Here is a 54,811-nt window from a genome sequence, read left to right on the forward strand (position 1 = left end):
ACAGTTCTGTGAAGAAGCGGTCGCAAGGCGAGCCGCGGCCGCGATTCCCCCTCGCCGCAGCCCCTCGCCCCGCTACAGCGCCGCGCGTCTTATCGGACACGCAAAGGAGGCTGCAGCACTTTGCATTGCTGCATGTCTTTTTCCTCAAATCGGGGACGATTTGAGGAACGCAGTAGCGGGGCGGCCGCGGCAGGAGCCTTCGCCCCGCATGCGAAGGTGGCCGGCAGGCCGGATTCGGGGCAAAAAGGGGGCGTGCGCGCGTTCCGCGCCCCTTCAGTGCCTGAAATCGTAATGATCGCGGACGTGGTGGTTGAAGTAGGCACCGGCGGAGTCTGCGTGCACGAAGTCCTCGTAAACGCTCTCCGGGACATCGAGGTAATGATAAGGCCTGCGATTGCCGACGAACCAAACGCTGAGCGTCCGATGGCGCGCGTCGTAATTGACGCGTTGGATCGCGGAAGAGTCCAGGATCGCGGACGATTGCAGCATTGGCATTGGCGTCGTCCCGGTGGTTCCCAGAAGTCGCTGACGCCTGACATTATATATCAATAGCCCGGATTTATAAACGACGGCGGGCCGGCGGTGCCGGCGTCCGAGGCGGCCGCGCGCAAATGAGGCAGGACGGGCGGCACTTTGAATTGCTGCATGATTTCACCCATAAATCGGCTTCCGATCTACAAAATCATGCGAATCGCGGTCATCCCATTCACGAGGTCTTCGCCTTGACCCAATCGAACACCCCCTCTCGCGACCGGCTCGAAGCCACTCTCGCTCGCCTCGATGGGCGCCGGCACGAGGAACGCGTCTTTGTGAAGCTCTATTCCGACACCGCCCGCGCCGAAGCGGACGCCGCCGACCGAAGGCTGAACGATGGAAAGAGGCTCAGCCCGCTCGACGGTCGGATCGTCTCGATCAAGGACCTCTTCGACGTCGTCGGCGAGCCGACTCTGGCCGGCTCGATCATACGCCGGATGGCAGAACCGGCCACGGCGGATGCAGCGATCGTCCAGCGGTTGCGGGCCGCCGGCGCCGTCATCATCGGCAAGACGCACATGACCGAATTTGCCTTCACCGCTGTCGGCCTCAACCCGCACTATCCGGTGCCCGGCAATGCGATCGACGTGAGGCTCGTTCCCGGCGGCTCATCGTCCGGTGCGGCCGTCTCGGTGGCGGAGGGCACAAGCGAAATTGCCATCGGCTCCGACACCGGCGGCTCGGTGCGCATTCCTGCGGCGCTAAACGGCCTCGTCGGCTTCAAGCCGACCGCCCGGCGCGTGCCCCTCGACGGCGCCTTCCCGCTCTCTCCAAGCCTCGATTCGATCGGCCCGCTCGCGCGCACCGTCGCCAACTGCGCGCTGGCCGACGCCATCATGGCTGGCGATGTGCCAAGAGCGCTCACGCCGGTGGCGCTCGACGGCTTGAAGTTCGGCATTCCGAAAGGCTTTCTCCTCGACGACCTCGCGCCGGAGATCGCTCGGGCCTTCGAGGCGAGCCTGCAAGCGCTCTCCCGCGCCGGCGCGAAACTCGCCGAATGCAGCATCGACGATCTCCTCGCCCGCTTCGCCGAGGCAACGTCGATCGGCTCGATCGCCGCGATTGAAGGCAGCCGAATCCACCGCAACTGGCTTGAGAACGAAGACGCAACCGTCGATACGCGCGTAACATCGACGCTGCGCCGGCGCTTGGCCGTGCCCGACGCAGCACTGGAAAAGCTGCTGCGGACGCGGCAGGACCTCGTTCGCGCCATGGACGAGCGGCTGGCGCCCTATGATTTCATCCTCCTGCCAACTACACCGATCCCCGCCGTCGACATCGCCTCTGTGGAACACGACAAACAGGCATATCGCCGCGTCGAAGATCTGCTCTTGCGTAACACGCAGGTCGCCAACCAATTCGACCTGACGGCAATCACGCTGCCGATGGCGGGCACCAGCCTACCGGCGGGGCTGATGCTGGTGGGACGGCACCGGACGGACAGAGCGCTGCTGGCCGCCGCCGCGTCCGTTGAAATGTTGCTGCAAGACGGCTGAATGTTGCGGCATAAGCCGAGAGCATGTTCCCTTAAATCCTAGAGCATCTCGCTTTCAAGTGGAATCACTGAAAGCGGATAAGATGCTCTAGAATCAAAGTGCTAGAGCGTCCTTTGTGCGTTCACTTGAACGCACGGCGCTCTAGCGTCTGGACTCAATCAGCCCACCAGATGATTGTTGCGGCGCGTTGGACAGCGGCAATGAAGTTTCGCGCGAGCTTGTCGTAGCGGGTGGCGATGCGCCGCCAGTCCTTGAGCCTGCAGAACATCCGTTCGACGAGGTTGCGCCGCTTGTAAGCGGTGCGATCGAAGGGATGGCGGCGCTTGCGGGTGGGTTGTTGGGAATGACCGGGATGGTGCCGCGTTCGATCAGGAATGAGCGTAAGCCGTCGGCGTCATAGGCGGTATCGGCCGCACAAACGCGCGGCGGCGGCAAGGCCGCCAGCAACGGGATGGCAACGCGCACATCGCCGCGCTGGCCGGGCGTTACTTCGAGGGCGATCGCTCTGCCACGGCTGTCGCAGACCGCATGGATTTTCGTGCTCCTGCCCCCGCGCGAGCGGCCGATGGCTTGCGTCTCCGCCCCCTTTTCCGCCGGCCGCGGCGCGATGGGCCTTGGCGGTGGTGGAATCGATGGCGTGAAAGTCGTCGTTTGGTGAGACCGCGCACAGCGCCTCGAACAGGGCGCGCCAGACCTTGCGCCGCGACCAGCGGTTCCACCGGTTGTAGACCGTCGTATAGGGACCATAGACAGTCGGACAGTCCCGCCAGCGACAGCCGGATTGCAGCACATGAATGATGCCGCTGAGAACACGCCGGTCATCGACCCGCCGGGCGCCGGGCTGGTTCTTCGGCAGGCAGGGTTCGATCGCCGCCCATTGTTCGTCGTCAAGCCAGAACGCGTTTGCCAGGTTCACCTCTCCGTCGCGACAGAGAATCACGTCTCAACGCAAATTCATAGCCATGATTGAGTACGGACCTTAGTTGTTCAGTCCCGGCATTTGCTGGATTGGGTTTAGCCTGAATCGTTCCGGCTCCTTTGTCCAGACCTTGCAGATGAACTCATAGGGCGTGAGGCCTTTGAGGGTCTTCAATCTGCGGCCGAAATTATAGGCGGCGATGAAGTCGTCGAGGTGCCGGCGCAACTGATCGTGATCGTCGTAGTGAAAGCGCTTGACGGTGGCGTCCTTGATGGTGCGGTTCATTCGCTCGACCTGTCCGTTGGTCCAGGGATGCTTGATCCGCGTCAGTCGGTGCTCGATGCCGTTGTCGTCGCAGACGCGGTCGAAGATGTGGACGAAGGCATAGCGATGCCGCTCCTGGTTGGTGAACTGGATGCCGTTGTCGGTCAGCAGCGTGTGAATGGAATAGGGAACGCTACGGGATCAATCCGAAGACGGTGGCGAAGTGGAAGAAACGCAGTTCCGTCGCCGATCATCCGACCGGTCCGCAGGAGCCGCGGTCGACCGTCCTGTCGCCGGAGGAGGAAGCGGTCATCGTCGCCTTTCGCAGGCACGCGCTGTTGCCGCTCGACGACTGCCTCTATGCGCTGCAGCCGACCATTCCGCACCTGACGCGCTCGTCGCTGCACCGCTGCCTGCAGCGCCTCGACAGCGCCCTCAGGCTCTCTTGACTATTTTGTATTGCTCGACGGATTGCCTCTGTCGTCGTGGCGCTGCCGTGCAGAATTTGTCCTATAGCGAATCTCTCCAGGCTTGCGAGAAGAGTGCACCATCAAAACCAGGGATCAAACACTTAGTGCCTCGCCTGGGACACCCAATCCTCATCGAGGATCCGGAATGCATCTTCGAGCGCGGCAACCAGGATGTCCGTGAGTTCGTCGCCGCGATTGCTCGCGAGAATCAGGGCCAGGGCCGCATCCTGCGGGTCGCTGTAGTGCTGAACATCATGAGACATCGCAATCGTCCTTTTTCGCCGCGTCACATTCCGGCCGTTGCGGCGGTGATAGAAAGGCCGACTTGTGCGGGGCTTGAGGGGCGTCACCGCCCGCCGGTCTTTCGTCCGGCAGCGCCCCGGGCACCTTTTTGCTCGCCCTTGCCTTGCGAGCGCGGTAGAGGATCACGGAATTTCGACGGCGGATGTGAGGATGGCGAAGAAGAAACCCGACAATGCACACGATCTGCAGCGGCTGAGGTCCGAGTTCCCCGATGTCCATGGCGCTTTTCTCGCCGGCAGGATCCCGTCCTTGCGCAAAGCCCTGGTGATCGCCGGCATGAAGCCGGAACGCACCCGGCTGGGCAAACTCAAGAATTCCTGGGCGAAGGCGACCGATAACGAGCGCGACGCCTTTTTGAGGTGGCTCGCGGCCAGCGGCGCGCTATCGACGATGGCGGCGCATTCCTCCGCCCCCTCGCCGTCTGCCAGTGCCGCAGAGGCTCCGATCGCAAGCGGCCGCTATCTGCTGCCCTCCACGATCGCCGAGATCGAAGCGATCATGGCGAAACGCCGGTTGAGGCCTGACGATGTCATGCAGGAAATCGGGTTTTCTGCCGACGACCGCTCCCTCGGCCACGCGCTTGCTCGTGGCGCAAGCCTCAGATTGGCTGTGATCGCCGCGTTGGAGGCATGGCTGCGTACGAACACGCGGGGATGAGGCTGCGGGTGTGGTCTTCGGCCAACGAGTGTCTTTTGCTGTGGGAGATGCGCGTTGAAAGAAACGAGCTTCGACAAGCTGCTCGGCATCGACGTCGGATACTCGCTGTCGCGGCCGACCACGGGGATTGCGTGGTGTGTCGACGGGAACTTCGGCTGCGCAAAGGCGCATACCGATTGGGACCGCCGACGGCGCCACATTCCGGCATCGACGACGTATTCGGTTATCGCCATCGACGGCCCCTTGGTGCCACCCGACGCGCCCGATGAACTCGACCGCTTCTGCGAGCGCCTCTTTATCCGCGGAGCGTTCCATGCACGCTGCAAGCCGGGGCTCAGCCACCACGGCCACGGTCTCGCTCTGAGAAAGGCTGCGACCGAGACCGCAGCGCAGGTCAGACACCTCGCGGCTGCGCCCATGATCGGCAGGTCCATCATTCCCGGCGCCGCAATCATCGAAGCTTTCCCGAACGCCTTTCTCGGCGTTCTTCTCGAGGATGAGCGTTTTGTCATGTCCAGGGCGCCGAAGCGCGGGAAGTTTGACTGGCTGTACGACCAAGCGGTTGAAAGCCGCGTCTTCGACAAGCTTCTGTGCACCATCGGCTGGAGCAATGAGGCGCTCTATCAGAAGGTCGCAACCGAACGAGACCATGAAAAACGAGCCGCCTGGGTCTGCCTGCTAACAGCGGCAACCGCCGTCGCAGGCAAGTCCGAAGTCGTTGGGGACGAGGCCGGCGGCTGGTTCTGGCTACCGCCGGCAGAGCTTTGGGCCTCTTGGGCGAGGCGGGCATTGGCGGAGAATAGCACCGCGATCCCGGCGATCGGCAAGTCCGAGACGGGTCTAGCCATTGGGTGATTTACTGGCGGAGAGGGGGGGATTCGAACCCCCGATGGGCTTGCACCCATGCCGCATTTCGAGTGCGGTGCATTCAACCACTCTGCCACCTCTCCGCAGGTCTGGTTGGCGCTTGGTCGGCGCGGTCGGGTTCATAGCGGCAGATTTGCGCCCTGACAAGGGGCCGTGAAAAGAATATCTTGCTTGTTGGCGCCTTTCGCCTTGACAGGGAAGAGCGATTCCCGTAATCCGCGCAATGAAGTGGTGTGGCCTGTCCGCACCGCGAAGGGTAAGAGTTTGTGCCCACCCACTGGTGGAGGTCAAGGGTTTCCGAGGCGCTCCGCTCAATGCAACGACTGATAAAAAGACGGCCTTGCCTTTTCAGGTAAAGAGCCGGACCGAACATGAAAGGATAAAGAATGTTCGCAGTCATCAAGACTGGCGGTAAGCAGTACCGCGTGGCAGCCAACGACGTCATCACCATCGAAAAGCTGGAAGGCGTTGCAGGCGACAAGATTGAATTCACCGAGATCCTGATGGTCGGCGCCGGCGCCGATGCTACCATCGGTGCTCCGTTTGTCGAAGGTGCCGTTGTCAGCGCCGAAGTTGTGGAACAGGGCCGCGCCAAGAAGGTCATCGCCTTCAAGAAGCGCCGCCGCCAGAACTCCAAGCGTTCGCGCGGCCATCGCCAGCATCAGACGATGGTCCGCATCCTGGACATCGCTGCGGCCGGCGGCAAGGCGAAGAAGGCTTCGAAGAAGACCGAAGCCGCCGCTGAAGCTGCAAACTGAGTTCCGGGATCGAAGGTTTAAAGGAGAACACCAATGGCACACAAAAAAGCTGGCGGTTCGTCGCGCAACGGTCGCGATTCTGAGTCCAAGCGCCTTGGCGTGAAGAAGTTCGGCGGCGAAGCCGTCATCGCGGGCAACATCATCGTGCGCCAGCGCGGCACGAAGTGGCATGCGGGCGCCAATGTCGGCCTCGGCAAGGACCATACGATTTTTGCGCTTACGGCAGGCAACGTGGACTTCCGTACGAAGGCCAATGGCCGAGTGTACGTGTCTGTAATGCCGAAAGCGGAAGCAGCGGAATAAGCCGGTAGCGCTCTAAAACAGCCGGCGTCTCATCGACCCGGCTGATGCACCCGCAAGGTTCAAAGCCAGACTTCAAAAGGGGAGATGGGGCGATACCCAACTCCCCTTTTCGCATGTCTGGAGGAAGAACCATGCAAACCGAGCTCTTGAGGGAAGACCAATCCCGGTCTCCCGAACAAAGGCTGAGGCCTCAGCGGTCAAGGACCGATTGCCCGATATTGTTATCGCCCCGGCTCGTTTTGCGCGCGCCCCACGAAGACGATATCGACGCCCTTGCCCATCTTGCCAACAACGCCAATATCGCCACCATGGTCTCGCGCATGCCGCACCCCTACAGCACGGCGGATGCGGCCGATTTCGTGCGACGCGCAAAAGCCGGCACGATTGGCAAGTGCGTCTACGCGATCACCAAGGCGGACGATGGCGCATTCTTGGGTTGCTGCGGTATCGAGCCGCATCCCGACGGCAAGACGGCCGAGCTCGGTTATTGGCTGGGCGAGCCCTACTGGAACCACGGCTACGCCACGGAAGCCGCACAGGCGCTGACCGACATGGCCTTCCGCACCCGTGACATCGACCAGATCGATGCGCGCTGCCGGGTCATGAACATCGCCTCGCGGCGGGTCATCCAGAAGTGCGGCTTCCAGTTCCAGGGCTCCGGCATGGTCGAAAGCCTGGCGCTCGGCGGCATGATGTCCGTCGAATGGTACCGGCTCGACCGCAAGACCTGGGTTTCGCTGAGAAGCTGGGGAGGCATGCGATGAACGCGCTCGTTTCCGAACGGTCGCGGCTCATCGTCCGCCCCAATCCCGGCCCCTGCCCGGTCATCGACACCAAGCGGCTGCGGCTCAGACCGCACCGGCTTGCCGATGCGGAGGCGATCGCCCAGTCGCTTGGCGACTTCCAGGTCGCGCGCATGCTGGCGCGCATCCCGGCCCCTTATGACCATCAGGATGCGCTCGACTGGCTGAATCGCCAGGCGGCCAACGTCCTGCCCGACTGGGCGCTTGCCGTCACCGCCGGCGATGATGTCCATATCGGCTGCGTCGGCATCGAACTCCGCCACGGCCAGTGGCATGTCGGCTACTGGCTGAACCGGTTCTACTGGGGCAAGGGCCTGGCGAGCGAGGCGGTCCACGCAGCGATCGAGCGCTTCTTCCGGCGCATGCCGGAGACGGTGCTTCATTCGGGCGTCTTTGCCGACAATCCAGGCTCGCTGAGAGTCCAGGAGAAACTCGGCTTCAAGATCACCGGCTGCAGCCAGATCTACGCGCTCGCCCGCAACGCCATGGTCGCGCATATCGAGACGCGGCTCACGGCGGCGGACCTGCGTCGGCCGAACTAAGAAAAGAACCCGCGAAGGCCGACTTTCGCGGGTTTCAAGGTCATTGAAGCTCAATTCCGACGGGCAGGTGATCGGAGCCCGTCGCATCATAATCGGTCCAGGCATCCTTCAGGCGAGGGACCAGGCCGGCACTGAGGAAGCAATAGTCGAGATGCATGCGCCGCAGGTGATCGTCCGGGTGAATCCAGCTATAGCTCTCCGGCGTCAGCCGGCCGAGATGGGCAGCCGCGTCGACCGGATTGCCGATGCGCAGCGAGCGCCCATAGAAGGCGTCGCGCGTCCCGACCATCGCATTGTATTCGGGCGATTCCGGCACCATGTTGAAATCGCCCATCACGACGAAATACTCCGGATGCGGCGGCTCGGCGAAGCCGAAATCGGAAGCCCCCGAAATCGCGCCGCCTTCGAGCGGATAGTTGACAAGCCTTTGTTTCAGAAACTCGATCTGGCTGATGCGTTCGCCCGGAAGCACATGGTCGAGGTGGACGGAATAGACGCGCAAGGGGCCGGTCGGCGTCGCAATCAGCGCTTCCGTCGCGCCGCGCTGCAGGTTCATGGGGCTGACGGTTCGCGTGCGTGGCAAGGCGATCAGCCGCGTCGAAAGAATCGGCCAACGCGACAGGATCATGTTGCCGAACTGGAAACGGCGGTTGACCGCGCGGCCGTTCTCGATTGCCGAGCCGACATCGATCTCGCAGGGCGCATGAAAGACAGAAAAATAGCCCGGCAGCAGGTCTTCGAAGATCGAGACGAGGTCGGCATTGCCGTTGCGATGGAAGTTGCGCGTCACTTCCTGCAGGGCGATGATGTCGGCCTCGCGCAGAGAAGCGGCGATACGCTCCGGGTCGAAACGGCCGTCGAGACCGATGCCGTATTGAATATTGTAGCTTGTGAACCGCACGATAGTCTTTGACCTCCAGGGTAACCGCCTATATCGATGGCGGCAAATATACTGAACAGATGGCAGCCAGATGAAATTTCTCGACGAAGCAAAGGTCTATATCCGGTCCGGGGACGGCGGCGCAGGCGCGGTCTCCTTCCGCCGCGAGAAATTCATCGAGTTCGGCGGCCCGGATGGCGGCGACGGCGGCCGCGGCGGCGACGTCTGGGTCGAGGCCGTCAACGGTCTCAACACGCTGATCGACTTCCGCTACCAGCAGCACTTCAAGGCGAAGACCGGCACGCACGGCATGGGCCGCAACCGCACCGGCGCCGGCGGCGCCGACGTGACGCTGAAGGTGCCGGTCGGCACACAGATTTTCGAGGAAGACAACGAGACGCTGATCGTCGACATGGTGGCGGAAGGCCAGCGTTATCGGCTCGCCGCCGGCGGCAATGGCGGCTTCGGCAATGCCCATTTCAAATCCTCCACCAACCAGGCGCCGAACTGGGCCAATCCGGGCCTCGAAGGCGAGGAAAAGACCCTCTGGCTCCGGCTGAAACTGATCGCGGATGCCGGCCTCGTCGGCCTGCCGAATGCCGGCAAATCGACCTTTCTCGCCGCCTGCACCCGCGCCCGGCCGAAGATTGCCAACTATCCCTTTACAACGCTGCATCCGAACCTCGGCGTCGCGACCGTCGATAGCCAGGAGTTCATCCTCGCCGACATTCCGGGCCTGATCGAGGGCGCCCATGAAGGCGTCGGCATCGGCGACCGCTTCCTCGGCCATGTCGAGCGCACGCGCGTGCTCTTGCATCTCGTCTCGGCGCAGGAAGAGGATGTCGCCAAGGCCTACAAGACCGTGAAGCATGAGCTCGAGGCCTATGGCGGCGGACTGGAGGACAAGCCGGAAATCGTCGCGCTGGCGCAGATCGACGTGCTTGATGAAGACGAACTGAAGGCCAAGGCCAAGGCGCTCGCCAAGGCCTGCGGGTCGCCGCCGCTGTTGATTTCGGCGGTCACCAACAGGGGCATGATCGAAGCGCTGAGAGCGCTTCGCAGCGTCATTTCCGCCGCGAAGGCCGGAGAAGAGAGCGCATAGAATGACGAAGACCCGCAAGCCGCTGCAAAAGTACCGCCGGGTCGTCATCAAGATCGGCTCGGCGCTGCTGGTCGATCGCAAGTTGGGGCTGAAGAAGGCCTGGCTTGACGCCATGTGCGCCGATATTGCCGGACTGAAGGCAAGGGGCGTGGAAGTGCTCGTCGTCTCTTCGGGCGCCATTGCCCTCGGTCGGACGGTGCTCGATCTTCCGGCCGGCGCCCTGAAGCTCGAGGAAAGCCAGGCGGCCGCCGCCGTCGGCCAGATCGCCCTGGCGCGCGCCTGGTCGGAAAGCCTCTCGACCGATCAGATCATTGCGGGCCAGGTCCTGCTGACGCTCGGCGATACGGAAGAGCGCCGCCGCTACCTCAATGCCCGGGCAACCATCAGCCAGCTCTTGAAGCTTGGCGCCGTCCCGATCATCAACGAGAACGACACGGTGGCCACCACCGAGATCCGCTACGGCGACAATGACCGGCTGGCCGCCCGGGTGGCGACGATGGTTGGCGCCGACCTGCTCGTGCTGCTTTCGGATATCGACGGGCTTTACACCGCCCCGCCGCATCTCGACCCCGACGCCCGCTTCCTCGATACGATCGCCGAAATCACGCCGGAGATCGAGGCGATGGCCGGAGGTGCGGCCTCCGAGCTTTCGCGCGGCGGCATGCGCACCAAGATCGATGCCGGCAAGATCGCGACGACTGCCGGCTGCGCGATGATCATCGCCTCGGGCAAGCCGGAGCATCCGCTCGCGGCGATCGAATCCGGTGCGCGCTCCTCCTGGTTCGCGCCGGCCGGCTCGCCGGTAACCGCGCGCAAGACCTGGATCGCCGGGCAGCTCCTGCCGGCCGGCACGCTTGTGATCGACGCCGGTGCCGAAACGGCGCTCCGCTCCGGCAAGAGCCTGCTGCCGGCCGGCGTCCGGCAGGTGACGGGCAGCTTCAGCCGTGGCGACACGATCGCGATCCTCGGCTCGTCGGGCCGCGAAATCGCCCGCGGCCTTGCCGGCTACGACGCCGACGAGGCGCGCCAGATCGCCGGCGAGAAGTCGGCCGAGATCGCGGCGATCCTCGGCTATGCCGGCCGCGCGGCGATGGTGCACCGCGACGATCTGGTGATGACGGGTCCCGCCGGCGCACGCTTGGACGATGGAAGAGACGAGAGGAAGGGCGAGGTTCATGCCTGACGCGGTCAATAACGGCGCGGACGTCAACAGCGTCATGCTGGAAATCGGCCGTCTCGCCAAGGCGGCAAGCCGGCCGCTCGCCATCGCGAGTGCCGAGCGCAAGCACGCAGCCCTGATCGCCATGGCGGACGCCATCGTCGCCCGCACGGACGAAATCCTTGGCGCCAATGCGGTCGACCTTGAAAACGCCCGGAAAACCGGCGTCGCCAAGGCCTTCATCGATCGTCTCACGCTCAACCCGGACCGTATCCGCGATATGGCCGACGGCATCCGCGCGATCGCCGCCTTCAAGGATCCGATCGGCGACGTGATTGCCGAATGGGACCGCCCGAATGGTCTGCATATCGAGCGCGTACGCACGCCGCTCGGCGTGATCGGCGTGATCTACGAAAGCCGGCCCAACGTCACGGCCGACGCCGGCACGCTCTGCCTCAAGGCCGGCAATGCGGTGATCCTGCGCGGCGGCTCCGACAGCTTTCATTCGTCGCGGGCGGTCCACGCCTGCCTGGTCGAGGGGCTGAAGGCCGCCGGCCTTCCGGAGCATGCAATCCAGATGGTGCCGGTCTCCGACCGCGCAGCCGTCGGCGCCATGCTGTCCGGGCTCAACGGCGCGATCGACGTCATCGTGCCGCGCGGGGGAAAAAGCCTTGTCGCCCGCGTCCAGAGCGAGGCGCGGGTGCCGGTCTTCGCGCATCTCGAAGGCCTCTGCCACATCTATGTCGATGCCTCCGCCGATCTCGATATGGCGACGAAGATCGTCGTCAATGCCAAGATGCGCCGCACCGGCATCTGCGGTGCCGCCGAAACGCTGCTCGTCGACCGCAATGCCGCAGATCGTTTGGCAAGCCCGCTGCTTCAGGCGCTCGTTGACGCGGGCTGCGAAGTCAGGGTTGCGAACGAGCTGGAAGCGCTGCTGCCGGGTCTGAAGCCCGCGACCAATGAGGATTGGGCAACCGAATATCTCGACGCAATCATCTCGGCGAAGCTCGTCGACGGCATTTCCGGCGCCATCGACCACATCAATACCTGGTCGTCGGCTCATACCGAAGCGGTTATCGCGGAAGATCCGGCCGTCGTAGAGCGCTTCTTCTCGGAAATCGACTCCGCCATTCTCCTGCACAATGCCTCGACGCAGTTTGCCGACGGCGGAGAGTTCGGCATGGGCGGCGAGATCGGTATCGCCACCGGCAAGATGCATGCACGCGGGCCGGTCGGCGTCGAGCAGCTGACCTCGTTCAAATACCGCGTGCGCGGCACGGGACAGGTGCGGTCCTGACGTGATCTCGCCTCGGGTGAACGCGCGTTATCTGCGCATGCCGCATGTCGAAAGCGGGATGACGGTTGGCCTTTTCGGCGGGTCTTTCAACCCGCCCCATGGCGGCCATGTCCTCGTTGCCGAAACGGCGCTGCGCAAGCTCGGTCTCGACCAGCTCTGGTGGATGGTGACGCCCGGCAACCCGCTGAAGAACCACAACGATCTCGCGCCGCTTGCGGACCGCATCGCGCTCAGCGAGAAGATCGCCTCCAATCCCCGCATCAAGGTCACGGCCTTCGAGCAGGCGCTCGGCCAGAGGTACACGGCGCGTACGCTTGAAATCGTCCGCGCACGCAACCGCGATGTACGCTTCGTCTGGGTGATGGGGGCGGACAACCTCAAGAATTTCCACCGCTGGCAGAACTGGCGCAAGATTGTCTCGACCTTCCCGATCGCGGTCATCGACAGGCCCGGCTCGACGCTTGCCTATCTTTCCTCGCGCATGGCGCGGACGTTCGACTATGCGCGCGTCGACGAGGACGACGCCCGGGCGCTCGCCTTCCACCCCGCGCCCGCCTGGACATTCATTCACGGGCCACGCTCAGCGCTCAGTTCGACGGCGCTTCGCTCTACAGCGCCGCGCGTCTCATCAGACGCGCAAAGGGCGCTGTAGCCGCTGTTTATCCTTAACTCGGCTTCGACTTAAGGGAACATGCAGTGGTGAAATCCGCGTGAATTCCCATGATTCATTTCTCGCGTCTTGAAACCCTCATGGTTTGGTGCCTACATTTACGGACGGTTCGATCCTGATCGTCGAATCGGAAGTGCCTGTTCTGTTCTTTTGGAAAGGAAAGACCCTGACAACAGTACACGCCAAGGGTTATGCGGCAACCGCATACCCGCGCAGCACGGGATCAAGCGACGAAGCCGCTGTCCGTGCGCTTAACCTGGTCCTCGAAAGCCTAGAGGACTCGAAGGCAGAAAATATCGTCACCATCGACATTGCCGGAAAATCGGCGCTGGGAGACTTCATGGTCGTCGTCTCCGGGCGGTCGAACAGGCATGTGATGGCGATTGCCGACCACCTGATCACGGACCTGAAGGACGAAGGGTTTGGCAACTCCCGCGTCGAAGGCCTTGAAGGTGGCGACTGGGTGCTGATCGACACCGGCGATGTGATCGTTCACATCTTCCGGCCGGAGATCCGGGAATTCTACAACATCGAGAAGATGTGGGCGGCCCCGGAGATCGAGGACGGTACCCTGCACTGAGACGCGCCGCCCGAGCCTGACTCACTACAGCGCGGCGCGTCCTATCAGACGCGCAAAGGACGCTGTAGCACTTTGAATTGCTGTATGTTTTATCCTTAAATCGGGCGCGATTTAAGGAAACATGCAGTAGCCTCAGGACGGAGCGGCAGCGCCCGTGTCGAATGAAAATGCGGCTGTCATCGCCCGACCGGGCGGATGGCGGTAAGAGTGGTTTTGCCAGTCGAATCGCAGGATCGGTTTGGCACCGGTAGGGATGATCGGGTCGTGCGTGTTGGACTTTTCGCAGTCGGCCGCCTGAAGGCGGGGCCGGAAAAGGATCTCGCGGGCCGTTATCTCGACCGCTTCGCCAAGGCGGGACCCGCGGTGGGGCTTGAGCTCGCCCGGGTCGTGGAAGTGGGCGAAAGCCGTGCCGCCAACGCCGAGACGCGCAAGCGCGAGGAGGCCGCCCAGCTTGAAAAGGTGCTTGCGGACGGTGGCCTGCTCGTGCTGCTCGACGAACGCGGAAAGGCGATCGACTCGGAAGCCTTCGCTTCGCTCATCGGCTCCTTCCGGGACAGCGGAAAACGCGATCTGATGATTGCGATCGGTGGCGCCGACGGCCTGGATCCGGCACTGCACGGACGCGCTGACGCCATACTCTGCCTTGGCAAGATGACCTGGCCGCACCAGCTTGTACGCATCCTGATCGCCGAACAGCTTTATCGCGCCGTAACGATACTGTCGGGTCATCCCTATCACCGTGCATGACGAGACGCTTGTTTATTCACGAGCGCGATAACACGATTATGTGTTGGTTGGCCCGGCCAAATCAGATTAGGGTTTTCTTACCTATTTTTTTGAGGGACCATCGGGCCGGATGACGCGCCGAGAAAAAAGTGCCGATTTGAGACGGGCGGCGCGTCAAGTCGGACGCGGTGCCGCGGCATTGGCCGTTCTCTTGAGCGTGATCGCGCCGGGTCTTGCCCAGGAGGCAACCGTCGGGGCTCCCGCCGGCGCGCCGGCAAATGAACAGGGACCGCCAGACCCCGCAGCCAATCTGGCACTGCGGCGCGACAGCACGCGCAGTGAGCTCGACGCGCTTTCCAAGACCATTACGCTGTCGCATGAGCGCGCCGAAGCGCTTGAGCAGACCATCGCCGAGATCGACAAGAGCAACGAGGCGCTGCGCGCCGCGATCGTCGAGTCGGCAAGCAAGCGACGCGGGCTTGAGCAGCAGATTGCCGACGGCGAGAAGAAGCTCAACGACCTGCGCGTGAACGAGGACGTGGTGCGGCGGTCGCTCCGTGCCCGGCGCGGCGTGCTTGCCGAAGTGCTTGCCGCTCTGCAGCGCATGGGGCGAAATCCGCCGCCGGCCATCCTCGTCACGCCGGAGGACGCGCTAGCCTCGGTTCGCAGCGCAATCCTCCTTGGCGCCGTCGTGCCGGAGATGCGCGAGCAGACCGACAGTCTCGTCGCCGATCTGAGGTCGCTCGCGGATATTCGCAGCGGCATCGGAAAACAGCGAGAGGAATTGACGGCGGCGATGACGGCCAATCTGGAGGAAGAGCGCCGCATGTCGATGCTCGTCGCCGAGAAGGAGAAGCTGCGCCAGAAAAACGCAACGGAGCTTGCCGCCGAGGAACGTAAGGCTGAGGAACTGGCGCTGCAGGCGACCAATCTCGAAGGATTGATTTCGTCGCTCGAGACCGAGATTTCCTCGGTGCGGGACGCCGCCGCGGCCGCTCGCGCGCAAGAGGAGGAGCGCCGGCGGATGAGCGAGGCCGAGCGCGAAGAGGCCCGAGAGATCGCCCGCAACGCAGTGCCCGACAAAAACCGCATTGCGCCCGCATACGTATTTTCGGAGTTGCGGGAGAGGCTTGCCTATCCCGTCGCGGGGTCGCTCTTGCGGCAGTTTGGCGATGCAGACGGCACCGGGCATTCGCTGCAGGGTATCATGCTGGAAACCAATGCAGGCGCGCTGGTGACAACGCCGGCGGACGGTTGGATTGTCTACGCTGGAAGTTTCCGCAGCTACGGGCAGATGATCATTCTCAATCCCGGCGACGGATATCATATCGTTCTGTCGGGAATGGAAAATGTCAGTGTCCGGCCGGGACAGTTTGTCGTGGCTGGGGAGCCGCTGGCGACGATGGGTGCAAAAAGAGTGGCGAGTGCGGCGGCCTTGGCGCTGGAAACTGACAGGCCAACGCTTTACATTGAATTCCGAAAAGACGGAAAACCGGTCGATTCCCGACCGTGGTGGTCCGCAGCAGAGGTTGGAAAGGCGCGAAATGATACGTAGAGCTTCACTTGTTCTGGTCGGGGCGCTGATGGGTGCGACGGCGATGGGCGTCGTCTATTCGGCGACCATTCCGGCCGTGGCAGCCAATTCGTCGACGTACCGCGAACTGGCGATTTTCGGCGACGTTTTCGAGCGCGTGCGGGCGCAGTATGTGACGCCCCCGCAGGATGACAAACTGATCGAGAATGCCATCAACGGCATGCTCTCCTCTCTCGACCCGCATTCGAGCTACATGAACTCGACCGACGCCGAGGATATGCGCACCCAGACGCGCGGCGAATTCGGCGGTCTCGGCATCGAAGTGACGATGGAAGACGATCTCGTCAAGGTGACGAGCCCGATCGACGACACGCCCGCGGCGCGCGCCGGCGTGCTTGCCGGCGACTTCATCTCGAAGATCGACGGTCAGGACGTTCGCGGCCTGAAGCTCGAGGAGGCTGTCGACAAGATGCGCGGCGCCGTCGGCACGCCGATCAAGCTCACCATTCTGCGCAAGGGCGCCGAAAAGCCGATCGAACTGACGATCGTGCGCGACGTGATCGCAGTGCGTGCAGTCAAGGTCCGCACCGAAGGTGGCGACGTCGGCTATCTGCGGGTCATCTCTTTCACCGAGAAGACCTTCGACGACCTGAAGAAGGGTATCGAGAAGATCAAGGCGGACGTTCCGGCAGACAAGCTGAAGGGCTACGTGCTCGACCTGCGCCTCAACCCGGGCGGTCTGCTCGATCAGGCGATCAATGTCTCGGACGCCTTCCTCGAGCGCGGTGAGGTTGTTTCGACCCGCGGCCGCAATCCGGACGAGACCCGTCGCTTCAATGCGACGCCGGGTGATCTCGGCGACGGCAAGCCGGTCATCGTGCTTGTCAACGGCGGCTCGGCATCGGCATCGGAAATCGTTGCCGGCGCGCTCCAGGATCTGAAGCGCGCCACGGTCCTCGGCACCCGGTCCTTCGGCAAGGGCTCGGTTCAGACGATCATTCCGCTGGGCGATGCCGGCGCGCTGCGCCTGACGACGGCGCTCTACTACACGCCCTCCGGCAAATCGATCCAGGGCACCGGCATCTCGCCGGACATCAAGGTCGAGCAGCCGCTGCCGCCGGAGCTTCTGGGCAAGGTGGAAGCGCAGGGCGAATCCGACCTGCGCGGCCACATCAAGGGCCAGAACGAGGACGATGAGGGTTCCGGCTCCGTGGCCTATGTCCCGCCGGAAGCCAAGGACGACATTCAGCTCAACTACGCCCTTGACCTGTTGCGCGGCAAGAAGACGGATCCGTCCTTCCCGGCCAATCCGGAGCAGGCCGAACTCAAGAAGTAAGCCAAGCCCGATTGAGAAATTCGTGAATATGGGCGCCGGGCTGTTCAACCCGGCGCCTTTATATTATGCAACGGGAATCGCCGGCGCGGATCTGATGATTCTTCGTGAGCGGCATTCCATCACCGGTAATTTCCTTCAGGTCGACCGAGGCTCCGTTTGGGAACCGATCTCAATGCCCCACTTGGCCAGAACCGGAAGGTGAGGTCCGCGCGTCGACGCGACTTCCGCAGCTCCCTCGGCTATGTTCTCGCGAGCCTCTGTGCAGCCACTGTCGTCGGCCTTTCCGCCTGGAGCGCTTTATCTCCCGACGGGCTCATCCATGCGCCCGAGGCGCCTGAACTTGCCTCAAAAGGCACAGCATCCGTTGGAGAGACGTCGGTAACCGCCGGAAGGACTGATGGCGCTGGAAGGCGGAAAGGTCCCCTTCGCCCGGACGGTGCACTGTCCGGCGCCCATGTCGAAGAGATGCTGACCAACGATGGGGCGACGGTGACGAAATTCACGCCGCGATCGCGCGAAAGCGACGGCCCGGCATTCATCAATGTCGGACCCGTTCGCGGCCAGGACCCGCGCATGGCAGCGTTGCCGAACGAGGACCTGCTGGAGGACAACCCGCAAGGTCGGCTGCCGATCACCGGTCCGGATGGGCTTAGGCCGATGGACCAGTACGCGCGGCCGTGGTCCGGAGCGCGAGGCACTCGCATATCGCTTGTCGTCGGCGGCCTCGGCCTCAGCCAGACCGGAACGCAGCGGGCGATCCGCGACCTATCGCCGGAGGTGACGCTTGCGTTTGCCGCCGCCGGCAACAGCCTGCAGCGTTGGATGCAGGACGCGCGACGCGACGGCCATGAGATCCTGCTGCAGATTCCGATGGAGCCGTTCGACTATCCGGACAATGATCCAGGCCCGCACGCGCTCCGCGTTTCATTGAGCGCCACGAAAAACCTCGCTGCGTTGCACCGGAGCATGGGCCAGATCACCAACTATACCGGCGTCATGAACTATCTCGGCGGACGCTTCCTCTCCGACGCCGATGCGCTCGAGCCGGTGATGCGCGATCTCGGCAAGCGCGGACTGCTCTTTCTCGACGACGGCACATCGGCACAGTCACTCTCGGGCACTCTGGCCGGCGCCTTCGACGTGCCGCATGGTTTTGCCGATGTCATTGTCGACAGCGAACTCAGCCGCGGCGCCATCCTGCGCAAGCTCGATGAACTCGAGCGCGTCGCAAGGCGCAACGGCACGGCGATCGGCGTCGCCTCCGCCTTCGAGGAAAGCGTGGCCGCGATCGCCGAATGGATGCAGGAAGCCGGCGGGCGCGGCATCGAAATCGTCGGCGTTTCGGCGCTCGTCAACGATCCGCAACAAAAATGAGATAAGCGGGGCGAAAGGGATGGATCCCGATCGGACCGCTGTATCGCTATGCGTTGCATCGGGTCTCGCGGGGTTTGCAACGCCCCGGGGCCAGAGAAGGGAAGTCAGTATGAGCAAGGACAAAAGCAAGGTCGTGAAGGCGGAAGACCTGCCCTACCGACCCTGCGTCGGCGTCATGGTCCTGAACCGCGAAGGCCTTGTCTGGGCCGGGCATCGGATCGCCGTCGGCAATTCGGAATATGATGGCTCGCCGCAACTGTGGCAGATGCCGCAGGGCGGGATCGACAAGGGCGAGGATCCGCTGAAAGCCGCTTACCGGGAACTCTACGAGGAGACCGGCATTCGCTCGGTTTCACTGCTTGCCGAGGCGCCGAACTGGATCAACTACGACCTGCCGCCGCAGTTGATCGGGATCGGCCTGAAAGGCAAGTACCGCGGACAGACGCAGCGCTGGTACGCCTTCCGCTTCGAAGGCGAGGAAAGCGAAATCGCCATCAACCCGCCGCCCGGCGGCCATGATCCGGAATTCGACGCATGGGAGTGGAAGCCGATGCACGAATTGCCGCATCTGATCGTGCCCTTCAAGCGCAAGGTCTATGAAGAGGTCGTCGCGACTTTTTCCCGTCTCGTGCGCTGAAGGCGTTCTCCATCCGCATCTGCTCCTCATCGCCTGCCGGCCGGCAACCCTTCTCCCCGCGAGCGGGGAAGGGACGATACCGCGCCGCCCGCGGCTGACGTCGCCTGCAGCGCCGCGCGTCTCATCAGGCGCGCAAAGAACCCGTAGCACTTTGAATTGTCGCACCGCCGCGTCCCCTCGCCCCGCCTGCGGGGAGAGGGTTAGAGCAATTCCAGGAAAAGTGTGTAACGGTTTTCCGTCCGGAATTGCGTAATTTCAAAGAGTTAGATCATTTCGCTGTTTCAAAGAAACAATGAAATGATCTAGGGTGAGGGGCTACCCCGATCTTTTCGTGGACGAACGAAAAAAAGCGCGCCGCGTTCGGTTGCGCGGCGCGAAGAGTTCCTGAGGCTGCGCGCCTATTCGGCTTCGTCGGCCGAGGCAGCGTTGAGCTGACCGTACTTCTGCTCGCCGATCTTCTCGAGAAGATCGATCTGCGTCTCGAGGAAATCGATATGGCCCTCTTCGTCTGCGAGCAGTTCCTCGAAGAGCTTCATGGAGACGTAGTCTCCGGCGTCATGACAGATGTCGCGGGATTTCTTGTAGGCCGTGCGGGCGTCGTATTCGCCGGCGAGGTCGGCCTTGAGCACTTCCTTGACGTTCTGCCCGATGCGCAGCGGTGCGACCGTCTGCAGGTTGGGATGGCCTTCGAGGAAGATGATGCGTGCGATGAGCTTGTCGGCGTGGTGCATTTCCTCGATGGATTCAGCGCGCTCCTTCTTTGCCAGGAGCGTGTACCCCCAATCCTCGAGGAGGCGGTAATGCAGCCAGTACTGGTTGACGGCGCCGAGTTCGAGATAGAGCGCTTCGTTAAGCTGCTCGATGACCTTTTTGTCGCCTTTCAAGATCCGCCCTCCGGTTTTCCTCATGGAATTGTTTTAGGCGGATCATGAAATCAAATATCTCGGCTTCCGTCGAGTCGCGACGGGCGTGATATTGCTCGGTGGTGCGGATGATGATGTCGACGACATTCGGGAAGCAGCCGCAGCAACGGCCGCGTTTTTCCATCGCATGATAGACCTTCGCCGGCACGATCAGCTGCCAACAGTCTTGGTCGAGCAGGCTGATGATCGTGTCTTCGATCTCTTCTTCTGTGATGAAATTGCAGCTGCAAACCAGCATCTCGTCTCGCCTATCAAACGCAACGCCCTGATTTCGTGTATAAAGCAAAAGAGGATATTTGCCGTCAAGAAAAAACTCATCCCCGTAAAGTTGAGGGGCATATTAGAGCCGTTCTAAACTTGACGAAAACCATCGCATTTTCATTGGATTAGACGATTCTAAGGAGACGGTTTCTCTTCCAGGACGTGCAATTTTGATCGGATCGCCTGCGACATTTTTACACAGGCGCGTCTCAAGCGTCGCGAACCTCGTGAATTCACCAAGCCAACGGAGTGATCTCACCGAACCTCAGTGGAAGTTGCGCCCTTTCGGCATGACATCAGCCACCTCGGTTGCCCCATCCTGGTGCTGGTCTGCACGGGCCGGCAGGGCCAGCCGCAATTGCTTGAACGCCTTCTTTTCACGGGCATCGGCCGTCGGCCGCAAGGCCTCGTCCGCACGGTCGTTCACGGCGAAACGCCGTGCTTCGTTGCGCAAGAGGCCGAGCATGGCCGTTATGTCCTCTATATGCTCGGCGACCACATGGATGACGCCGCTTTCGCTCTGTAAGCGACCACGGACCTTCACAAGCCGCGCGCCCATGACCTCCGGCCGGTATTTCCTGAACGTCCTTTCCCAGACGATGATGTTGGCAACGCCGGTCTCGTCCTCGATCGTCATGAAGATGACGCCCTTGGCCGAACCCGGGCGCTGGCGAACGAGCACAAGCCCGGCGACCGTGACCCTTCTTCCTGCTGCGGTCCCCGCCAGATCGCGACTGGTCAAAATGCCCATTCGCGAGAAATCCTCCCGCATGAAGGAAACAGGGTGAGCCTTCAGCGAAAGCGTCAGGTAGCGATAGTCGTTGATGACATGTTCTCCGGGGGGCATGTGAGGCAACATGACCGCGGGCTCGGCCTGCAGATCCGCGGAACCCGCGCCATCGAAAAGCGGCAGGCGCTCGACCGCCGACGCCTCGTCCAGCGCCTTCACCGCCCAGAGGGCCGCGCGCCGATCGAGGCCGATGGAACGGAAGGCATCGGCATCCGCAAGGCGTTCCAGAACGGACCGTGTAAGCCCCGAACGTATCCAGAGATCGTAGACGGAGCGATATCCCCTGCCCCGACGCGCAACAAGCGCATCCATATCGGTTTGCCGCAGTCCCTTGACCAGCCGAAAGCCCAGCCGGACGGCCTTCTCAGTCCGGATCACGTCTGTCATCTCGGCATGTCGAGGACCGATCGCTGCCTTGTTGAACATGCCCTCGCCCTCGAGCAGGGCATCCCAGCTCGAAAAATTGATGTCGACCGGCAGCACCTTGACTCCGTGTTCGCGGGCATCGCGCACGAGCTGCGCCGGCGCATAGAAGCCCATCGGCTGCGAGTTCAAGATCGCCGCGCAGAAGACGTCCGGATAATAGGCCTTGAACCAGGACGAGGCATAGACGAGCGATGCGAAGGAGGCCGCATGGCTCTCGGGGAAGCCGTATTCGCCGAAACCCTTGATCTGGTTGAAGCAGCGCTCGGCAAACTCCCTGTCGTAACCGTTCTTGACCATGCCCTCGATCATCTTCCGCTCGAAGGTATGGATCGTACCGGTCCGCTTGAAGGTCGCCATGGCACGGCGGAGATGGTCAGCCTCGCCGGGCGAAAAGCCGGCGGCGGTGATCGCGATCTGCATCGCCTGCTCCTGGAACAGCGGCACGCCAAGCGTCCTTTCCAACACCGCCTTCAGTTCTGGACTCGGATATTCGACCGGTTCCTGCCTTAGCCGCTGCGCCTCGCGTCGTTTCAGATAGGGGTGTACCATGTTGCCCTGGATGGGGCCGGGGCGGACGATCGCGACCTCGATCACCAGGTCGTACATTTCGCGCGGTTGGAGGCGCGGCAGCATGCTCATCTGCGCCCGGCTTTCGATCTGGAAGACCCCAACCGTGTCGGCGCGGCAGATCATGTCATAAACGACCGCCTTCTGATCCTGATAGATTTCAGCCAGTTCTTTCTTTTCCTGGTAATGCGCCTCCAGAAGCTTGAAGGCCTTGGCGAGGCAGCTCAGCATGCCGAGCGCCAGCACGTCGACCTTCAGGATCTTCAGATGGTCGAGGTCGTCCTTGTCCCATTCGATCATGTAACGATCGGGCATGGCCGTATTCATGATCGGCACGACCTCGTCGAGCCGGTCGCGGGTGATCACGAAGCCGCCGACATGCTGCGACAGATGCCGCGGAAAGTTCAAGAGAAGGCTGGCATAGCCAAGAACACGGCGGGTAAGCGGGTCCGAAGCATCGAGACCCGCGGCCTTTGCCTGCTCCTCGGTGAAGGCCGAAGAGCTCCAGCCCCAGATCGAGCTCACGAGCGCCGACTGGACATCCTCCGAAAGGCCGAAGGCCTTGGCGACCTCGCGCCCGGACGAACGCGAGCGATAGCTGATCACCGCAGCCGTCAGCCCGGCATGCTCCCGGCCGTAGGTCCTGTAGATATACTGGATCACCTCCTCGCGCCGCTCATGCTCGAAATCGACATCGATATCGGGCGGCTCATCGCGGTCGCGCGACAGAAACCGGTCGAAAAGCAGGGTGAACTTCTGCGGATCGACATCGGTGATGCCGAGGCAGAAACAGACCGAGGAGTTGGCCGCAGACCCCCGCCCCTGGCAAAGGATTTTCTCACTGCGGGCAAACTTCACCAGCTTGTGGACGGTCAGGAAATAGGGCTCGTATTTCTTGTCGTTGATGAGTTCCAACTCATATTCGATCTGCCGCTTCACCTTTTCCGGCACGCCGGCGGGATAACGTTCGGCCGCGCCTTCGGCGACAAGCCGCTTCAAGGTTTCGGCCGGCGTTTCGCCTTCGGCGTTTTCATCCGGATACTGGTGGCTGAGTTCGTCGAGGTTGAAGGCGAGCCGCTTGAAGAACTTGCATGCATTGACGATCGCCTCGGGGTAATCGCTGAAAAGCCGCGCCATTTCCTTGGAGCCTTTCAGGTGCCTTTCGGCATTCTTCTGAAGAAGGAAGCCGGCGCTGGCGATCGTCACATGTTCCCGAATGGCGGTGACGACATCCGCGAGCGGCCTGTATTGCGGATCGTGATAGAGCGCGTCATTGGTGGCCAGAAGCCGGACACTGGCCTTTCGGGCGAGAGCGGCAAGGACCGCGAAATCATGCCGGTCGAACCCGTCGTAACGCGGCGTCATTCCAAGATAGAGCCTGTTGCCCGCATGTTGCTGCAGCTTCTCCAGGATATTTCCTAGAAAGTCTGCGTCCGGTCGCCCTTCGCCTTGCATGACGATGAGGAGAAGGTCCTCCTGCCACTCGAAAAGATCCGGGAGATAAAGCGTGCAGTCCCCTTTCTTCGAGCGCAGGTTTCCGGCGCTGAGCAGGCGGCACAGATGTCCCCACCCTCTCCTGTTTCTTGGATAGGCGAGGATATCCGGCGTGCCGTCGGCAAAAACCAGGCGTGCGCCCGGCCGGAAAGGATAGCCCTCCACTTTTGCCTTGGCATGGGCCCGGACGACACCCGCGACGCTGTTGCGATCGGCGATGCCAAGGCCAGCAAGCCCGACCTTCTTGGCAAAGACGATCATTTCCTCGGCGGGTGCTGCTCCTTCCAGAAAGGAGAAATTCGTGCGCGCGCCAAGCTCATAGAAGACAGGATCCGCGCTCATGCGAAAACTCCATGCATGAACCAGCGAGGCGAGGATGTCTCCCTTCCGTAAAGGCCCTCGCGGAACAACCAGAAACGGCGGCCTTCCTGATCCTCGATCTGGAAATAGTCGCGGGTCGGATGTCCCTCCCCATCGATCCACCATTCGGCGGTGATCCGTTCCGGCCCTTCGGCACGGGCGACGCGATACTGGGTCTTGCGCCAGTTGAAGCTGCGCGGTGCGCCATCAGGCACCTCGGCCGTCGCTTCGACAAGTTCAGGATGCGTGAAAATCCGGAGCGGGCGGTTTTCGGGAAAGGTTTTTTCATCGACCGGACGAGATCCGATGACCGCCGCGACATCCGTCAAGGGAGCAAATCCGCCAGCGCGTTCCGGCAGATGGCTTTCGGCAAGGGTCGCAAATGTCAGGCAATCCGGCCCGAAGCGAGCACACAGCTTGTCGGCGAAGGCGGCCAGTGGCTGGCTTTCATCGGGAACGCCAGAAAAATCCTCCTGGGCAGGATCGAGCCTTTCGCTTCTAAGGACGGATAGCCGGAGGATCTCGAAACCGTATCCGGCATCAAGGTCATCATGAACCGCCTGCAACCGCTCGCGAAAGAGAGCCGCTATCCGATCGGCGTCGTTCAAGGGGACGGCCGCATGCGCCTGAATGCGAAACACCCGGCCATCGACGCGAAACAGGAGAAGTTCGAACAGACGACCGCCTTCGCCATGCCGCTCCAGCGAGAGGCGGACGTCACCGGAAAGATGCCGCGCCAGTTCAAGAATGTGCTCTTCTTCCTGAAGCGGCTCGGCAAGCCGGCGTTCGGCGGAAAAGCTCGGCACCGGAAGACGGGGCGAGAGAGGCTCGTCCGCGTGGCCTCTCGCCTGATCGAGCCGCAGGAGAAGAGAAGGACCGAAGCGGCGGGCCAGAGGCGCGCGCGGTGCCTGAAGAAGATCACCGATCTCTTTCAGCCCGACCCGCTCGAGCAGGGCGGCAGTTTCCGCCGGCAGGCGCAGGGCGGCGACCGGCAAGGGTGCGAGAACCCGTTCGGCATCCTCGGGCGCGATGACGGCCGCACTGCCGTAGCGGGCAACCGCCCAGGAGAGGCCGGCAGAGGAGGAAATCACCGCCCGCGCCTCGATGCCGAGCAGGAAGAGACGCGAAAGCACGTCGTTAACCAGCGCCTTCTCGCCACCGTGAAGATGGGCGCAGCCGGTGATGTCGAGGAACAGGCCATCCTTTCCATCGAGCGCGACCAGCGGCGTATAGCGATCGCACCAGTCGGCAAGGCCCTCCAGAAAGGCCCGGTCCGCCGCCGGATCGTCGATGATCACGTCGAGCGACGGGCACATGGCGCGGGCCTCCGCCGCCCCTTGGCCCCGCTTCAGGCCTACCCGTTCAGCAAGCGTGTCAAGCGCGACGAGCCGCATGGCATTGTCGATCTTGGCAGCAAAAACCACGGGCGGATGATCAGGACGCCCTTGCGTAAGCCAGGAGGCGCCCCAGCGAATCCGCGCCACTCGATCGGCCGACAGATGCGGAAAATGGATCGACAGAATTCGCTGATTGTCCGTCTGCCTGAGGAGCGACGGACTGCTCGATGGTGTAGAAGCGGCGGTCATGGGCATTCCATTCCAGAAAGATATCGGCAGAGGCGTAGGCCCTGCTTTTTTCGACAAGGACGTGAAAGGCTGGATGGCCGATGCTGCCGCAAAGCATCGAGCCATCGGGGAGAGGTTGCTCGCCGGCAGATGCCGGCTTGATCTGAAGCCGGAAAAAGGCGCTGCTTGCCTCCTCCTCGCCCGCCTGCCGGAAGAGAAGAAGAGGCACTCCGCCCGCCCGGGCCCTTACATGCAGGCGCCGGCTCTCGCTCAAGGCGAGACAGTCGGGATTGCCGCGGATTTCCAGAACGACGGCCGCAAAGACCGGTACTGAAAGGGCCGTTTCGGCAACCCAGAGCGCATCCTTGACCGTGCGTATCGAAACGAACAGGAAGCGCTCGATGTCGAGCCCATAGGATTTGAGGCCCGGCGCATAGGGAAGCCCGGCCTCGCGAGAGGCAAGGGCCTGGCTGATCCACAGGACCGGCGCCAGATGACCTTTCTCCTTTTTCCTCTGCTGACAAAGCACCGCAAGTGCCGTCACGAAGCCGGCGGCTGCACCCGCATCGCGCGTTTCGGCATTGCGGATTTCCGTCATGCCCTCGAGCGGCAGCCCGCCCTCGAGCACGTCATCAAGCCGGGGGACGCCAAGGGGCAGGATCTTGTTGCGGGACGCCTCCTCCCTTTTACGCCGGAAACCGGTAGGATCGGTCGCCTTAGCTGCACGCACGACCCCGGGCAGCCGGCGATTTTCAATCTGCGCTATGGTTTCGCGGAGGGAAAGAACGGTTTCCCGCTGCACGGCTTTCTCGGCCATGACGGTCGGCTCCACCAGATGTTCATGTTATGTTCTTATGGATTCCAGAGCCTGCCGCAAGAGTCAACAACCAAGTTTGAGAATTTATTCCTCTGCCTGCCTGAGCAGAATTCAACACTCGAAAAACAAAGGAGAAATCGTTATATGAGGGCAACAAGGAGTGCCCATGGCCCGCATTGACCAGACCGATGATTGGCGGGAACGCCACGCACCGACGCTCAGCACATTCGAACTGCTTGCGCTTGAAGCCTATAGCCATCTGCCGGAGGAATTCCGCAAGCTGACGACCGACCTCATCATCGAAGTCGCCGATTTTCCGAGCGACGACGTCTTTGAAGACATGGCGCTTGAAACGCCTTTCGACCTGCTTGGCCTGTTCGAAGGCCGCGGCATCGGTGAACGCTTCACCATGGAGACCGGCCAGTTCCCGAACCGGATCACGCTCTATCGCCGCCCGATCCTCGACTACTGGGCGGAAAACGAGGAAACGCTGGGCGATATCATCACCCATGTGCTGATCCATGAGATCGGCCACCATTTCGGCCTTTCCGACGACGACATGGAGCGGATCGAGGCAAGCGTCGAACACGTGGGCGGCTAGTCCTTCAACGAGCCTCAGTCTTCGATTTTGCGCGCCTCCGACACCAGCATGATCGGAACGCCGTCGCGGATCGGATAGGCGAGACGGGCCTTTTCGGAAATCAGCTCCTGGGCTTCGGCGTCGTAGCTCAACCGCCCCTTCGTCAGCGGGCAGACGAGCAGTTCGAGGAGTTTCGGGTCGACCTTGCTGGCGTTGATATCCATCGCTTCGCACTTACTGCAGGATGTTGTCGAGGTCGCCGAAATTGCGGGCAAGCACGATCTCGGTGATCGCGATCAGCGTTTCGGCGCGGGTTTTCAGGTCGGGCGCCTCCAAAAGCGCCTGCTTTTCCGCCGGCCCGTAGGGCGACATCATCGCCATCGAATTGACGAGCGTGCGGTTGCTCGCCCGCTCCACGCTTTCCCAATCCGCCTCCAGCTTGTTGGCGTCGAGATAGGCCCGGAAAGCCGCCAGCAGCGCCTCCCGGTCGACGAGGCTCTCGTCGTCCGGACTGTCGAGATCGGTTGCGAAGGGGCCGATGCGGAAGCGGCGGTAGCCGCGACAGCCGGCCACCTCGGCGAAGAGCCGATAGCGGCAGACGCCCGTGAGCGAGGTGATGTAGCGCCCGTCGCCGGTCTCCGCAAAGGAGGTGATGCGGCCGATGCAGCCGACCTGGCAAAGCGCTGGCACGGGCGCCGAGTCGATGTCGTTCCGCCCCTCGGAGAAGGAGGGCTGGACGATGCCGATCAGCCGGTTTCCGGCAAGCGCGTCATCGAACATCGCAAGGTAGCGCGGTTCGAAGATATTGAGCGGGAGTTGTGCGCCTGGAAGCAGGAGCGCGCCCGTCAGCGGAAATACCGGAAGAATCTCCGGCACGTCCTGAGGACCGAGGTAGCGCGCATTTCCGACATGCATTCTGGTAGACCTTGCAGATACCGGCTTGCCGCGCCTCATCGCCAGGCACGACCCCCCGATCAACAAATGGTGCGTCCCTCGAAAATCTCAAGGGAAAAAGACACGGATCCTGCTGCGGTCCCGCCGCTTACTGCATGATTCCTTAAATCGGAATCGATTTAAGGACAAAATCATGCAGCAATTCAAAGTGCTACAGCGACCCTTGTGCGTCCGATTAATGCATGTCGCTCGAAAGTGTCCAGCGGTTCCGGGACAACGACATGCATGCAAACAACGACTTAAAGCGCGTCGCCCGGCTCCTGCTGAATGCGACGCGCGCTTTAAGAGAAAAGAATCGACGAAAGCTTGCGCCGCGCGGCGATCGTCGCCGGATCCTTCGGTCCCCAGACTTCAAAGAAGCCCAGGAGCTCGCGCCGGGCGCCGTCGTCCTCGAAGCTGCGGTCGCGCTTCATGATCAAAAGCAGGTGTTCAGCTGCCGCATTCCGGTCGCCTTCGACATTGCGGATCTTGGCAAGCTTCAGCCGCGCCGCGTGGTCATCCGGATCGAGCGCCAGCTGATGCTCGAGCGCCGTCGGATCGCCGAGTTTGCGCGCCTCTTCGATCTGGTCGAGTTTCTTCGAGACGGCGCCGATGGCCGCGTCCTTCGCAAGCTCCTCCGGCAATTCCGAAAGCGCCTGGCGCGCCTCGGCAAGCTGTCCGAGCGCAATCATGCAATCGACCATGCCGGCAACGGCGGTCGCATTGTCCGGCTCCGCCTGCAGGACGGCGCCGTAGAGGCCGGCGGCCTCTTCCGCCTCACCGCCATCGAGCAATGCCCTGGCATCGGTCAGTGCGGCTTCGATCTCGGCCTTGCCATCGCTCACGGCCGGCCCCGCGATCCGGTCGATGAACTGCTTGATTTGGCTTTCGGGAACGGCGCCCATGAAGCCGTCGACCGGGCGCCCGCCGACGAAGGCGATGACGGCGGGGATCGACTGGATGCCGAGTTGTCCGGCGATCGAGGGATGGTCGTCGATGTTCATCTTGACGAGCTTCACCCGGCCGGCGGCCTCCGTCACGACCTTTTCGATCACCGGGGTCAATTGCTTGCAGGGTCCGCACCAGGGAGCCCAGAAATCGACGAGAACCGGTTGTTGGCGCGAGGCTTCCAGCACGTCGCGGGAGAAGGTGGCGGTGGTCGTCTCCTTGATCAGGTCGTCTGCAGCTGCGGCTTTCGGCGCCGGCTGGCCGCCGAACGAAGCCGAAGCTGTCATCTGGTTGCCGAAAGAACCTGCATAGGGATTGTCGCTACCGCTCATTCTTCTCTCCTCGCGGACTTGCCGCCCGACTTCATGCATCCGCGCCAAAGATCGTATGTCAGGTCGTCACTTTCAAGACAAGCGGCTCATGCCCGGTCGCTTCCATGAAACGCAGCATGTCCTTCGACGCGATCGAGGTCGTCTGGTCGTTCGAAAGCGGATGGCAGTTGATCGTGTCAAAATCCATCAACGCCTCGTCGAGAATGATCTTCACATTGCCGCCCGTGTCGTTGATCGCGCCGAAGGCGGTGACCGCGCCGGGGATGACGCCCAGATATTCCATCAGCTTTTCCGGCTTGCCGAAGGAAACCTTGCTCGCCGCGCCGATGATCTGATGGACCGTCTTCAGATCCACCGTCGCGTGCTCTTCGACGGTCAGCAGAAAATAATTGTCCTTCTTATCCTTCACGAACAGGTTCTTTGTATGTCCACCAGGAATTTCGTCGCGCAGCGCCACCGATTCGGCGACCGTGAACACCGGCGCATGGCGCTTCGTCGTGTGTTCGATCCCAAGGTCGTCGAGAAAACGGAACAGCTCTTCCGCGGTCTTCGGCTGCGCCTCGCTCATCATCAAAATCCTTCCTGTCGTGGCGATTTCCGCCCTGCTTTACGGAGAAGAGGCGCGCTCCGCAATCTCAGGCGCGGCGATTCTGATCAGCTGGAGCGGCATGCGGGCGAAAACCGCGCGCACTTCCAAACCCCTGCACACTCCCGGCCGGCATGCATCAGTCGAAAACACCGGCATTTCCGGGCTTTCTGGATGGTCCCGAAAAAATTCTTCGCGTTTGCGTCATTTCCCTGTTGCATTTGAAAATGGCTTAGGCCATATAGCGCCCGTCGCCGCAAGACGGGGCGGCACCCACGGTCCACCGACTACCCCCGGACCGCGGATGATGAGCGGGTGTAGCTCAGGGGTAGAGCACAACCTTGCCAAGGTTGGGGTCGAGCGTTCGAATCGCTTCACCCGCTCCATTCTTCCAACCACTTCATTTCAATGCTTTTTTGGCCGTTGTCACTGGAACCATATTGATCGGATAGCCGGCAGGCCGTTCAGTTGTCACCGTTTCGGCCACCGCAGCTCCGCGCGTCCCATTCGGACGCGCTAGCGCATCGGCCCGAAAATCGGAATCGATTTTCGGAAAGCACGATGCGTAGAATCAAAGACTTACAGCGTCCTTTGTGCGTCCTGAAGGACGCACGGCGCTGTAAGGTCGCGGTAGCACTTTGAATTGCTGCACTCAGCTCTTCATGAAAACGTAGTCCGTCTCCTGGCGCAGGGTTTCGCCCGGCCTGAGCACCGCCTTCGGGAAGCCTTCGTGATTGATCGCGTCGGGCCAGATTTGCGTTTCGAGGCAGAAGCCCGCGAAGGGGCCGTAGCGGCGGCCTTCCAGTCCCGGAACCGGCACATCGAGCTTGAAGCCGGAATAGAGCTGGATGCCGGGCTCGGTCGTCAGCACTTCCAGCGAAACGCCGGAATTGATGCTGCGCGCCAGCGCCACGGAATGTTTGCCCATCCGCTCCGGCGAGAGACAGAAATTGTGGTCGTAGGCGATCTTCTCGCCTTCCGTCTGCCGCCGCAGCGAGGTCATTTCCCTGAGATCGAAGGCGGTGCCGGCAACGGCACGGATTTCACCGGTCGGGATCTGCTGCTCGTCCGTCGGAAGGTAGTGGTCGGCGGCGATCATGATGTCATGGCCGAACACGTCATCGCTGCCGTCGAGATTGAAGTAGCTGTGCTGACAGACATTGGCGAGCGTCGGCGCGTCGGCTTGCGATACGTAAGCGACGTTCAGCACGCCGCCGGGCTTCAGCGTGTAGGTGCAGGTGACGGTGCAATTGCCGGGATAGCCGGCCCGTCCGTCGGGATCGGTGATCCTGAGCGTCACGCGATCCTCTGCGAGGTCGACGATCGTCCAGTTGCGCTTAGCGACATTGTCGCGGCCGCCATGAAGATGGGTCACGCCCTTTTCGTTGAGCTCGAGTTGATAGCTCTTGCCGTCGAGCGTGAAGCGCCCGCCGCCGATGCGGTTGGCATTGCGGCCGGGCGTGGCGCCGAAATAGGAGGAATGCACAGGGTAGCTGTCGAAATCCTCGAAGCCCAAGACCAGGGGCGGCTGGTGCCCTTCGAGCCGCAGGTCCTGGATGACCGAGCCCCAGGTCAGCACCTTCGCCGTCAGGCCGCCGCCTCTGAGCGTCACACGATGGACCGGTTCGCCCGAAGGCAGGCGGCCGAAGATTTCCGTGTCGGTGTTCATCCAGTTTCCCTCTCGCCGGACCGGACGTGGATGCCGGCGGAAAACCGCACATCTCTCCCTCGTCCCACTCTAGAGCGCCGTGCGTTCAAGTGAACGCACAAAGGACGTTCTAGCACTTTGATTCTAGAGCATCCTATCCGCTTTCAGTGATTCCACTTGAAAGCGGGATGCTCTAAGCCGGCGACAACCTGCGTCATTTCCCGAGGCGCGGCAACCGCAAAGTCATACTTTTCCGCTGCCTACGTCCGGGGCTGCCCCTCATCCCGCGACCTTCTCCCCGCTTGCGGGAGAGGGTTAGGGTGAGGGGCAATCATGGGTCTTAGAGCGGGATGAGGAAAAGTGTGCGCGGTTTTCCGCCCGCATCCCGCTCTAACTTACTAGAATCGATCACGTTTATGATTTTGGGTCGATTCGACCCAAAATCATCGTGATCTAGCGCGACAGGTCCTTCGTCGCGGCCTGCAGCCCGGCGAGCGTCAGCGGGAACATCCGGCCGCCGAAGAGCGTGCGGATCATGGCGATCGACTGGGTATGACGCCAATGCTCCTCGGGAACCGGGTTGAGCCAGATCGAGCGCGGGAAATGCGCCGTGATCCGCTGCAGCCAGAGCGCCCCCGCCTCGTCGTTCCAGTGTTCGACCGAACCGCCCGGATGGCTGATCTCATAGGGGCTCATCGAGGCATCGCCGACGAAGATGGCGCGGTAGTCGCCGCCGAAGGTACGCAGGAGTTCCGCCGTGCGGGTGACATCGGCGCGCCGGCGGCGATTGTCCTTCCACAGGCCCTCATAGATGCAATTGTGGAAGTAGAAATAGTCCATGTGCCGGAATTCGCTGCGCACGGCAGAGAAGAGTTCTTCCACGACGCGGATATGGTCGTCCATCGATCCGCCGACGTCGAAGAACATCAAGAGCTTGACCGCATTGCGCCGCTCCGGCCGCGTCACCACGTCGAGATAGCCATGTTCGGCGGTGGAGCGGATCGTGCCGGAAAGGTCGAGCTCCTCGGCAGCGCCCTCGCGCACCCAGCGCCTGAGCCGCTTCAGCGCCACCTTGATGTTGCGCGTGCCGAGTTCGACGGTGTCGTCATAGTCCCTGAATTCGCGCCGGTCCCAGACCTTGACCGCGCGCCGGTGACGCGAGCCCTCCTGGCCGATCCTCACGCCTTCCGGATTGTAGCCATAGGCGCCGAAGGGCGAGGTGCCGGCGGTGCCGATCCATTTCGACCCGCCCTGATGACGACCGGCCTGCTCCGCAAGCCGCTGGCGCAGCGTTTCCATCAGCTTGTCGAAGCCGCCCAGCGCCTCGACGAGCTTCTTCTCCTCCTCGGTCAGGTATTTCTCGGCAAGTTTTTTCAGCCACTCCTCGGGAATGATTGCTTCGCCAAATGCTTCCGATGGGGAAACCGCCTCCAGTCCCGCAAAACAATGCCGAAACACCCTGTCGAACCGATCGATGTGGCGCTCGTCCTTCACCAGCGCCGCACGGGCGAGGAAATAGAAGGCCTCGACGTCGAAGGTCGCGATTCCCGTCTTCATTCCCTCGATGAGCGACAGGAATTCCCGGAGCGTCACCGGGACTTTCGCCGCCTTCAATTCGAGAAAGAACGGGATGAACATCGAGGCTCAATGATCTCCCGTGCCGATCTTTTCGAGCTCGTAGGGCGTCGTCTGGTACATCTCGTTGATCCAGTTGCCGAAGAAGAGATGCGCATGGCTGCGCCAGCGGTTCTGCGGCGGCAGGTCCGCGTCATTGTGCGGGAAATAGTCGTGCGGAAGCTTGATCGGCACCCCGGCATCCACGTCGCGGAAATACTCGTCCGACAAGGAGGTCGAATCATACTCCACGTGGTTGAACATGTAGAGCCGTTTGCCCTTCTTTTCGTGCACCAGGCAGACGCCCATTTCCTTCGATTCCATCAGGACTTCGAGCTCCGGCACGCGGTCGATGTCGGCGCGGCGCACCTCGGTCCAGCGCGAAACCGGGACGGCAAAATCGTCGGAAAAACCGTTCAGATAGACAGAGGACGGTTTCAGGTTCTGGTGGCGGTAGACGCCGAAGGCCTTTTCCTTGAGCGGGTGTTTCGGAACGCCGTGGAAATGGTAGATCGCCGCCATCGCGCCCCAGCAGACGTTCAGCGTCGAATGCACATTCGTCGCCGTCCAGTCGAAGATGCGCTTCAGTTCGTCCCAATAGGTGACGTCCTCGTATTCGAGCGTCTCGACCGGCGCGCCGGTGATGATGAAGCCGTCGAACTTGCGGCCCTTCACCTCATCCCAGGTCTCGTAGAAGGCGAGCAGGTGATCCTCGGAGGTGTTCTTCGCCCGGTGACCGCCGAGCCTCACCAGCGATAGTTCGACCTGCAGCGGCGTCGCGCCGATGAGCCGCGCCATCTGGATCTCGGTCTTGATCTTGTTCGGCATGAGGTTCAGGAGCCCGATCTGAAGCGGGCGGATGTCCTGACGGATCGCCACGGTCTCGGTCATCACCCGCACACCCTCATGCACGAGGGTTTCGAAGGCGGGCAGCGTATCGGGTATCTTGATGGGCATCGGGTCCACTCGATCAGTACAAAAAAACCGGCGGCGAGATGATCGCGACCGGTCCTTGGAAATCCACTTTTCCTCGGCCCTTTAGCGATTTCTTTAACGTGGCTGCAAGCCGGCCGGCCAAATCACCACAGGCTGAGTGATAGCGCGCGGCAGGCCGCGCGGTCAACGAAAAACGATTCATAAGGCTGCGGGCCGCGGGGCCTTCGGCGATATTTGGCGCATCATCCGGATTAAGCCGCTCCATTCCCATCCGAAGTCGTTGCGGCCCCTCATCCGGCCTGCCGGCCACCTTCTCCCCGCAAGCGGGGCGAAGGAGACTCGCGGAGCCCTCTCAATTCCCTCTCCCCGCCCGCGGGGAGAGGGCTAGGTGAGGGCAATTGCCACCTTAAAAGCGGTCTGAAGGGTCCCTCAGCCGTCGCGTCGTGCCATGAAGGCGAGGCGCTCAAAGAGGTGGACGTCCTGCTCGTTCTTCAGGAGCGCCCCGTGCAGCTTCGGCAGCATCGATTTCGGGTCGGCGCGCAGATCCGCCGGATCGATCTCGTCGGCGACCAGCAGCCTGATCCAGTCGAGCGCCTCGGAGGTCGAGGGTTTCTTCTTCAGCCCCGGCACCTCGCGAATGCCGTAGAAGGCGGTGAGCGCCGCCGAAAGCAGCGTCCTGCGGATGCCCGGATAGTGCACTTCGACGATGCGGGCGAGCGTCTCGGCATCGGGGAAGCGGATGTAATGGAAGAAGCAGCGGCGCAAAAAGGCGTCCGGCAGTTCCTTCTCGTTGTTGGAGGTGATGATGACGATCGGCCGGTGCCGCGCGTGGATCGTTTCGCCGGTCTCGTAGACGTGGAATTCCATCCGATCGAGTTCCTGGAGGAGGTCGTTCGGGAACTCGATGTCCGCCTTGTCGATCTCGTCGATCAGGAGCACGGTTTTTTGCGCCGCCTCGAAAGCCTGCCAGAGTTTGCCCTTGCGGATGTAGTTCTTCACGTCATTGACGCGGAGATCGCCAAGCTGGCTGTCGCGCAACCGCGAGACGGCGTCATATTCATAGAGCCCTTGCTGCGCCTTGGTCGTCGACTTGACGTTCCACTCGATGAGGTCGAGACCGAGGGCGGCGGCGATCTGGCGTGCAAGCTCGGTCTTGCCGGTGCCGGGCTCGCCCTTGACGAGAAGTGGACGCTCCAGCCGGATTGCCGCGTTGACGGCGATCATCAGGTCCTTGTCGGCGATATAGTCGGCCGTGCCTTCGAACTGCATGGGCTTTTCTTCGATCTCTCCAGCGTCGCGCGTCTGATCAGACGCGCGACGGTCGCTGTAGCGCTTTTGAGTTGCTGCATGTTTTTGTCGTTAAATCGGCTACGATTCAAGGAAACATGCCGTACGCCGAGTCGAGAGGACAGCCTTCACCCGCGAAATGCCGTAACCTCGATCTCGATCAGCATTTCCGGGCGGATGAGATCGCAGACGATCATCGTTGCCGCCGGGCGGATCTCGCCGAACATTTCGCCGAAGATCGGAAAGACCCGGTCGGCAAAGCTGGCGTCGGTGACGTAGTAATGGTTGCGAACGACATCCGAAAGCGAGAAGCCGGCCTCCTTCAAGGCGCCCTCGATCGTCTTCAGGCAGTTGCGCGCCTGTTCCTCCACCGTCTCCGGCATGGTCATGGTGGCATAGTCATAACCGGTCGTGCCGGAGACGAAGCACCAGTCCCCCTTGGCGACGGCACGCGAATAACCTGCCGTCTTCTCGAAAGGGGAGCCGGAAGAGATGAGCTTCAACGTCATGGGCGCTGGCACTCAGGCCCAGGGGCGCGATGCGGCGTTTTTCTGCTCGAAGCTGTCGATGGCGCTCGCCCTCTCCAGCGTCAGGCCGATATCGTCGAGGCCGTTCAGGAGGCAGTGGCGCTTGAACGCATCGACCTCGAACTTGACCGAGCCGCCGTCCGGACCGGTGATTTCCTGTGCTTCCAGATCAATCGAAAGCACAGCGTTCGAACCGCGGTTGGCGTCGTCCATCAGCTTGTCGAGGTCGGCCTGGCTGACGACGATCGGCAAAATGCCGTTCTTGAAACAGTTGTTGTAGAAGATGTCGGCGAACGAGGTCGAAATGACGCAGCGGATGCCGAAATCGAGAAGCGCCCAGGGCGCATGCTCGCGCGAGGAGCCGCAGCCGAAATTGTCGCCGGCAACGAGGATCTTGGCGTTCTGATAGGCCGGCTTATTGAGCACGAAGTCCGGATTCGGCGTGCCGTCCTCGTTATAGCGGGCTTCGGCGAAAAGTCCCTTGCCAAGGCCGGTGCGCTTGATCGTCTTCAGGTAGTCCTTCGGAATGATCATGTCCGTGTCGATGTTGACGACGGGCAAGGGTGCAGCGACGCCGGTGAGCTTGACGAACTTTTCCATGACTTTGGCCTTCGATTTCAGCGGAAACGTTGAAGAGCGTTTAGATCAGTTTTGCGCTGAATTGAAGGAAAATCTGCAGCGCCGCGCGTCTGATCAGGCGCGCAAAGGCCGCTGCAGCACTTTGAATTGCTGCATGTCACAGATCGATGATGGTGCCGCGTCCGTCGTTCCAGATCCGCATTTCGCGTCTATCCCCGGTCGGGTTCACCCGGGCACGCGCATGTGCGGGCTTGCCATTGAGCCTTGCGGCGATGGCGCTGCCGACCGCAACAACGGCCGCGATGCCGGCCAGAGCCACGGCAAGCGAGGCGGTGAAGACGAGCGCTGCCAGCGCGATGGTGATGGCGGCGGCCGTCAGGAGAACAGAGCGGATGCTTTGCATGATCGTCAACCTTTCTAAGATGCGATGTGGGAGCTCGATGCGCCTCTTGCAAGAGGGCGGCCCCGCTACAGCGACCTTGACGCGTCCGATTGGACGCGCGGCGCTGTAGTCGCACTTCTTGCGTAACAATCGAAAGGCGGGCACAACGGTTCCATGACAACTGCGATCGACCATCATCCCGCTCGCCTGCGCCGCTCCGTGCTTTGCGTTCCGGCCGACAATGCCCGCGCCTTGGCGAAGGTGCGGCAGCTTGCCGCGGACGCCGTGATCTTCGACCTGGAGGACGCTGTCGCTCCCGAGCATAAGGGCGAAGCGCGCGAAGCACTTGTCCGGCATCTTTCGAAGAACAGGCCCGACTGTGAAGTGGTCATTCGCGTCAATGCGCTGGGATCCGGCTTCGGGCAGATGGACCTCACCGCCGCACTCGCCGCCAATCCCGACGCCATCCTTTTGCCGAAGGTCGAGAGTCCGGCAGACGTCCAGACGGCTGTCGATTGGCTGGCCGAAAACGACGCACCTGAAAGCCTCAGGCTCTGGGCGATGATCGAGACGCCGCGCGGCCTCATCAATGTCGCTGCAACCGCCGAGACCGGCCGTACCTTCGGCGGCAGGCTCGATTGCTTCGTCGTCGGGCTGAACGATCTCAGGAAGGAGACGGGCGTTCCCGTGCATCCCGGCCGTGCCTATCTCGTGCCCTGGCTGATGCAGATCCTGCTCGCCGCGCGCGGCAGCGGGCTTGATGTCATCGATGCGGTCTTCAACGATTTCCGCGACGCCGAGGGTTTTGAGGCCGAATGCCGCCAGGGGCGCGACATGGGCTATGACGGCAAGATGCTCATTCATCCGGCGCAGATCGGCCCGGCGAACGAACACTTCGGCCTCGATCAGGCGGCGATCGAGGAGGCACGCGCGATCATCGCGGCGTTCGATCTTCCGGAAAACGCCGAGAAGGGCGTGATCAATCTCCATGGCCGGATGGTCGAGCGGCTGCATCTCGACCAAGCCCTGAAACTGGCCGCCAAGGCGGACATGATCGAAAGACGAAAGGCAAGACCTTGAAACTCTACCGCTTCCTCACCGGCCCCGACGACGCCACCTTCTGCCACAAGGTAACGGCGGCGTTGAACCAGGGATGGATGCTGCACGGCCCACCGACCTATGCCTTCAATGCCGATACCCAGCACATGCAGTGCGGCCAGGCGGTGGTGAAAGAGGTGGCAGGCAAGGACTATCACCCGGACATGAAGCTGTCGGAGCAGTAAGCAATCTTTGGCGGCTGGGCAACTTGCCCCTCACCCTAACCCTCTCCCCGCAAGCGGGGCGAGGGGACTGAGCGCGTGCTGCGAGTCTCCTTCGCCCCGCTTTGGGGGAGAAGGTGCCGGCAGGCGGATGAGGGGCGCAGCACGCGAAAAGCCCCCACTCCCCTTCAGATCGGCTGGCCCGCAAGCAGGCGCGGGTCCCCCTCGCCGGCCACCCCGGCCGCCTGGCGGATGAAGAAGTTCTTGAGCGACGGAAGGCGATCGACGATACCGAGGCCGACATCGCGGGCGATCCTGATCGGCGTGATGTCGTTGGAAAACAGCCGGTTCAGGACATCCGTCGTCACGCCCATCCGGAAGGTGTCGAAACGCCGCCAGATCTGGTAACGCTCAAGAACCGCGAGCGACCCTATGTCGAGGCCGAGGCGGTCCGCCTCGACGATCGTTTCGGCGAGCGCCGCCACGTCCTTGAAGCCGAGATTGAGCCCTTGGCCGGAGATCGGGTGAATGCCGTGAGCGGCATCGCCCGCAAGCGCGAAGCGGGGTGCTACGAACTCCCGGGCAAGCGTCAGCCCGAGCGGAAACGCCCTGCGGCCGCCGACGACCTTGAGGTGGCCGAGCTTATGGCCAAAACGGCGCTCAAGCTCTTCCTCGAAGAGGAAGTCGTCGGCCTTGACGAGGCGTTCGGCATCGAACGTGCTCTCGGTCCAGACGAGCGAGGAACGGTTGTTTTTCAGCGGCAGCGTGGCAAAGGGGCCGGCGGGCAGGAAATGCTCCTCGGCCGTGCCCTCGTGCGGGCGTTCGTGCTCGACCGTCGTGACGATCCCCGACTGGCCGTAATCGAACTCCACCACCTTGATGCCGGCCGCCTCGCGCAGCTTCGAGCGAACGCCGTCGCAGGCGACCAGAAGCCGCGCCTCGATCGTTTCGCCGCCGGCAAGCGTCATCGCCACCGCGTGCTCGCCGCTCTTGAAGCTCTCGACCATCGTCGATTGCCGGATGGAAACGCCAAGGTCCTTACAGGCGGCGCGCAGCGCGCCGACCATCGCCGTGTTCGGCACCATATGGGCGAAGGGGCGCCCTTCGCCACCGTCGCCCTCGAAGGTAAGAAAGACAGGGCGGACGGGATCGACCGCCTTCGAATCGGTGATCACCATCCTGAGGATCGGTTCGGCTTCGGGCGCAATCGCATCCCAGACACCGAGGACATCGAGCATCCGCTCGGCAGCCGAAGCGACGGCGGACGCCCGCTCGTCCTTCTTCCAGGCGCCTTCCGGCGCGCCGTCGACGACCGTGACGTCGAGATGGGGCGCCGCCTTCTTCAGCGACACGGCAAGCGACAGGCCGACATAGCCGCCTCCGGCAATCAACACATCGATCATCCGCTTCTCCCGTCGCACTTGAGGCCAATCGCGCTTGAGCCCCATCGCCCTTGAGCATTGTCCTATGGCTATATAGATCAATGCCATCGCTGTTCCTACTGCTGCATGTCTCCTTAAATCGGAGGCGATTTGAGGAGACATGCAGCAACTCAAAGTGTTACAGCGGCCTTTGCGCGTCTGAAAGGACGCGCGGCGCTGTGAAGGAGACCGCCGAAAGATGTCGCGCCCCGCCGAAACTGCCACGCCCATGGATGCGCTCCTTGCGATACTCGACCTCGAGAAACTGGAGGAAAACCTGTTTCGCGGCTTAAGCCCCCAGGTCGGCTGGCAACGGGTCTTCGGCGGACAGGTGATCGGCCAGGCGCTGGTGGCGGCACAACGCACCGTCGACGAGGGTCGTTATGTGCACTCGCTGCACGCCTATTTCATGCGGCCGGGCGATCCGTCGGTGCCGATCATCTACGAGGTCGATCGTATCCGCGACGGTTCGAGCTTTGCCACCCGGCGGGTCGTAGCGATCCAGCACGGCAAGGCGATCTTCTCCATGTCGGCTTCCTTCCAATACGACGAGGACGGTTTCGAGCATCAGTTCGAGATGCCGAAGGTGGCGATGCCCGAAACATTGCCCGGCGAGCGGGAACTCAGGGAAAAGTTCCTCGTCCACGCGCCCGAGGCAATTCGCAGGTACTGGGAACGGCCGCGGCCGATCGAGATCCGTCCAGTATCGCTGGAGCACTACTTCTCGCGCGACAAACTGCAGCCGACGCAGGACGTATGGGTGAAAGCCGTCGGCACGGTGCCGGACGAGCGCCATCTGCAGGCGGCCGTACTTGCTTATCTCTCGGACATGACCCTGCTCGACACCTCCCTCTATGCCCACGGCACTTCGGTCTTCGACCGCAACCTGCAGGTCGCCAGTCTCGACCATGCAATGTGGTTCCACCGCCCCTCGAAGATGGATGATTGGCTGCTTTACACCCAGGACAGCCCGAGTGCGCATGGTGCCCGCGGCATGACCCGCGGCAGCCTGTTCGACCGATCAGGCGTGCTGATTGCCTCGGTGGCGCAGGAAGGATTGATCCGCAAAAAGGCAACTGAATAACAATTGGGCAATTTTTATTTTCTGCCTATTTTTTACGCTGAAGATCTGGTGATTTTTTAGCATTCCGTGGAGCAATCTCCACGGAATGTCTTTTTTGTGCATTTTTTCAAAGACTTAAGCCATCGCATCGAATCTGGCACGCCCCTTGAATGTGTCTTTTCGGTTGCCCGGCGCTTCGCGCGCTTAAGCAGCAGGGAGAACGGCCTCCGGCGGAGGCGGAATAGGATGGGAAACCAGATGAAAATTGTGATGGCCATTATCAAGCCGTTCAAGCTCGATGAGGTTCGTGAAGCCCTCACTCAAGTTGGCATCCAGGGGCTGACCGTAACCGAAGTGAAGGGCTACGGCCGCCAGAAGGGGCACACCGAAATTTACCGCGGCACCGAATACGCCGTGAGCTTCCTGCCGAAGCTCAAAGTCGAGATCGCCGTGCCGTCGGAGATCGTCGACAAGGCCGTCGACGCGATCGCCTCTGCTGCCAAGACCGGCCAGATCGGAGACGGCAAGATCTTTGTCTATGCGATCGACCATGCCGTGCGCATCCGCACCGGCGAAACCGATTCAGAAGCGTTGTAAACCACGCCGTTCAGGGAGCATTTCTCACATGTCATCGTTCAAACTTTCCACCTCTCTCGGACGCGTGGGTGCAACCGCTGCCGCCCTCTTTGCGCCGGTCATCGCCTTCGCCCAGGAGGCGGCTCCTGCCGCCGTCGAGGCCGCTGCGGCAACCCCTGTTCCGGACAAGGGCGACACCACCTGGATGCTGCTGTCGACCATTCTCGTGCTGCTGATGACCGTTCCGGGCCTGGCGCTCTTCTACGGCGGTCTCGTGCGCGCCAAGAACATGCTCTCGGTCCTGATGCAGGTTCTGATGATCACCGCCGTCGTCATGATCATCTGGGTGACCTACGGCTATTCGCTGGCCTTCACCGATGGCGGCTCGCTCAACTCCTACGTCGGCGGCTTCTCGAAGATGTTCCTTGCCGGCGTCGACACGACGACGCTCGCGGAAAGCTTCTCGAAGGGCGTGTTCATTCCTGAATACGTCTTCGTGGTGTTCCAGATGACCTTCGCCTGCATCACGCCGGCGCTGATCGTCGGCGCTTTCGCCGAGCGCATCCGCTTCTCGGCCGTCGTCCTGTTTGTTGTCCTCTGGGTCACCTTCGTCTACTTCCCGATCGCCCACATGGTCTGGTTCTGGGGCGGTCCGAGCGCCTATACGGCCCCGACCGGCCTGATCTTCTCCTTCGGCGCCATCGATTTTGCCGGCGGCACCGTCGTCCACATCAATGCCGGTATTGCGGGTCTCGTCGGCGCGATCCTGCTCGGCAAGCGCACGGGCTACAAGAAGGAGATCATGGCTCCGCATTCGATGACGCTCACCATGGTCGGCGCCTCGCTGCTTTGGGTCGGCTGGTTCGGCTTCAATGCCGGCTCCAACCTGGAAGCCAACGCCTATGCGGCGCTCGCCATGATCAACACCTTCCTCGCAACAGCCGCCGCAATCATCTCCTGGGCCGTGGTTGAAACGCTCGTTCGCGGCAAGGCCTCCATGCTCGGCGGCGCATCGGGTGCCGTCGCCGGCCTCGTCGCCGTCACGCCGGCTGCCGGTTTCGCCGGCCCGATGGGCGCGATCGTGCTCGGCCTCGTCGTCTCTCCGGTCTGCTACTTCTTCGTCGACGTGGTGAAGAACAAGTTCAACTATGACGACAGCCTCGACGTGTTCGGCATCCACGGCGTCGGCGGCATCCTCGGCGCGATCGGAACCGGCATCCTCGTCAACCCGGCGCTCGGCGGCGCAGGCATCGTCGACTATTCGACCGCCGATTTCGCCGCTGGCTATGCCGGCACGGCAACGCAGGTCTGGGCGCAGCTCAAGGGCGTCCTCGTCACCGTCGTCTGGTCCGGTATCGGCTCGGCCATCCTCTACAAGGTGGTCGATGCGATTGTTGGCCTGCGCGTCTCGGTCGAAGCGGAGCGTGAGGGTCTCGACCTCTCCTCGCATGGCGAAGCCGCCTACCACGCGAGCTAATGAATTGCGGCGCCGGGAAAGCGGCGCCGCCGACAGTCCCGTCGCGGTCCGTCTGGTTATTGCGGACCGCCGCTGGCCCGGATCCTCAAAGATCCGGGCCTTTTTTGTCCGACAGCGCCGGCCGTGCTCGTTCCTTGAGCCTACGCAATTGCGGACGGAAAACCGTTACACACTTTTCCTGGAATTGCTCAATTTTGGCGGCACACGCTCATGGTTAATGTCGCATTAACCCTACTCCGCGTAGGTTGATTCCATGGCACGCAATGTGCCCGAGGCATCCCGCTCGCACGCACAGCGTTCGAACTTGGGCGAGATGCTCCGGAATCAAGCTACTGGGACGTCCCCATGGTCTACCCATGAACGCGCGACGCTCCGAAGGATCGACACGGGCAACAGGCAACATGAGCAGAAGCAATCCCGCAACGCTTGACAGCCGTTCCAACCGGTTCGTGCTGGCCACCTTCGTTTGGCGCCAGATCACGTCGCTGGCAGGTTTTGCCCTGTTCGGCGCTTTGGCGCTTGCCGTCGCCGCGCTGTCGACTTGGAACGTGTCCGATCCGAGCTTCTCCTACGCAACCTCGAACGAGCCGACCAACGTGCTCGGCTATGCCGGTGCGGCCTTCGCCGACATCTTCATGCAGTTCTTCGGGCTGGCGAGCGTCGTCGCATTGCTTCCCGCGGTCGCCTGGGCACTTGTCCTCATCGGCGGCAAGCCGTTCGACAAGGTCTTCAAACGTCTCGGCCTCTGGTTCGTCGGCTCCGCACTCGCGGGCGCGGCGCTGAGCTGCGTTCCGGCGCCGATTACCTGGCCGCTTCCGAACGGTCTCGGCGGTGTTTTCGGCGACATGATCCTGCGCTTCCCCGCCCTTTTCACCGGTGCCTTCCCGACCGGCACCTTCGCGACCGTTCTCGCCTGCCTTTTCGCCGTCCCGGCTGCCTGGTGCCTGATCTACAGCGCCGGCCTCATCGGCGTCAGCGAGGAGCAGGAAGAAGAGCTGGCCGAGGAAGTCGTGCCGAGCAAGGCCCGCACCATCGGCGAGGAGCTCGAGGACGAGGATGCGGGAGGGCCCTTCACGCTGTTCATGGGCTCGCTCGCCCATATGCGCTTCACGCTGGAGGCCCGTGTGCGCCGCGCCTTCGGCATGAGCGGCACGCGAAACGCCAAACGCCAGTACGACGAACCCTACGATTTCAACAATGATGAGTTCGGCACGCTGAACGAACCCGTGCGGCCGAAGCCGCTGGCCGACCGTGTCGAGCCTTCCCTCGACCGCGCCGAACGCCGCGTCGTCGCGCCGCCGCCGATCATGGCCGACGGCGACGACGATCCGCCCTTCGATCTCGACGAGCCGCGCCGCCCGGCGGGCATCCTGCCGGACGACGACGATGATATTGCCGGCGACTGGGCGCCAAGAGCTGCCCCACCAAGGCCGGGGCTCGCCACGCCCGGATCGCGCGTCGCGTCGCCGGCGCCGCGCCCCAAATCGGGCCAGCGCGTCGAACGCGAGGCGCAGCGCTCGTTTGTCGAAGATGACGGCGACTTCACCCTGCCGCCGATGCACTTCCTCGCCGAGCCGAAGAACATTGCCCGCGATCCCTCGCTCTCGTCCGATGCACTCGAACAGAACGCCCGCATGCTTGAAGGCGTGCTGGAGGACTTCGGCGTCAAGGGCGAGATCATCCATGTCCGCCCTGGCCCCGTGGTTACGCTTTACGAACTGGAGCCGGCGCCGGGCATAAAATCCTCCCGGGTCATCGGCCTTGCCGACGACATCGCCCGTTCGATGAGCGCGATCGCCGCCCGCGTCGCGGTCGTGCCGGGCCGTAACGCCATCGGTATCGAGCTGCCGAACCAGCGGCGCGAAACGGTCTATCTGCGCGAACTGATCGGCTCGCGCGACTTCGAGACGACCAAGACGAGGCTCGCCATGGCGCTCGGCAAGACGATCGGCGGCGAGCCAGTCATCGCCGATCTCGCCAAGATGCCGCATCTGCTTGTCGCCGGCACCACCGGTTCGGGCAAGTCGGTGGCGATCAACACGATGATCCTGTCGCTGCTGTATCGCCTCAGGCCCGATCAGTGCCGCCTCATCATGATCGACCCGAAGATGCTGGAACTCTCCGTCTATGACGGCATCCCGCATCTGCTCTCGCCGGTCGTCACCGACCCGAAGAAAGCCGTCGTCGCGCTGAAATGGACCGTCCGCGAGATGGAAGAGCGCTACAAGAAGATGTCGAAGATCGGTGTGCGCAACATCGACGGCTTCAACACCCGCGTCGAGCAGGCGCTCGCCAAAGGCGAAGCGATTACCCGTACGGTTCAGACCGGATTCGATCGCCAGACGGGCGAAGCGATGTACGAGACGGAGGAGTTCGACCTTACGCCGCTGCCCTATATCGTCGTGATCATCGACGAGATGGCGGACCTGATGATGGTCGCGGGCAAGGACATCGAGGGCGCCGTCCAGCGCCTCGCCCAGATGGCGCGCGCGGCCGGCATCCACGTCATCATGGCGACCCAGCGTCCGTCGGTCGACGTCATCACCGGCACGATCAAGGCCAACTTCCCGACGCGTATCTCCTTCCAGGTCACCTCGAAGATCGACAGCCGTACGATCCTCGGCGAGCAGGGCGCCGAACAACTGCTCGGCATGGGCGACATGCTCTACATGGCTGGCGGCGGGCGCATCCAGCGCGTGCACGGCCCCTTCGTTTCCGACACGGAAGTGGAGGAGGTGGTCGCTTACCTGAAGACCCAGGGCGTGCCGCAATATCTCGATGCGATCACCGAGGACGATGGCGAGGACGAGGACGGCGGCGGACCGGCCGGCACCTCCAACCTCGCCGATTCCGACGATCCCTATGACCAGGCGGTGGCGATCGTGCTGCGCGACGGCAAGGCCTCGACTTCCTATGTGCAGCGACGCCTCGGTATCGGCTATAATCGTGCCGCCTCGCTGATCGAACGGATGGAGCAGGAAGGCATCATCGGACCGGCGAACCATGCCGGCAAGCGCGAGATCCTGGTGCCGACCGAGGCGGAAATCACCGGCCGGTAATCCGGCCCTCATCGCCGGCCGCCATGACGCGCGGCCGGTAACGGTCATTTGAAACGACGCCGCTTGCGGCATCGGGCTGCGCCTTGAAGGCGCCCCACTTGCTCTTCAAATGATCCTGAAATGAAGGAGACTGCGATGACAGAGACAAAAACCGGCCAAGGCAGCAATAGGGCAATCTCGCGGCGCGTTTTCGTTTGCGGCCTGGCGGCTCTCGCGGGCATGGCCGGAACGACGCTCGATGCGCGGCACGCCTCCGCACAGGCCTCTGGCGTCGCCCAGAGGATCGCCGATCACTTTTCGTCGGTGAAGACGATGGCGGGCGAGTTCGTGCAATTCGGACCGCGCGGCGAACAGACGGGCGGCAAGTTCTACATCCGCCGCCCCGGGCGCATCCGCTTCAATTACGAAGCCCCCTCGCCGATGCGGGTGATCGCCGACGGCAAGTCGGTCGTCATCGGCAACATGAAGCTGAAGACCTGGGACATCTATCCGCTCTCGAAGACGCCGCTCAATCTGCTGCTGAGCGAGAGGATCGACCTGACCGGCAGGATGGTGCGCGCCGTCCGGGAAGAGTCCGACCTCATCACCATCGTGCTTGGAGATCGCTCGATCTTCGGCGATTCGACCATCACGATGATGTTCGACCCGAAGACCTACGACCTCAGACAATGGACGATCACCGATCCCCAGAAGAAGGATACTTCGGTGATGATCTTCAACGTTCGCACCGGAATGCAGCTGGACGACAAGGTTTTCCGCATCCCCTACGACGAAGTGCGCAACAAGCGAGGCGGCTGAAGCGCGACGCTACAGCGCCGTGCGTCCAATCGGACGCGCTAAGGTCGCTGTAGCACTTTGAATTGCTGCATGATTTTGTCCTTAAATCGATTCCGACTTAAGGAATCATGCGGTAAGCCGTCTCCGGCAGACGAAGTCGATCCAAGCATAATCGCAGCAATTCAAGGCGCTTCCGCGACCTTTGTGCGTCTAAAAGGACGCACGGCGCAGTAGCGTCGCGGGCTTTTTCATGCCTTGTCGATTGTCGTCCAACCCCTTAAAAAACGCGCACGCATTGCCGGGAGCACCCTGCTCGACCGCCGGCGCACTCATCCTTTCAAGGGAACGCGGAATGACCCTTTCCATCGCCACATGGAACATCAACTCCATTCGCCTGCGCATGCCGCTGGTCGAGCACTTTCTGAAGACATGGCAGCCGGACATCCTGTGCCTGCAGGAGACCAAATGCCCGAACGACCAGTTTCCGTCGTCGCCGCTCAAAAGCCTCGGCTACAAATACATCGAGATGCACGGCCAGAAGGGCTACCACGGCGTGGCGACCGTTTCGCGCCTGCCGCTGCATGAGCTTTCCGATCGCCGCGACTATTGCGGCGTCGGCGACGCACGTCATCTCTCCGTGGTCTTCGAGGCCGGCGGCAAGACGATACGCCTGCACAATTTCTATGTGCCGGCCGGCGGCGACGAGCCGGACCGCACGATCAATCCGAAGTTCGGCCACAAGCTCGACTTTGTCGATGAAATGAAGCTCCTGCACGCCGAAGCCGAGGCCGGTGTCTCATCCATACTCGTCGGCGACCTCAACATCGCGCCGCTCGAGGACGACGTCTGGTCGCACAAGCAGCTTCTGAAGATCGTCAGTCACACCCCGGTCGAAACCGAGGGGCTGATATCGGTGATGACGGGCGGCGCCTGGGTCGATCTGATGCGCCAGCACGTGCCCCCACCGGAAAAGCTCTACACCTGGTGGAGTTATCGCGCGAGGGATTGGGAGTTGGCTGACCGCGGCCGCCGGCTCGATCATATCTGGTCCTCCGCCGATCTCGCGCCGAGACTGAGCCGCATCGACATCCTGCGCGAGGCACGCGGCTGGGACCGCCCTTCCGACCACGTGCCGGTGATCGCGCATTTCGCCCTTTGAGACGCTTTTGTAGTCACGCCGTAAGCGCGGCATGCGCGATGATTGGCCCCTCACCCTAGCCCTCTCCCCGCAGGCGGGGAGAGGGGATGAAAGCGCCGCGAGTCCCTTCTCCCCGTCAAAACGGGGAGAAGGTGGCCGGCAGGCCGGATGAGGCGCAAATCGGCCCGCTACGCGAAGCGGCTGGCGAGCGCCTCGGCGCGCCGGATCATCGCCTGCAGATTCTCGCGGATGCGCGCTTCGACAAGCGCGGTCACCTCCGGATATTCTTCCAGCATCCGACGAAAAAGCGGGCGGTTGATACGGATGACTTCGCTGTCGTCGTCGGCGGTCGCCGTGAACTTGCGCTCGACCATCGAAATCAACGCCAGTTCGGAAAGAAGCGCGCCCCGTTCGACCGTGGCCACATGCTGTTGGCGGCCCTCGCCGTCCGTCTTCGAAAGCGTGAAACTGCCGGCGGCAACGGCAAAGGCACAGTCGGCCGGCGCCCCTTCGCGAAAGAGCTCCTGGCCCTTCAGCACGCGGCGACGCTCGGCACCGAAGGCAATCAGCCTCAGCTTGTCCTCGCTGATATCGGCAAAGAGCGCCACATTGGACAAAAGCGCGATGTCGTCGTTGAGTGCCAAGGCGGCAAGTCTCCTAGCTCACTTGAGGGAGCGGGCGCTTCTCCACGATCCCACGCTACGGAACGATCTTGTAGCCGCCGTTCTCTGTCACCAAAATCTCCGCATTGGAAGGGTCGCGCTCGATTTTCTGACGGAGCCGGTAGACATGCGTCTCCAGCGTGTGCGTGGTGACGCCCGAATTGTAGCCCCAGACCTCTTCGAGCAGGACATCGCGCGTGACCACTTTCTGATCGGCGCGATAGAGATAGCGGATGATCGCCGCTTCCTTCTCCGTCAGGCGGATCTTCTGGCCATTCTCCATCGTCAACAGCTTCTGGCTTGGCTTGAACGTATAGGGACCGACGCTGAAGGTGGCGTCCTCGCTCTGTTCGTGCTGACGAAGCTGGGCGCGGATGCGGGCGAGCAGCACGGCAAAGCGGAAGGGCTTAGTGACGTAGTCGTTGGCGCCCGCCTCAAGCCCGAGGATGGTGTCCGAATCGGTGTCGTGCCCGGTCAGCATGACGATCGGCGCCTTGAAGCCGCCCTTGCGCAGGAGCTTGACGGCCTCGCGGCCATCCATATCGGGCAGGCCGACATCCATGATCAGCAGGTCGACCTGGTGCGCACGGGCCGCCTGGATCCCCTTGCCGGCGGTTGCCTCTTGCAGGAGATCGAACTCTTCATAGAGAGAAAGCTGCTCTACCAATGTTTCGCGCAGGTCATTGTCGTCATCGACAAGGAGAATGGTGCGTGTCGCCATAGGGACAATTCCTGTTTGCTTCCTGAATCAAAACTAGCTCAAATGCCGCACTTGGCAAGCCGGCCGCCGTTGAACGCCGTCATAAATGCAACCATGCCTATGGTCGCCACCAAGTCACGCACAAGGCAAAATTTTGTGAGAATAATGCGCAAGAAAACGTCGGGAGTAAGATCGCCAAAATCAACGATCGTCGTCAGAATGGCGCCACGCGACCGCCGGCGCGCGCTTGTCAGCTTCGACGGCAGAACGGAACAGGCGGCGATCGGCCGAAGCGGCGTGACGGCGATCAAGCGCGAGGGCGACGGCGCGACGCCGCGGGCATCGATGAAGCTCATCGGCGGTTACATGCGCCGCGACCGCATCTCGTTGCCGCCGACTCGCTTGCCGCTGCGTGCCACCCGCCGCGACATGCTGTGGTGCGACGATCCCGCGCACGCCTCCTATAACCGCCCCGCTAAAGCCCCGCTTGCGGTGAGCCACGAGACGATGATGCGCGACGACGGCCTCTATGACGTATGCCTGGTCATGGACTGGAACATTTTCTCAAGGCGGCGCAACGCCGGCTCCGCGATCTTTTTCCATCTGATCCACCCCGGCTACGAGCCGACACAGGGCTGCGTCGCGGTCAGTCTGCCGGCAATGAAACGGCTGATTCGGCATATGCGCCAGGGGACGATCGTGAAGGTGGTGTAGGAACGACAGCGCCGCCCCTTCCAATCGGACGCGCTAGCGCGGGATGAGGAAAAGTGTGCGCGGTTTTCCGCCCGCATCCCGCGCTAACTTCTTAGAATCGATCACGTTTATGATTTTAGGTCGTTCCGACCTAAAATCATCGTGATCTAAGGTCGCTGTAGCACTACGAATTGCTGCATGATTTTGTCCTTAAATCGATTCCGATTTAAGGAAGCATGCAGAGACGGCCGCATTACGCTCCGTCGTCCAGCATGCGCGGCGTCACGAACTGAACGAGCCGGCCCGTGCCGGGCGCTATCTCCGACCATTGCTCGATGGCGAAATCCATGACGGCGAGCCCAGCCGTCGGAAACTTCTCGCGCATGCGCGCCAACGCCACCTCGTCTCCGCCGCCGGCGAGGAGGAGTGCAAGCTCCACCATGCCCGGATTGTGTCCGACGAGCATGAGCTTCTCGACCGACGGCTCCACCTTGCGGATCACGTCGATCATCGCCTTGGCGGCGACCTCATAGATGGCGACGGCGTCGCGGGCGGGAACCTTGTGCGGCAACACCTCGGCGACCAGCTCCCACGTCTCCTGCGCGCGTCGGGCGGTCGAAACGAGCGCGAGATCCGGGATCAGCTCCTGCCGCGCCATGAAGGCGCCGATTGCCGGTGCTGCCTTTCGACCGCGGCCGGCAAGCGGGCGGCGATGGTCGGCAACCCCCTCCGGCCAGGCGGATTTGCCATGGCGGAGCAACAGGAGGCGGCGTGTCGGGGGTCTGGCGTCATCAGGCATGGGGGCGTTCCTCATCTGTCGGCCGATGATTCCATTCTCGCACCGTCGCACGCATAAAAAAAGGCCGCCCCGAGGGGCGGCCTGAGATGCCGGAAAGCTCAAAACCGGCTTATTTCCAGTCGCGGATATCGACGAAGTGCCCGGAAACCGCAGCAGCGGCGGCCATCGCCGGCGAAACCAGGTGCGTGCGGCCCTTGAAACCCTGGCGCCCTTCGAAGTTGCGGTTCGACGTCGAGGCGCAACGCTCGCCCGGCTTCAGCCGGTCGTCGTTCATCGCCAGGCACATGGAGCAGCCCGGCTCGCGCCAGTCGAAGCCCGCTTCCTTGAAGATCTTGTCGAGGCCCTCGGCTTCCGCCTGTTCCTTGACGAGGCCGGAGCCGGGCACGATCATCGCCGAAACGGTCGAGGCGACCTTGCGGCCTTCGACGACCTTGGCAACCGCGCGCAGGTCCTCGATGCGGCCATTGGTGCAGGACCCGATGAAGACCCGGTCGATGGCGATGTCGGTGATCTTCGTGCCCGGCTTCAGGCCCATATAGTCGAGCGCACGGCATTTCGAGGCGCGCTTGGTCTCGTCCTGGATTTCATCCGGGTTTGGAACGATGCCCTGCACGGAGACCACGTCCTCCGGCGAAGAACCCCAGGACACGATCGGCGGCAGGTTGGCGGCGTCGAGCACGACGACGCGGTCGTAATGGGCGCCCTCGTCCGTGTTAAGCGTCTTCCAGTATTCGAGCGCCATGTCCCAGGCCTTGCCCTTCGGCGCGCGCGGCCGGTCCTTGATATAGGCGAAGGTCGTCTCGTCCGGGGCGATCAGGCCGGCGCGAGCGCCGCCTTCGATCGTCATGTTGCAGATCGTCATACGGCCTTCCATCGAAAGCGAACGGATGGCTTCCCCGGCGAACTCGATGACATGGCCGGTGCCGCCCGCCGTGCCGATCTCGCCGATGATGGCGAGGATGATGTCCTTGGCAGTGACGCCCGGCGGCAGTTGCCCGTCGACGCGTACCAGCATGTTCTTCGCCTTCTTCTGGATCAGCGTCTGCGTCGCCAGAACATGTTCCACTTCCGAGGTGCCGATGCCATGCGCGAGCGCGCCGAAGGCCCCGTGCGTCGAGGTGTGGCTGTCGCCGCAGACGATCGTCATGCCCGGCAGCGTGAAGCCCTGTTCGGGACCGACGATGTGGACGATGCCCTGGCGCTTGTCGTTCTCGGAGTAGTATTCGACGCCGAAGTCGGCGGCGTTCCTGGCGAGCGCCTCGACCTGGATGCGGCTCTCCTCGTTCTTGATGCCGAGGTGGCGATCGGGCGACGTCGGGACGTTATGGTCGACGACGGCGAGCGTCTTTTCCGGCGCGCGGACCTGGCGGCCGGCCATGCGCAGGCCCTCGAAAGCCTGCGGGCTCGTCACCTCGTGAACGAGGTGACGGTCGATGTAGAGAAGACAGGTGCCGTCGTCCTGGCTGTTGACCAGATGATCGTCCCAGATCTTGTCATAGAGGGTACGCGGTGCGCTCATGGCGATATTCCATTTGAATTTTCAGAAAATGGGAGAAGGTCGGCAGCAGGGCAGCCGGAAAAACTGATCCAACGATCAGGATAGGCGGCTGGTGAGCGCGCCGGAGACCCGCGCGAAAAAGCGTGCCGGCAGACGCTTGTGGTCCTGCAGCACGACGATTTTCTGTTCGCGACATCCGAATTTGGATTCCATGGCCGTGCTCATATCAATTTTTCGACTGTTCGGCAATCGACGAGATGGGGCGAGCGATGAGCGCCCTTTCCCACACCCCTCAGTAACGCTCCGAGAAACACCCCTCCCCACAAAGGGGGGGAGGGGCTTCCGTTGCCGCGCCATCTCTACCTCCATCGCAAGTCTGCGCTTGGCTCAAACGTTGCAAGTGGTCCGTTGCCGGTGCGGCAGACACCGGCCCCCTCCCCCTTGTGAGGAGGGGTTGGGGAGGGGTTTTCTCGCTATCGCCGCTCCGCCCGCCTCAACCGCCGCTCGAGCGCCCGCAGCGCCAGCGACAGGCTGATCGTCAGGATGAGATAGACATAGGCGACGATGGAATAGGTCTCGAAGAAGCGGAACGAGCCGGAAGCGTAGATCTTGCCCATCTGGGTGATGTCGGCGACGCCCAGCACCGAGACCAGCGAGGAATCCTTCACCATCGCCACGAAATCGTTGCCGAGCGGCGGCAGGATGACGCGGATCGCCTGTGGGAAGACGACGAGGCGAAAGCGCTGGTAGCGCGAAAGTCCAAGCGCCTTCGCCGCCTCCACCTGCCCCTTGTCGACCGACTGGATGCCGGCGCGAAAGACCTCGGCGATGAAGGCCGAATAGCCAATCATCAGGGCGATGATCGCCCGCCACATCAGCGAGATGTCGCGTACCACCAGCGGCTCCACCCAGCCTGCCGAAATGAAGGGCGCGGCTGCGAAATTCGCGACCACTACCAGCGCCGGCGCCCCGACGAAGGCGATGTAAAAAAGCAGGACGAGGATCGGCACGCCACGGATCACCTCGGTGTAGAAGCGCGCGGTCTGGCGCAGCGCGACATGCTCGGAAAGCGCCATCAGAGCCACGCCGAGGCCGAGCACGGTCGCAAGCGCAAAGCCCACCAGCGTCACGAAAATGGTGACACCGATGCCCTTGAGGACAACGGCGAAAACCTGGGAAAAGACGTCGTTGGTGACGATGACCGCGGCCAGCGCCGCGGCGATCAAGAGAAGGGCGACCAGCCACCAGGGATAGTCGCCCTTTTCGGAAGTGTCGGATCTAACTGGCGCCATCATGATTCCGATAAGTTGGAGCGGGATGCGGGCGGAAAACCGCACACTTTTCCTCATCCCGCTCCGGCGATCAGCCGCCCATCTTGTAGTCGAGGAACCACTTCTTGTTCAGCGCATCGAAGGTGCCGTCCCCCTTCAGCGCCTTGATGGCGGCATTGATCGGAGCGACGAGATCGGAGCCCTTCTGGAAGATGAAGCCGAAATCCTCGGTGCCGAGCGGCTCTCCGACGACCTTGAGCTTGCCTTCGGACGAATCGACATAGCCCTTGGCGGCCACGCTGTCGGTCAGCACGAGGTCGACGTCGCCGGCCTTCAGGGCCTGCACGGTCGCGCCGAAGGTCTCGAACAGCTTGATGCGCGGGTTCTGCTCGTTGCCGTCGAGGATCTCATAGACCGCGGTGTAGAAAGGCGAGGTACCGGGTTGGGCGCCGATCAGCGCGTCTTCGACGGCGGCAAAGCTCTTGGCATCCTTGAAGCGGGCTTCGTCGCCGCGCACCAGCATGAACTGCTGCGAGCGCATATAGGGATCGGAAAAGTCGACCTTTTCCTTGCGGTCGTCCTTGATCGTAATACCGGTCATGCCGACCTGGTACTGGCCGTCGGAAACCGCCTGGATCATCGCGTCCCAGCTGGTATTCTGGTACTCGACCTTGAAATTCAGCCGCTTGGCGATCTCGTTCATCGCGTCATATTCCCAGCCGACCGCCTGGCCGGTCTTGGGATCGACGAACTGCAGCGGTGGGTAGGCGTTCTCGGTGACGACGACAACCGTCTTGCCGCCGAGGTCCGGCAGGTCGCTCGCGACAGCGGGCGCAGAGAATGCGAATGGGACGGCAAAAGCTGCGGCGATGCCGGCAAGCACGTGGCGGCGGATTGTCATTTGCAGGAGCTCCCGAAAATTGTGGCGCCCGAAAATGTCATAAAATTTGCGGGGAAGACAAGCGGTTAGTGCCAAAAAGAAAGGCGGCTCCAAGGCCGCCTTTCCACGCAACTCCAAGGAGTCGAAATCTTATTCCGCAGCGTTTTCCGCTGCCTTTGCTTCTTCCGCTGCCTTTGCCTCAGCGGCCTCGGCTGCGGCCTTCTCGGCGGCAAGCGCCTGGGCGGCTGCGACCTTTTCGGCCTCGATGCGTGCCTTTTCGTCAGCAACGGCCTGGCGCTCGGCTTCGTTCAGCTTGCGGGCGCGCGTGCCGGTGTTTTCCACGATACGGGCCGACTTGCCGCGACGATCGCGCAGATAGTAGAGCTTGGCGCGACGGACCTTACCGCGGCGAACCACTTCGACGCTCTCGACGAGCGGGGAGTAGACCGGGAATACGCGCTCGACGCCTTCGCCGTAGGAGATCTTGCGGACGGTGAAGCTTTCGTTGAGGCCGCCGCCGGAACGGGCGATGCAGACGCCTTCATAGGCCTGGACGCGGGTACGGTTGCCTTCGACAACGCGGACGTTGACGCGGACGGTGTCGCCGGCGGAGAAATCGGGAAGGGTGCGCTTTGCGGCGATCTTGGCGGCCTGTTCGGCTTCCAGCTGCTGGATGATGTTCATCGGTCTAACCTTTGCGTTCTTCTGAAACAGCCAGAGCGCTCTCGATCAGCCTGTTGGATTTCCCTTCAAGCCTTGCCGTGTTTAT

Annotated in this window: 54 protein-coding genes, 2 tRNA genes, 4 pseudogenes and 1 riboswitch; of the genes and pseudogenes, 29 read left to right on the plus strand and 31 right to left on the minus strand. The window is 62.4% G+C overall.

The genetic code is table 11. From position 1 onward, the window contains the following. Positions 1-273 precede the first annotated feature (273 nt). Positions 274-495 (minus strand): KTSC domain-containing protein, encoded by a 222-nt coding sequence (locus RB548_RS17505; protein ID WP_331372499.1) that lies wholly within the window; start codon positions 493-495, stop codon positions 274-276. 227 nt (positions 496-722) lie between these two features. Here RB548_RS17505 and RB548_RS17510 point away from each other — a divergent pair, with 227 nt between their 5' ends. After that, entirely contained in the window at positions 723-2,030 is a 1,308-nt protein-coding gene (locus tag RB548_RS17510) for an amidase (protein ID WP_331372500.1), read from the plus strand. Positions 2,031-2,184: 154 nt separating this feature from the next. On the opposite strand, the pseudogene RB548_RS17515 reads toward RB548_RS17510, so the two are convergent. Next, a pseudogene (locus RB548_RS17515) lies at positions 2,185-2,940 on the minus strand (IS5 family transposase). A 69-nt stretch (positions 2,941-3,009) separates the two neighbouring features. Next, positions 3,010-3,408 (minus strand): annotated as a pseudogene (locus RB548_RS17520) (integrase core domain-containing protein); the annotation flags it as partial. Here RB548_RS17520 and RB548_RS17525 point away from each other — a divergent pair. Continuing rightward, positions 3,402-3,635, plus strand: a pseudogene (locus tag RB548_RS17525) (IS481 family transposase); the annotation flags it as partial. The pseudogenes RB548_RS17520 and RB548_RS17525 overlap by 7 nt on opposite strands. On the opposite strand, the pseudogene RB548_RS17530 reads toward RB548_RS17525, so the two are convergent. Then, positions 3,632-3,727, minus strand: a pseudogene (locus tag RB548_RS17530) (IS481 family transposase); the annotation flags it as partial. The pseudogenes RB548_RS17525 and RB548_RS17530 sit on opposite strands and share 4 nt — an antisense overlap. 57 nt (positions 3,728-3,784) lie before the next feature. After that, a complete protein-coding gene (locus RB548_RS17535) occupies positions 3,785-3,946 on the minus strand; it encodes a hypothetical protein (RefSeq protein ID WP_331372501.1) in 162 nt (53 codons plus the stop codon). A gap of 190 nt (positions 3,947-4,136) precedes the next feature. On the opposite strand from RB548_RS17535, the gene RB548_RS17540 reads away from it, so the two are divergent. Next, on the plus strand, positions 4,137-4,643 hold the full coding sequence (locus RB548_RS17540; protein WP_331372502.1) for a hypothetical protein: 507 nt from the start codon (positions 4,137-4,139) through the stop codon (positions 4,641-4,643). Between the two features lie 54 nt (positions 4,644-4,697). After that, complete coding sequence (locus RB548_RS17545) at positions 4,698-5,498, plus strand: DUF429 domain-containing protein (protein WP_331372503.1); 801 nt, start codon at positions 4,698-4,700, stop codon at positions 5,496-5,498. Between the two features lie 5 nt (positions 5,499-5,503). Here RB548_RS17545 and RB548_RS17550 read toward each other — a convergent pair. After that, positions 5,504-5,593, minus strand: a tRNA-Ser gene (locus tag RB548_RS17550). 303 nt (positions 5,594-5,896) lie between these two features. Between RB548_RS17550 and rplU the strand changes: the two genes are divergently transcribed. The 4 genes from rplU (at position 5,897) to RB548_RS17570 (ending at position 7,916) form a co-directional block, all read left to right on the plus strand. After that, positions 5,897-6,268, plus strand: coding sequence for a 50S ribosomal protein L21 (rplU, locus tag RB548_RS17555; RefSeq protein WP_331372504.1), 372 nt, complete (start codon positions 5,897-5,899; stop codon positions 6,266-6,268). 33 nt (positions 6,269-6,301) lie between these two features. Then, entirely contained in the window at positions 6,302-6,571 is a 270-nt protein-coding gene (gene rpmA, locus RB548_RS17560) for a 50S ribosomal protein L27 (protein ID WP_012709652.1), read from the plus strand. Between the two features lie 131 nt (positions 6,572-6,702). After that, the gene (locus tag RB548_RS17565; protein WP_331372505.1) at positions 6,703-7,335 is read left to right on the plus strand and encodes a GNAT family N-acetyltransferase; all 633 of its coding nucleotides are present in this window, start codon (positions 6,703-6,705) and stop codon (positions 7,333-7,335) included. Then, entirely contained in the window at positions 7,332-7,916 is a 585-nt protein-coding gene (locus RB548_RS17570; protein WP_331372506.1) for a GNAT family N-acetyltransferase, read from the plus strand. Before RB548_RS17565 ends, RB548_RS17570 begins: the two co-directional genes overlap by 4 nt. Positions 7,917-7,956: 40 nt before the next feature. On the opposite strand, the gene RB548_RS17575 is transcribed toward RB548_RS17570, so the two are convergent. After that, positions 7,957-8,817, minus strand: coding sequence for an endonuclease/exonuclease/phosphatase family protein (locus tag RB548_RS17575; RefSeq protein WP_331372507.1), 861 nt, complete (start codon positions 8,815-8,817; stop codon positions 7,957-7,959). Between the two features lie 70 nt (positions 8,818-8,887). Here RB548_RS17575 and obgE point away from each other — a divergent pair, with 70 nt between their 5' ends. The 10 genes from obgE (at position 8,888) to RB548_RS17625 (ending at position 19,214) form a co-directional block, all read left to right on the plus strand. After that, on the plus strand, positions 8,888-9,898 hold the full coding sequence (gene obgE, locus RB548_RS17580) for a GTPase ObgE (RefSeq protein ID WP_331372508.1): 1,011 nt from the start codon (positions 8,888-8,890) through the stop codon (positions 9,896-9,898). 1 nt (position 9,899) lies between these two features. Then, positions 9,900-11,081, plus strand: coding sequence for a glutamate 5-kinase (gene proB, locus RB548_RS17585; RefSeq protein WP_331372509.1), 1,182 nt, complete (start codon positions 9,900-9,902; stop codon positions 11,079-11,081). Then, complete coding sequence (locus RB548_RS17590) at positions 11,074-12,357, plus strand: glutamate-5-semialdehyde dehydrogenase (RefSeq protein WP_331372510.1); 1,284 nt, start codon at positions 11,074-11,076, stop codon at positions 12,355-12,357. The genes proB and RB548_RS17590 overlap by 8 nt, the downstream gene beginning before the upstream one ends. A 58-nt stretch (positions 12,358-12,415) precedes the next feature. Further along, positions 12,416-13,009 carry a nicotinate-nucleotide adenylyltransferase gene (locus RB548_RS17595; protein ID WP_331372511.1) on the plus strand — a complete coding sequence of 198 codons (594 nt, stop codon included), beginning with the start codon at positions 12,416-12,418 and terminating at the stop codon, positions 13,007-13,009. A gap of 106 nt (positions 13,010-13,115) precedes the next feature. After that, positions 13,116-13,607, plus strand: coding sequence for a ribosome silencing factor (gene rsfS, locus RB548_RS17600; RefSeq protein ID WP_331372512.1), 492 nt, complete (start codon positions 13,116-13,118; stop codon positions 13,605-13,607). Positions 13,608-13,871: 264 nt separating this feature from the next. After that, the gene (gene rlmH, locus RB548_RS17605; RefSeq protein WP_331372513.1) at positions 13,872-14,354 is read left to right on the plus strand and encodes a 23S rRNA (pseudouridine(1915)-N(3))-methyltransferase RlmH; all 483 of its coding nucleotides are present in this window, start codon (positions 13,872-13,874) and stop codon (positions 14,352-14,354) included. A gap of 109 nt (positions 14,355-14,463) precedes the next feature. Continuing rightward, complete coding sequence (locus RB548_RS17610) at positions 14,464-15,888, plus strand: murein hydrolase activator EnvC family protein (protein ID WP_331372514.1); 1,425 nt, start codon at positions 14,464-14,466, stop codon at positions 15,886-15,888. Then, positions 15,878-17,203, plus strand: coding sequence for a S41 family peptidase (locus RB548_RS17615; RefSeq protein ID WP_331372515.1), 1,326 nt, complete (start codon positions 15,878-15,880; stop codon positions 17,201-17,203). The genes RB548_RS17610 and RB548_RS17615 overlap by 11 nt, the downstream gene beginning before the upstream one ends. 156 nt (positions 17,204-17,359) lie before the next feature. Next, complete coding sequence (locus RB548_RS17620; RefSeq protein WP_331372516.1) at positions 17,360-18,577, plus strand: divergent polysaccharide deacetylase family protein; 1,218 nt, start codon at positions 17,360-17,362, stop codon at positions 18,575-18,577. A 109-nt stretch (positions 18,578-18,686) separates the two neighbouring features. Continuing rightward, on the plus strand, positions 18,687-19,214 hold the full coding sequence (locus RB548_RS17625; protein WP_331372517.1) for an RNA pyrophosphohydrolase: 528 nt from the start codon (positions 18,687-18,689) through the stop codon (positions 19,212-19,214). Positions 19,215-19,612: 398 nt separating this feature from the next. Here RB548_RS17625 and bfr read toward each other — a convergent pair whose 3' ends face one another. The 5 genes from bfr to RB548_RS17650 form a co-directional block, all read right to left on the minus strand. Next, complete coding sequence (bfr, locus tag RB548_RS17630; RefSeq protein ID WP_180939381.1) at positions 19,613-20,098, minus strand: bacterioferritin; 486 nt, start codon at positions 20,096-20,098, stop codon at positions 19,613-19,615. Beyond that, positions 20,064-20,375, minus strand: coding sequence for a (2Fe-2S)-binding protein (locus RB548_RS17635; protein ID WP_331375003.1), 312 nt, complete (start codon positions 20,373-20,375; stop codon positions 20,064-20,066). The genes bfr and RB548_RS17635 overlap by 35 nt, the downstream gene beginning before the upstream one ends. Positions 20,376-20,663: 288 nt before the next feature. Next, the gene (locus RB548_RS17640) at positions 20,664-24,017 is read right to left on the minus strand and encodes an error-prone DNA polymerase (protein WP_331372518.1); all 3,354 of its coding nucleotides are present in this window, start codon (positions 24,015-24,017) and stop codon (positions 20,664-20,666) included. Next, positions 24,014-25,429, minus strand: a complete 1,416-nt coding sequence (locus tag RB548_RS17645) for a Y-family DNA polymerase (protein WP_331375005.1) — start codon at positions 25,427-25,429, stop codon at positions 24,014-24,016. The genes RB548_RS17640 and RB548_RS17645 overlap by 4 nt, the downstream gene beginning before the upstream one ends. A 40-nt stretch (positions 25,430-25,469) precedes the next feature. After that, positions 25,470-26,417: an ImuA family protein gene (locus RB548_RS17650; RefSeq protein ID WP_331372519.1), complete on the minus strand. Its 948-nt coding sequence runs from the start codon at positions 26,415-26,417 to the stop codon at positions 25,470-25,472. Positions 26,418-26,583: 166 nt separating this feature from the next. Between RB548_RS17650 and RB548_RS17655 the strand changes: the two genes are divergently transcribed. Further along, positions 26,584-27,018 (plus strand): metallopeptidase family protein, encoded by a 435-nt coding sequence (locus RB548_RS17655; protein ID WP_225108994.1) that lies wholly within the window; start codon positions 26,584-26,586, stop codon positions 27,016-27,018. Between the two features lie 14 nt (positions 27,019-27,032). On the opposite strand, the gene RB548_RS17660 is transcribed toward RB548_RS17655, so the two are convergent. The 4 genes from RB548_RS17660 to RB548_RS17675 all read right to left on the minus strand — a co-directional run bounded on the left by RB548_RS17660 (position 27,033) and on the right by RB548_RS17675 (position 29,778). Continuing rightward, entirely contained in the window at positions 27,033-27,221 is a 189-nt protein-coding gene (locus RB548_RS17660) for a Trm112 family protein (protein WP_225108993.1), read from the minus strand. 10 nt (positions 27,222-27,231) lie between these two features. Further along, positions 27,232-27,912, minus strand: a complete 681-nt coding sequence (locus tag RB548_RS17665; RefSeq protein WP_180939385.1) for an LON peptidase substrate-binding domain-containing protein — start codon at positions 27,910-27,912, stop codon at positions 27,232-27,234. A gap of 320 nt (positions 27,913-28,232) precedes the next feature. Beyond that, positions 28,233-29,210 carry a thioredoxin gene (gene trxA, locus RB548_RS17670; RefSeq protein ID WP_331372521.1) on the minus strand — a complete coding sequence of 326 codons (978 nt, stop codon included), beginning with the start codon at positions 29,208-29,210 and terminating at the stop codon, positions 28,233-28,235. A 58-nt stretch (positions 29,211-29,268) separates the two neighbouring features. Then, positions 29,269-29,778: a prolyl-tRNA synthetase associated domain-containing protein gene (locus RB548_RS17675; protein WP_331372522.1), complete on the minus strand. Its 510-nt coding sequence runs from the start codon at positions 29,776-29,778 to the stop codon at positions 29,269-29,271. Between the two features lie 329 nt (positions 29,779-30,107). Between RB548_RS17675 and RB548_RS17680 the strand changes: the two genes are divergently transcribed. After that, positions 30,108-30,182: transfer RNA gene (locus RB548_RS17680), tRNA-Gly, on the plus strand. A gap of 266 nt (positions 30,183-30,448) precedes the next feature. On the opposite strand, the gene RB548_RS17685 is transcribed toward RB548_RS17680, so the two are convergent. The 7 genes from RB548_RS17685 to RB548_RS17715 form a co-directional block, all read right to left on the minus strand. Next, the gene (locus tag RB548_RS17685) at positions 30,449-31,465 is read right to left on the minus strand and encodes an aldose epimerase family protein (RefSeq protein WP_331372523.1); all 1,017 of its coding nucleotides are present in this window, start codon (positions 31,463-31,465) and stop codon (positions 30,449-30,451) included. 432 nt (positions 31,466-31,897) lie between these two features. Further along, the gene (locus tag RB548_RS17690; RefSeq protein WP_331372524.1) at positions 31,898-33,082 is read right to left on the minus strand and encodes a vWA domain-containing protein; all 1,185 of its coding nucleotides are present in this window, start codon (positions 33,080-33,082) and stop codon (positions 31,898-31,900) included. A gap of 6 nt (positions 33,083-33,088) precedes the next feature. Further along, a complete protein-coding gene (metA, locus tag RB548_RS17695) occupies positions 33,089-34,015 on the minus strand; it encodes a homoserine O-acetyltransferase MetA (RefSeq protein WP_331372525.1) in 927 nt (308 codons plus the stop codon). 61 nt (positions 34,016-34,076) lie between these two features. Next, positions 34,077-34,154, minus strand: a riboswitch (SAM riboswitch). Positions 34,155-34,423: 269 nt separating this feature from the next. Then, positions 34,424-35,263 carry an AAA family ATPase gene (locus RB548_RS17700; RefSeq protein ID WP_331372526.1) on the minus strand — a complete coding sequence of 280 codons (840 nt, stop codon included), beginning with the start codon at positions 35,261-35,263 and terminating at the stop codon, positions 34,424-34,426. Between the two features lie 146 nt (positions 35,264-35,409). After that, positions 35,410-35,790, minus strand: a complete 381-nt coding sequence (locus RB548_RS17705; protein ID WP_331372527.1) for a RidA family protein — start codon at positions 35,788-35,790, stop codon at positions 35,410-35,412. A 12-nt stretch (positions 35,791-35,802) separates the two neighbouring features. Further along, complete coding sequence (gene leuD / locus RB548_RS17710) at positions 35,803-36,408, minus strand: 3-isopropylmalate dehydratase small subunit (protein ID WP_331372528.1); 606 nt, start codon at positions 36,406-36,408, stop codon at positions 35,803-35,805. Between the two features lie 136 nt (positions 36,409-36,544). Continuing rightward, positions 36,545-36,790: a hypothetical protein gene (locus RB548_RS17715; protein ID WP_331372529.1), complete on the minus strand. Its 246-nt coding sequence runs from the start codon at positions 36,788-36,790 to the stop codon at positions 36,545-36,547. A 153-nt stretch (positions 36,791-36,943) separates the two neighbouring features. Here RB548_RS17715 and RB548_RS17720 point away from each other — a divergent pair, with 153 nt between their 5' ends. Together RB548_RS17720 and RB548_RS17725 are read left to right on the plus strand one after the other, a co-directional pair. Then, a complete protein-coding gene (locus RB548_RS17720; RefSeq protein WP_331372530.1) occupies positions 36,944-37,849 on the plus strand; it encodes an HpcH/HpaI aldolase/citrate lyase family protein in 906 nt (301 codons plus the stop codon). After that, positions 37,846-38,052, plus strand: a complete 207-nt coding sequence (locus tag RB548_RS17725; protein ID WP_331372531.1) for a DUF1737 domain-containing protein — start codon at positions 37,846-37,848, stop codon at positions 38,050-38,052. Before RB548_RS17720 ends, RB548_RS17725 begins: the two co-directional genes overlap by 4 nt. A gap of 164 nt (positions 38,053-38,216) precedes the next feature. Here RB548_RS17725 and RB548_RS17730 read toward each other — a convergent pair whose 3' ends face one another. Continuing rightward, positions 38,217-39,431 carry a ubiquinone biosynthesis hydroxylase gene (locus tag RB548_RS17730; protein ID WP_331372532.1) on the minus strand — a complete coding sequence of 405 codons (1,215 nt, stop codon included), beginning with the start codon at positions 39,429-39,431 and terminating at the stop codon, positions 38,217-38,219. Between the two features lie 217 nt (positions 39,432-39,648). Between RB548_RS17730 and tesB the strand changes: the two genes are divergently transcribed. The 6 genes from tesB to RB548_RS17760 all read left to right on the plus strand — a co-directional run bounded on the left by tesB (position 39,649) and on the right by RB548_RS17760 (position 47,560). After that, a complete protein-coding gene (gene tesB, locus RB548_RS17735; protein WP_331372533.1) occupies positions 39,649-40,533 on the plus strand; it encodes an acyl-CoA thioesterase II in 885 nt (294 codons plus the stop codon). Positions 40,534-40,758: 225 nt separating this feature from the next. Continuing rightward, a complete protein-coding gene (locus RB548_RS17740) occupies positions 40,759-41,109 on the plus strand; it encodes a P-II family nitrogen regulator (protein WP_167528132.1) in 351 nt (116 codons plus the stop codon). 28 nt (positions 41,110-41,137) lie between these two features. Further along, the gene (locus RB548_RS17745; protein ID WP_331372534.1) at positions 41,138-42,565 is read left to right on the plus strand and encodes an ammonium transporter; all 1,428 of its coding nucleotides are present in this window, start codon (positions 41,138-41,140) and stop codon (positions 42,563-42,565) included. 401 nt (positions 42,566-42,966) lie between these two features. Beyond that, positions 42,967-45,624, plus strand: a complete 2,658-nt coding sequence (locus RB548_RS17750; RefSeq protein ID WP_331372535.1) for an FtsK/SpoIIIE family DNA translocase — start codon at positions 42,967-42,969, stop codon at positions 45,622-45,624. 135 nt (positions 45,625-45,759) lie between these two features. Next, on the plus strand, positions 45,760-46,422 hold the full coding sequence (locus RB548_RS17755; RefSeq protein ID WP_331372536.1) for an outer membrane lipoprotein carrier protein LolA: 663 nt from the start codon (positions 45,760-45,762) through the stop codon (positions 46,420-46,422). Positions 46,423-46,753: 331 nt separating this feature from the next. Further along, a complete protein-coding gene (locus RB548_RS17760; RefSeq protein WP_331372537.1) occupies positions 46,754-47,560 on the plus strand; it encodes an exodeoxyribonuclease III in 807 nt (268 codons plus the stop codon). A gap of 167 nt (positions 47,561-47,727) precedes the next feature. On the opposite strand, the gene RB548_RS17765 is transcribed toward RB548_RS17760, so the two are convergent. Both RB548_RS17765 and RB548_RS17770 read right to left on the minus strand, forming a co-directional pair. Next, on the minus strand, positions 47,728-48,183 hold the full coding sequence (locus RB548_RS17765; protein WP_331372538.1) for a cyclic nucleotide-binding domain-containing protein: 456 nt from the start codon (positions 48,181-48,183) through the stop codon (positions 47,728-47,730). A gap of 55 nt (positions 48,184-48,238) precedes the next feature. Beyond that, positions 48,239-48,922, minus strand: coding sequence for a response regulator transcription factor (locus RB548_RS17770; RefSeq protein WP_136505392.1), 684 nt, complete (start codon positions 48,920-48,922; stop codon positions 48,239-48,241). Positions 48,923-49,066: 144 nt separating this feature from the next. Between RB548_RS17770 and RB548_RS17775 the strand changes: the two genes are divergently transcribed. Beyond that, positions 49,067-49,615: a L,D-transpeptidase family protein gene (locus RB548_RS17775; RefSeq protein ID WP_331372539.1), complete on the plus strand. Its 549-nt coding sequence runs from the start codon at positions 49,067-49,069 to the stop codon at positions 49,613-49,615. Positions 49,616-49,847: 232 nt separating this feature from the next. On the opposite strand, the gene RB548_RS17780 is transcribed toward RB548_RS17775, so the two are convergent. The 5 genes from RB548_RS17780 to rplS form a co-directional block, all read right to left on the minus strand. Continuing rightward, positions 49,848-50,393 carry a SixA phosphatase family protein gene (locus RB548_RS17780; protein WP_331372540.1) on the minus strand — a complete coding sequence of 182 codons (546 nt, stop codon included), beginning with the start codon at positions 50,391-50,393 and terminating at the stop codon, positions 49,848-49,850. 109 nt (positions 50,394-50,502) lie between these two features. After that, positions 50,503-51,912 carry a 3-isopropylmalate dehydratase large subunit gene (gene leuC / locus RB548_RS17785; RefSeq protein ID WP_331372541.1) on the minus strand — a complete coding sequence of 470 codons (1,410 nt, stop codon included), beginning with the start codon at positions 51,910-51,912 and terminating at the stop codon, positions 50,503-50,505. Positions 51,913-52,364: 452 nt separating this feature from the next. Next, the gene (locus RB548_RS17790; RefSeq protein WP_331372542.1) at positions 52,365-53,183 is read right to left on the minus strand and encodes an amino acid ABC transporter permease; all 819 of its coding nucleotides are present in this window, start codon (positions 53,181-53,183) and stop codon (positions 52,365-52,367) included. 70 nt (positions 53,184-53,253) lie between these two features. Continuing rightward, positions 53,254-54,063: a basic amino acid ABC transporter substrate-binding protein gene (locus tag RB548_RS17795; RefSeq protein ID WP_331372543.1), complete on the minus strand. Its 810-nt coding sequence runs from the start codon at positions 54,061-54,063 to the stop codon at positions 53,254-53,256. Between the two features lie 129 nt (positions 54,064-54,192). Beyond that, positions 54,193-54,726, minus strand: coding sequence for a 50S ribosomal protein L19 (rplS, locus tag RB548_RS17800; RefSeq protein ID WP_136505385.1), 534 nt, complete (start codon positions 54,724-54,726; stop codon positions 54,193-54,195). Positions 54,727-54,811 lie beyond the last annotated feature (85 nt).

The sequence above is a fragment of the Sinorhizobium chiapasense genome (assembly GCF_036488675.1).
Classification (GTDB): domain Bacteria; phylum Pseudomonadota; class Alphaproteobacteria; order Rhizobiales; family Rhizobiaceae; genus Sinorhizobium; species Sinorhizobium chiapasense.

What these genes read in the sequence shown, in the direction of transcription:
- RB548_RS17505 (WP_331372499.1), bottom strand. Translation starts at nt 495, where the DNA reads ATGCCAATGCTGCAATCGTCCGCGATCCTGGACTCTTCCGCGATCCAA.
- RB548_RS17535 (WP_331372501.1), bottom strand. Translation starts at nt 3,946, where the DNA reads ATGTCTCATGATGTTCAGCACTACAGCGACCCGCAGGATGCGGCCCTG.
- RB548_RS17540 (WP_331372502.1), top strand. Translation starts at nt 4,137, where the DNA reads ATGGCGAAGAAGAAACCCGACAATGCACACGATCTGCAGCGGCTGAGG.
- rplU (WP_331372504.1), top strand. Translation starts at nt 5,897, where the DNA reads ATGTTCGCAGTCATCAAGACTGGCGGTAAGCAGTACCGCGTGGCAGCC.
- rpmA (WP_012709652.1), top strand. Translation starts at nt 6,302, where the DNA reads ATGGCACACAAAAAAGCTGGCGGTTCGTCGCGCAACGGTCGCGATTCT.
- RB548_RS17565 (WP_331372505.1), top strand. Translation starts at nt 6,703, where the DNA reads ATGCAAACCGAGCTCTTGAGGGAAGACCAATCCCGGTCTCCCGAACAA.
- RB548_RS17570 (WP_331372506.1), top strand. Translation starts at nt 7,332, where the DNA reads ATGAACGCGCTCGTTTCCGAACGGTCGCGGCTCATCGTCCGCCCCAAT.
- obgE (WP_331372508.1), top strand. Translation starts at nt 8,888, where the DNA reads ATGAAATTTCTCGACGAAGCAAAGGTCTATATCCGGTCCGGGGACGGC.
- proB (WP_331372509.1), top strand. Translation starts at nt 9,900, where the DNA reads ATGACGAAGACCCGCAAGCCGCTGCAAAAGTACCGCCGGGTCGTCATC.
- RB548_RS17590 (WP_331372510.1), top strand. Translation starts at nt 11,074, where the DNA reads ATGCCTGACGCGGTCAATAACGGCGCGGACGTCAACAGCGTCATGCTG.
- RB548_RS17595 (WP_331372511.1), top strand. Translation starts at nt 12,416, where the DNA reads ATGACGGTTGGCCTTTTCGGCGGGTCTTTCAACCCGCCCCATGGCGGC.
- RB548_RS17610 (WP_331372514.1), top strand. Translation starts at nt 14,464, where the DNA reads ATGACGCGCCGAGAAAAAAGTGCCGATTTGAGACGGGCGGCGCGTCAA.
- RB548_RS17615 (WP_331372515.1), top strand. Translation starts at nt 15,878, where the DNA reads ATGATACGTAGAGCTTCACTTGTTCTGGTCGGGGCGCTGATGGGTGCG.
- RB548_RS17625 (WP_331372517.1), top strand. Translation starts at nt 18,687, where the DNA reads ATGAGCAAGGACAAAAGCAAGGTCGTGAAGGCGGAAGACCTGCCCTAC.
- RB548_RS17635 (WP_331375003.1), bottom strand. Translation starts at nt 20,375, where the DNA reads ATGCTGGTTTGCAGCTGCAATTTCATCACAGAAGAAGAGATCGAAGAC.
- RB548_RS17640 (WP_331372518.1), bottom strand. Translation starts at nt 24,017, where the DNA reads ATGAGCGCGGATCCTGTCTTCTATGAGCTTGGCGCGCGCACGAATTTC.
- RB548_RS17645 (WP_331375005.1), bottom strand. Translation starts at nt 25,429, where the DNA reads ATGCGGCTCGTCGCGCTTGACACGCTTGCTGAACGGGTAGGCCTGAAG.
- RB548_RS17650 (WP_331372519.1), bottom strand. Translation starts at nt 26,417, where the DNA reads ATGGCCGAGAAAGCCGTGCAGCGGGAAACCGTTCTTTCCCTCCGCGAA.
- RB548_RS17655 (WP_225108994.1), top strand. Translation starts at nt 26,584, where the DNA reads ATGGCCCGCATTGACCAGACCGATGATTGGCGGGAACGCCACGCACCG.
- RB548_RS17660 (WP_225108993.1), bottom strand. Translation starts at nt 27,221, where the DNA reads ATGGATATCAACGCCAGCAAGGTCGACCCGAAACTCCTCGAACTGCTC.
- RB548_RS17665 (WP_180939385.1), bottom strand. Translation starts at nt 27,912, where the DNA reads ATGCATGTCGGAAATGCGCGCTACCTCGGTCCTCAGGACGTGCCGGAG.
- trxA (WP_331372521.1), bottom strand. Translation starts at nt 29,210, where the DNA reads ATGAGCGGTAGCGACAATCCCTATGCAGGTTCTTTCGGCAACCAGATG.
- RB548_RS17675 (WP_331372522.1), bottom strand. Translation starts at nt 29,778, where the DNA reads ATGAGCGAGGCGCAGCCGAAGACCGCGGAAGAGCTGTTCCGTTTTCTC.
- RB548_RS17685 (WP_331372523.1), bottom strand. Translation starts at nt 31,465, where the DNA reads ATGAACACCGACACGGAAATCTTCGGCCGCCTGCCTTCGGGCGAACCG.
- RB548_RS17690 (WP_331372524.1), bottom strand. Translation starts at nt 33,082, where the DNA reads ATGTTCATCCCGTTCTTTCTCGAATTGAAGGCGGCGAAAGTCCCGGTG.
- metA (WP_331372525.1), bottom strand. Translation starts at nt 34,015, where the DNA reads ATGCCCATCAAGATACCCGATACGCTGCCCGCCTTCGAAACCCTCGTG.
- RB548_RS17700 (WP_331372526.1), bottom strand. Translation starts at nt 35,263, where the DNA reads ATGCAGTTCGAAGGCACGGCCGACTATATCGCCGACAAGGACCTGATG.
- RB548_RS17705 (WP_331372527.1), bottom strand. Translation starts at nt 35,790, where the DNA reads ATGACGTTGAAGCTCATCTCTTCCGGCTCCCCTTTCGAGAAGACGGCA.
- leuD (WP_331372528.1), bottom strand. Translation starts at nt 36,408, where the DNA reads ATGGAAAAGTTCGTCAAGCTCACCGGCGTCGCTGCACCCTTGCCCGTC.
- RB548_RS17715 (WP_331372529.1), bottom strand. Translation starts at nt 36,790, where the DNA reads ATGCAAAGCATCCGCTCTGTTCTCCTGACGGCCGCCGCCATCACCATC.
- RB548_RS17720 (WP_331372530.1), top strand. Translation starts at nt 36,944, where the DNA reads ATGACAACTGCGATCGACCATCATCCCGCTCGCCTGCGCCGCTCCGTG.
- RB548_RS17730 (WP_331372532.1), bottom strand. Translation starts at nt 39,431, where the DNA reads ATGATCGATGTGTTGATTGCCGGAGGCGGCTATGTCGGCCTGTCGCTT.
- tesB (WP_331372533.1), top strand. Translation starts at nt 39,649, where the DNA reads ATGTCGCGCCCCGCCGAAACTGCCACGCCCATGGATGCGCTCCTTGCG.
- RB548_RS17740 (WP_167528132.1), top strand. Translation starts at nt 40,759, where the DNA reads ATGGGAAACCAGATGAAAATTGTGATGGCCATTATCAAGCCGTTCAAG.
- RB548_RS17745 (WP_331372534.1), top strand. Translation starts at nt 41,138, where the DNA reads ATGTCATCGTTCAAACTTTCCACCTCTCTCGGACGCGTGGGTGCAACC.
- RB548_RS17750 (WP_331372535.1), top strand. Translation starts at nt 42,967, where the DNA reads ATGAGCAGAAGCAATCCCGCAACGCTTGACAGCCGTTCCAACCGGTTC.
- RB548_RS17755 (WP_331372536.1), top strand. Translation starts at nt 45,760, where the DNA reads ATGACAGAGACAAAAACCGGCCAAGGCAGCAATAGGGCAATCTCGCGG.
- RB548_RS17760 (WP_331372537.1), top strand. Translation starts at nt 46,754, where the DNA reads ATGACCCTTTCCATCGCCACATGGAACATCAACTCCATTCGCCTGCGC.
- RB548_RS17770 (WP_136505392.1), bottom strand. Translation starts at nt 48,922, where the DNA reads ATGGCGACACGCACCATTCTCCTTGTCGATGACGACAATGACCTGCGC.
- RB548_RS17775 (WP_331372539.1), top strand. Translation starts at nt 49,067, where the DNA reads ATGCGCAAGAAAACGTCGGGAGTAAGATCGCCAAAATCAACGATCGTC.
- RB548_RS17780 (WP_331372540.1), bottom strand. Translation starts at nt 50,393, where the DNA reads ATGCCTGATGACGCCAGACCCCCGACACGCCGCCTCCTGTTGCTCCGC.
- leuC (WP_331372541.1), bottom strand. Translation starts at nt 51,912, where the DNA reads ATGAGCGCACCGCGTACCCTCTATGACAAGATCTGGGACGATCATCTG.
- RB548_RS17790 (WP_331372542.1), bottom strand. Translation starts at nt 53,183, where the DNA reads ATGGCGCCAGTTAGATCCGACACTTCCGAAAAGGGCGACTATCCCTGG.
- RB548_RS17795 (WP_331372543.1), bottom strand. Translation starts at nt 54,063, where the DNA reads ATGACAATCCGCCGCCACGTGCTTGCCGGCATCGCCGCAGCTTTTGCC.
- rplS (WP_136505385.1), bottom strand. Translation starts at nt 54,726, where the DNA reads ATGAACATCATCCAGCAGCTGGAAGCCGAACAGGCCGCCAAGATCGCC.